The sequence below is a fragment of the Yokenella regensburgei genome, assembly GCF_051486985.1.
GTDB lineage: Bacteria > Pseudomonadota > Gammaproteobacteria > Enterobacterales > Enterobacteriaceae > CBFFRJ01.
On record NZ_JAHVDV010000004.1, the window covers coordinates 1 to 56793 of the forward strand.

56 protein-coding genes, 3 tRNA genes and 4 pseudogenes (1 of these 63 only partly in view) are annotated in these 56793 nt (G+C 53.2%); 35 read left to right on the forward strand and 28 right to left on the reverse strand.

Annotation, left to right across the window (positions count from 1 at the left end; genetic code table 11):
- On the forward strand, positions 1-831 hold an 831-nt coding region (locus tag KXR87_RS04315), incomplete at its 5' end, for a hypothetical protein (RefSeq protein WP_437431034.1).
- 109 nt (positions 832-940) lie between these two features.
- Positions 941-1774, forward strand: a complete 834-nt coding sequence (locus KXR87_RS04320) for a hypothetical protein (RefSeq protein ID WP_437431035.1) — start codon at positions 941-943, stop codon at positions 1772-1774.
- A 91-nt stretch (positions 1775-1865) separates the two neighbouring features.
- Here the strand turns inward: KXR87_RS04320 and KXR87_RS04325 are convergent, their stop codons facing one another.
- On the reverse strand, positions 1866-3284 hold the full coding sequence (locus KXR87_RS04325) for a PLP-dependent aminotransferase family protein (RefSeq protein WP_437431036.1): 1419 nt from the start codon (positions 3282-3284) through the stop codon (positions 1866-1868).
- 174 nt (positions 3285-3458) lie between these two features.
- Here KXR87_RS04325 and KXR87_RS04330 point away from each other — a divergent pair, with 174 nt between their 5' ends.
- The 7 genes from KXR87_RS04330 (at position 3459) to KXR87_RS04360 (ending at position 9548) form a co-directional block, all read left to right on the forward strand.
- Positions 3459-3626 carry a DUF1127 domain-containing protein gene (locus KXR87_RS04330; RefSeq protein ID WP_437431037.1) on the forward strand — a complete coding sequence of 56 codons (168 nt, stop codon included), beginning with the start codon at positions 3459-3461 and terminating at the stop codon, positions 3624-3626.
- A gap of 92 nt (positions 3627-3718) precedes the next feature.
- A complete protein-coding gene (locus KXR87_RS04335) occupies positions 3719-4324 on the forward strand; it encodes an ATP-dependent Clp protease proteolytic subunit (RefSeq protein ID WP_437431038.1) in 606 nt (201 codons plus the stop codon).
- Positions 4325-4460: 136 nt separating this feature from the next.
- The gene (locus tag KXR87_RS04340) at positions 4461-5522 is read left to right on the forward strand and encodes a DUF1176 domain-containing protein (RefSeq protein ID WP_437431039.1); all 1062 of its coding nucleotides are present in this window, start codon (positions 4461-4463) and stop codon (positions 5520-5522) included.
- Between the two features lie 257 nt (positions 5523-5779).
- Positions 5780-6730 carry a hypothetical protein gene (locus tag KXR87_RS04345; RefSeq protein WP_437431040.1) on the forward strand — a complete coding sequence of 317 codons (951 nt, stop codon included), beginning with the start codon at positions 5780-5782 and terminating at the stop codon, positions 6728-6730.
- Between the two features lie 222 nt (positions 6731-6952).
- Complete coding sequence (locus tag KXR87_RS04350) at positions 6953-7420, forward strand: MarR family winged helix-turn-helix transcriptional regulator (RefSeq protein ID WP_437431041.1); 468 nt, start codon at positions 6953-6955, stop codon at positions 7418-7420.
- A gap of 3 nt (positions 7421-7423) precedes the next feature.
- Positions 7424-8491, forward strand: coding sequence for an HlyD family secretion protein (locus KXR87_RS04355; RefSeq protein WP_437431042.1), 1068 nt, complete (start codon positions 7424-7426; stop codon positions 8489-8491).
- Positions 8481-9548, forward strand: coding sequence for a DUF2955 domain-containing protein (locus KXR87_RS04360; protein ID WP_437431043.1), 1068 nt, complete (start codon positions 8481-8483; stop codon positions 9546-9548). The genes KXR87_RS04355 and KXR87_RS04360 overlap by 11 nt, the downstream gene beginning before the upstream one ends.
- 63 nt (positions 9549-9611) lie before the next feature.
- On the opposite strand, the gene KXR87_RS04365 is transcribed toward KXR87_RS04360, so the two are convergent.
- The gene (locus KXR87_RS04365; protein ID WP_437431044.1) at positions 9612-10850 is read right to left on the reverse strand and encodes an MFS transporter; all 1239 of its coding nucleotides are present in this window, start codon (positions 10848-10850) and stop codon (positions 9612-9614) included.
- A 76-nt stretch (positions 10851-10926) separates the two neighbouring features.
- Positions 10927-12207, reverse strand: a complete 1281-nt coding sequence (locus KXR87_RS04370) for a DUF445 domain-containing protein (protein ID WP_437431208.1) — start codon at positions 12205-12207, stop codon at positions 10927-10929.
- 189 nt (positions 12208-12396) lie between these two features.
- On the opposite strand from KXR87_RS04370, the gene rmuC reads away from it, so the two are divergent.
- From rmuC to KXR87_RS04385, 3 genes and pseudogenes are all read left to right on the forward strand, one after another.
- Positions 12397-13953 carry a DNA recombination protein RmuC gene (gene rmuC, locus KXR87_RS04375; RefSeq protein WP_437431045.1) on the forward strand — a complete coding sequence of 519 codons (1557 nt, stop codon included), beginning with the start codon at positions 12397-12399 and terminating at the stop codon, positions 13951-13953.
- 63 nt (positions 13954-14016) lie between these two features.
- Positions 14017-14298 (forward strand): type II toxin-antitoxin system RelB/DinJ family antitoxin, encoded by a 282-nt coding sequence (locus KXR87_RS04380; protein ID WP_437431046.1) that lies wholly within the window; start codon positions 14017-14019, stop codon positions 14296-14298.
- A 28-nt stretch (positions 14299-14326) separates the two neighbouring features.
- Positions 14327-14587 (forward strand): annotated as a pseudogene (locus KXR87_RS04385) (type II toxin-antitoxin system RelE/ParE family toxin); the annotation flags it as partial.
- Between the two features lie 31 nt (positions 14588-14618).
- Here the strand turns inward: KXR87_RS04385 and yjiA are convergent.
- The 3 genes from yjiA to KXR87_RS04400 form a co-directional block, all read right to left on the reverse strand.
- Positions 14619-15587, reverse strand: coding sequence for a GTPase (gene yjiA, locus KXR87_RS04390; RefSeq protein WP_437431047.1), 969 nt, complete (start codon positions 15585-15587; stop codon positions 14619-14621).
- A 10-nt stretch (positions 15588-15597) separates the two neighbouring features.
- Complete coding sequence (locus KXR87_RS04395) at positions 15598-15801, reverse strand: YbdD/YjiX family protein (RefSeq protein ID WP_437431048.1); 204 nt, start codon at positions 15799-15801, stop codon at positions 15598-15600.
- A gap of 201 nt (positions 15802-16002) precedes the next feature.
- Complete coding sequence (locus KXR87_RS04400; RefSeq protein ID WP_437431049.1) at positions 16003-18156, reverse strand: carbon starvation CstA family protein; 2154 nt, start codon at positions 18154-18156, stop codon at positions 16003-16005.
- A gap of 365 nt (positions 18157-18521) precedes the next feature.
- Here KXR87_RS04400 and tsr point away from each other — a divergent pair, with 365 nt between their 5' ends.
- Positions 18522-20171, forward strand: coding sequence for a methyl-accepting chemotaxis protein (tsr, locus tag KXR87_RS04405; protein WP_437431209.1), 1650 nt, complete (start codon positions 18522-18524; stop codon positions 20169-20171).
- A 33-nt stretch (positions 20172-20204) separates the two neighbouring features.
- On the opposite strand, the pseudogene KXR87_RS04410 reads toward tsr, so the two are convergent.
- Positions 20205-20492 (reverse strand): annotated as a pseudogene (locus KXR87_RS04410) (type II toxin-antitoxin system RelE family toxin).
- Positions 20489-20679, reverse strand: a pseudogene (locus KXR87_RS04415) (type II toxin-antitoxin system Phd/YefM family antitoxin). Before KXR87_RS04415 ends, KXR87_RS04410 begins: the two co-directional pseudogenes overlap by 4 nt.
- Before the next feature lie 129 nt (positions 20680-20808).
- Between KXR87_RS04415 and KXR87_RS04420 the strand changes: the two are divergent.
- A complete protein-coding gene (locus KXR87_RS04420; protein WP_437431050.1) occupies positions 20809-21621 on the forward strand; it encodes a GNAT family N-acetyltransferase in 813 nt (270 codons plus the stop codon).
- Between the two features lie 15 nt (positions 21622-21636).
- Here the strand turns inward: KXR87_RS04420 and opgB are convergent, their stop codons facing one another.
- From opgB to KXR87_RS04465, 9 genes are all read right to left on the reverse strand, one after another.
- Entirely contained in the window at positions 21637-23928 is a 2292-nt protein-coding gene (gene opgB / locus KXR87_RS04425) for a phosphatidylglycerol--membrane-oligosaccharide glycerophosphotransferase (RefSeq protein ID WP_437431051.1), read from the reverse strand.
- 237 nt (positions 23929-24165) lie between these two features.
- The gene (locus KXR87_RS04430) at positions 24166-24654 is read right to left on the reverse strand and encodes a DUF2501 domain-containing protein (RefSeq protein WP_437431052.1); all 489 of its coding nucleotides are present in this window, start codon (positions 24652-24654) and stop codon (positions 24166-24168) included.
- A 74-nt stretch (positions 24655-24728) separates the two neighbouring features.
- Entirely contained in the window at positions 24729-25466 is a 738-nt protein-coding gene (gene dnaC, locus KXR87_RS04435; protein WP_437431053.1) for a DNA replication protein DnaC, read from the reverse strand.
- A 2-nt stretch (positions 25467-25468) separates the two neighbouring features.
- The gene (gene dnaT / locus KXR87_RS04440; RefSeq protein WP_437431054.1) at positions 25469-26008 is read right to left on the reverse strand and encodes a primosomal protein DnaT; all 540 of its coding nucleotides are present in this window, start codon (positions 26006-26008) and stop codon (positions 25469-25471) included.
- A gap of 184 nt (positions 26009-26192) precedes the next feature.
- Complete coding sequence (locus KXR87_RS04445) at positions 26193-26621, reverse strand: organic hydroperoxide resistance protein (RefSeq protein WP_437431055.1); 429 nt, start codon at positions 26619-26621, stop codon at positions 26193-26195.
- An 83-nt stretch (positions 26622-26704) separates the two neighbouring features.
- Positions 26705-27154, reverse strand: a complete 450-nt coding sequence (locus tag KXR87_RS04450; RefSeq protein ID WP_437431056.1) for a MarR family winged helix-turn-helix transcriptional regulator — start codon at positions 27152-27154, stop codon at positions 26705-26707.
- Between the two features lie 41 nt (positions 27155-27195).
- Positions 27196-27834 (reverse strand): TetR family transcriptional regulator, encoded by a 639-nt coding sequence (locus KXR87_RS04455; RefSeq protein WP_437431057.1) that lies wholly within the window; start codon positions 27832-27834, stop codon positions 27196-27198.
- 64 nt (positions 27835-27898) lie between these two features.
- A complete protein-coding gene (locus KXR87_RS04460; RefSeq protein ID WP_437431058.1) occupies positions 27899-28372 on the reverse strand; it encodes a threonine/serine exporter in 474 nt (157 codons plus the stop codon).
- Positions 28363-29139, reverse strand: a complete 777-nt coding sequence (locus tag KXR87_RS04465) for a threonine/serine ThrE exporter family protein (RefSeq protein WP_437431210.1) — start codon at positions 29137-29139, stop codon at positions 28363-28365. The genes KXR87_RS04460 and KXR87_RS04465 overlap by 10 nt, the downstream gene beginning before the upstream one ends.
- Before the next feature lie 506 nt (positions 29140-29645).
- Here KXR87_RS04465 and KXR87_RS04470 point away from each other — a divergent pair.
- Entirely contained in the window at positions 29646-30380 is a 735-nt protein-coding gene (locus tag KXR87_RS04470; RefSeq protein ID WP_437431059.1) for a helix-turn-helix transcriptional regulator, read from the forward strand.
- Positions 30380-31009: a DNA-binding transcriptional activator BglJ gene (gene bglJ / locus KXR87_RS04475; protein WP_437431211.1), complete on the forward strand. Its 630-nt coding sequence runs from the start codon at positions 30380-30382 to the stop codon at positions 31007-31009. The genes KXR87_RS04470 and bglJ overlap by 1 nt, the downstream gene beginning before the upstream one ends.
- A 42-nt stretch (positions 31010-31051) precedes the next feature.
- On the opposite strand, the gene KXR87_RS04480 is transcribed toward bglJ, so the two are convergent.
- Entirely contained in the window at positions 31052-31510 is a 459-nt protein-coding gene (locus KXR87_RS04480; protein ID WP_437431060.1) for a YbaK/EbsC family protein, read from the reverse strand.
- Positions 31511-31847: 337 nt separating this feature from the next.
- On the opposite strand from KXR87_RS04480, the gene KXR87_RS04485 reads away from it, so the two are divergent.
- Positions 31848-33191: a PTS sugar transporter subunit IIC gene (locus tag KXR87_RS04485; RefSeq protein WP_437431061.1), complete on the forward strand. Its 1344-nt coding sequence runs from the start codon at positions 31848-31850 to the stop codon at positions 33189-33191.
- A gap of 526 nt (positions 33192-33717) precedes the next feature.
- Here KXR87_RS04485 and fhuF read toward each other — a convergent pair.
- Both fhuF and KXR87_RS04495 read right to left on the reverse strand, forming a co-directional pair.
- Entirely contained in the window at positions 33718-34506 is a 789-nt protein-coding gene (gene fhuF / locus KXR87_RS04490; RefSeq protein WP_437431062.1) for a siderophore-iron reductase FhuF, read from the reverse strand.
- Positions 34507-34604: 98 nt separating this feature from the next.
- Entirely contained in the window at positions 34605-35669 is a 1065-nt protein-coding gene (locus KXR87_RS04495; RefSeq protein WP_437431063.1) for a GGDEF domain-containing protein, read from the reverse strand.
- Positions 35670-35884: 215 nt separating this feature from the next.
- Between KXR87_RS04495 and KXR87_RS04500 the strand changes: the two genes are divergently transcribed.
- Positions 35885-36163, forward strand: coding sequence for a DUF1435 domain-containing protein (locus KXR87_RS04500; RefSeq protein WP_437431064.1), 279 nt, complete (start codon positions 35885-35887; stop codon positions 36161-36163).
- 48 nt (positions 36164-36211) lie between these two features.
- Here KXR87_RS04500 and KXR87_RS04505 read toward each other — a convergent pair.
- From KXR87_RS04505 to rsmC, 4 genes are all read right to left on the reverse strand, one after another.
- Positions 36212-36297 (reverse strand) — tRNA-Leu (locus tag KXR87_RS04505).
- A gap of 42 nt (positions 36298-36339) precedes the next feature.
- Positions 36340-36425: transfer RNA gene (locus tag KXR87_RS04510), tRNA-Leu, on the reverse strand.
- Positions 36426-36453: 28 nt separating this feature from the next.
- A tRNA-Leu gene (locus KXR87_RS04515) sits at positions 36454-36539 on the reverse strand.
- Positions 36540-36705: 166 nt separating this feature from the next.
- Entirely contained in the window at positions 36706-37734 is a 1029-nt protein-coding gene (gene rsmC, locus KXR87_RS04520; protein ID WP_437431065.1) for a 16S rRNA (guanine(1207)-N(2))-methyltransferase RsmC, read from the reverse strand.
- Positions 37735-37986: 252 nt separating this feature from the next.
- On the opposite strand from rsmC, the gene KXR87_RS04525 reads away from it, so the two are divergent.
- From KXR87_RS04525 to KXR87_RS04560, 8 genes are all read left to right on the forward strand, one after another.
- Positions 37987-38400, forward strand: coding sequence for a DNA polymerase III subunit psi (locus tag KXR87_RS04525; protein ID WP_437431066.1), 414 nt, complete (start codon positions 37987-37989; stop codon positions 38398-38400).
- On the forward strand, positions 38369-38809 hold the full coding sequence (gene rimI, locus KXR87_RS04530) for a ribosomal protein S18-alanine N-acetyltransferase (RefSeq protein WP_437431067.1): 441 nt from the start codon (positions 38369-38371) through the stop codon (positions 38807-38809). Before KXR87_RS04525 ends, rimI begins: the two co-directional genes overlap by 32 nt.
- Before the next feature lie 21 nt (positions 38810-38830).
- The gene (gene yjjG, locus KXR87_RS04535) at positions 38831-39508 is read left to right on the forward strand and encodes a pyrimidine 5'-nucleotidase (RefSeq protein WP_437431068.1); all 678 of its coding nucleotides are present in this window, start codon (positions 38831-38833) and stop codon (positions 39506-39508) included.
- Between the two features lie 91 nt (positions 39509-39599).
- Positions 39600-41189 (forward strand): peptide chain release factor 3, encoded by a 1590-nt coding sequence (gene prfC / locus KXR87_RS04540; RefSeq protein ID WP_437431069.1) that lies wholly within the window; start codon positions 39600-39602, stop codon positions 41187-41189.
- 398 nt (positions 41190-41587) lie between these two features.
- A complete protein-coding gene (gene osmY / locus KXR87_RS04545) occupies positions 41588-42205 on the forward strand; it encodes a molecular chaperone OsmY (RefSeq protein WP_437431070.1) in 618 nt (205 codons plus the stop codon).
- 128 nt (positions 42206-42333) lie between these two features.
- The gene (locus KXR87_RS04550; RefSeq protein ID WP_007373037.1) at positions 42334-42495 is read left to right on the forward strand and encodes a DUF1328 domain-containing protein; all 162 of its coding nucleotides are present in this window, start codon (positions 42334-42336) and stop codon (positions 42493-42495) included.
- 125 nt (positions 42496-42620) lie between these two features.
- Positions 42621-43694: a patatin-like phospholipase family protein gene (locus KXR87_RS04555; RefSeq protein ID WP_437431071.1), complete on the forward strand. Its 1074-nt coding sequence runs from the start codon at positions 42621-42623 to the stop codon at positions 43692-43694.
- Positions 43691-44470: a TatD family hydrolase gene (locus KXR87_RS04560; RefSeq protein ID WP_437431072.1), complete on the forward strand. Its 780-nt coding sequence runs from the start codon at positions 43691-43693 to the stop codon at positions 44468-44470. Before KXR87_RS04555 ends, KXR87_RS04560 begins: the two co-directional genes overlap by 4 nt.
- Before the next feature lie 6 nt (positions 44471-44476).
- On the opposite strand, the gene KXR87_RS04565 is transcribed toward KXR87_RS04560, so the two are convergent.
- Both KXR87_RS04565 and KXR87_RS04570 read right to left on the reverse strand, forming a co-directional pair.
- On the reverse strand, positions 44477-45340 hold the full coding sequence (locus KXR87_RS04565; RefSeq protein ID WP_437431073.1) for a YjjW family glycine radical enzyme activase: 864 nt from the start codon (positions 45338-45340) through the stop codon (positions 44477-44479).
- Positions 45312-46862 carry a YjjI family glycine radical enzyme gene (locus KXR87_RS04570; RefSeq protein ID WP_437431074.1) on the reverse strand — a complete coding sequence of 517 codons (1551 nt, stop codon included), beginning with the start codon at positions 46860-46862 and terminating at the stop codon, positions 45312-45314. Before KXR87_RS04570 ends, KXR87_RS04565 begins: the two co-directional genes overlap by 29 nt.
- Positions 46863-47113: 251 nt before the next feature.
- Here KXR87_RS04570 and deoC point away from each other — a divergent pair, with 251 nt between their 5' ends.
- From deoC to KXR87_RS04600, 6 genes and pseudogenes are all read left to right on the forward strand, one after another.
- Positions 47114-47893, forward strand: a complete 780-nt coding sequence (gene deoC, locus KXR87_RS04575) for a deoxyribose-phosphate aldolase (protein WP_437431075.1) — start codon at positions 47114-47116, stop codon at positions 47891-47893.
- Positions 47894-48077: 184 nt separating this feature from the next.
- The gene (deoA, locus tag KXR87_RS04580; RefSeq protein WP_437431076.1) at positions 48078-49400 is read left to right on the forward strand and encodes a thymidine phosphorylase; all 1323 of its coding nucleotides are present in this window, start codon (positions 48078-48080) and stop codon (positions 49398-49400) included.
- A gap of 52 nt (positions 49401-49452) precedes the next feature.
- A complete protein-coding gene (gene deoB, locus KXR87_RS04585) occupies positions 49453-50676 on the forward strand; it encodes a phosphopentomutase (RefSeq protein ID WP_437431077.1) in 1224 nt (407 codons plus the stop codon).
- A gap of 132 nt (positions 50677-50808) precedes the next feature.
- Positions 50809-51531 (forward strand): purine-nucleoside phosphorylase, encoded by a 723-nt coding sequence (deoD, locus tag KXR87_RS04590; RefSeq protein WP_047371922.1) that lies wholly within the window; start codon positions 50809-50811, stop codon positions 51529-51531.
- A gap of 125 nt (positions 51532-51656) precedes the next feature.
- Positions 51657-51920 (forward strand): annotated as a pseudogene (locus tag KXR87_RS04595) (type II toxin-antitoxin system HipA family toxin YjjJ); the annotation flags it as partial.
- An 88-nt stretch (positions 51921-52008) separates the two neighbouring features.
- Positions 52009-52149: a hypothetical protein gene (locus KXR87_RS04600; RefSeq protein ID WP_437431216.1), complete on the forward strand. Its 141-nt coding sequence runs from the start codon at positions 52009-52011 to the stop codon at positions 52147-52149.
- A gap of 5 nt (positions 52150-52154) precedes the next feature.
- Here the strand turns inward: KXR87_RS04600 and lplA are convergent, their stop codons facing one another.
- Positions 52155-53171: a lipoate--protein ligase LplA gene (lplA, locus tag KXR87_RS04605; protein WP_437431078.1), complete on the reverse strand. Its 1017-nt coding sequence runs from the start codon at positions 53169-53171 to the stop codon at positions 52155-52157.
- Positions 53172-53210: 39 nt separating this feature from the next.
- Complete coding sequence (locus KXR87_RS04610) at positions 53211-53855, reverse strand: YtjB family periplasmic protein (RefSeq protein ID WP_437431079.1); 645 nt, start codon at positions 53853-53855, stop codon at positions 53211-53213.
- 105 nt (positions 53856-53960) lie between these two features.
- Between KXR87_RS04610 and serB the strand changes: the two genes are divergently transcribed.
- The 3 genes in view from serB to nadR are tightly spaced (at most 36 nt apart) and all read left to right on the forward strand, a layout consistent with a single transcriptional unit that may run on beyond the window.
- Positions 53961-54932: a phosphoserine phosphatase gene (gene serB / locus KXR87_RS04615; RefSeq protein ID WP_437431080.1), complete on the forward strand. Its 972-nt coding sequence runs from the start codon at positions 53961-53963 to the stop codon at positions 54930-54932.
- Positions 54933-54943: 11 nt separating this feature from the next.
- Complete coding sequence (gene radA / locus KXR87_RS04620; RefSeq protein ID WP_437431081.1) at positions 54944-56329, forward strand: DNA repair protein RadA; 1386 nt, start codon at positions 54944-54946, stop codon at positions 56327-56329.
- A 36-nt stretch (positions 56330-56365) separates the two neighbouring features.
- A protein-coding gene (nadR, locus tag KXR87_RS04625; RefSeq protein ID WP_437431082.1) for a multifunctional transcriptional regulator/nicotinamide-nucleotide adenylyltransferase/ribosylnicotinamide kinase NadR crosses the window boundary here: on the forward strand, positions 56366-56793 show its beginning. 805 nt of this gene lie beyond the right edge of the window; only the first 428 of its 1233 coding nucleotides appear in the window; its start codon is at positions 56366-56368; the stop codon falls past the right edge of the window.

Genomic DNA, 56793 nt, shown 5'->3' on the forward strand with positions numbered 1-56793 from the left:
AAGGAGGCGTCGATGAGTGAGAAAAAAAAGAGTTCATCAGCGGTAACGATTAAAAGTAAAAAATGTGTGCAAGAGGTGAAAGTCACCAACCAGTTTAAAAGAATGATGACAAAAGCGCTGAAAGCGACATTGATGGTGCTGGAAAAAAGACGGGATGATTTATCCGAGGAAAAGTGGGGGATAGAACAGCAGAAAGATTTTTTTAAAATCTTTGGAGTAAGGCATGATGTGATCATCACTATTGACAGCGAGGCAGAAAAGGAAAGAGCGAAACAACGAGATCGGAAATCACCCAGAGATCCCTACATTGAAAAAAATGAAAATATCACCGCCTATCTCTTTATGCAAAAAAGCGTCGACAGAATGATATTTATTTGCGAAAAAATGAACCTCGAAAACAGAGTTAACAGTAATGACATCCGACAGGGGAGTTTTATTAATAAAACTGATGATAGCAAAGCAAGCGCAAGTGTGTCTGCTGACCAGACAATGGGCCTACACCCTGATTTGTACAGCAAAACCTTAACGGTAAACATATTCCAGAAATTTGTGTGTAAGCCTCTAACAGGGCAGTATTCTCAGGTCTCAACCCTTTGCCATGAGCTTTCACATTTTTATCGGCATGGTAATAATGGAGAGTATGGCGGAATGGGTACGGATGACATCCCAATTGACACGAAAGACAAAAATGAAACTGGTTACCTGCTTAAAGCAAATGATCTTGTGAAAAAGAACAGCCAGTATGTTTTTAAAAGCGCCTACAATATTGAACGCTATTTTGAATTAAATCTGACAGAGGAAGAAATGAAAATAATAGAAGGCATCTATTAGAGTGCCAGTGATTGGCACCCTAAGAAATCGATAAATTATCGCAAGCTGTAATTTATGAAACATGCAAAATAAAGGATAGGTTATGTGTTTTTGTTTATGGCGAAGATTGGTGTTGGCAATTTTCATTATCTTCAATGGGGCAATATGCTATGCAAGTGAAGAAATGTTGTTAACCCGCTATGGATATGGTTTTCTAATATGGGATGGAGTAAAGCATGACAAGCCAGCTATTTGGCCATATTTCTATCTTTCAGGTAGTAATCGCATAAATGACAGAGTTTATCCGAGATTTGAAATAAGTGATTTTGAAAATAAAAAATCTCAGGAAAGGCAAAAGCTTTATGTGAAGTTAGATGTAAACAAAAACAATAAATATCTACAGGCGCATGTGGTTTTTCAAAACAAAAGCACAACCCCTTATTATGTACATAAAAGTAGGTTGGCAGAACAGAAAAAAAATAATTTTCATCCACTTTGCAGTGATGCTTTTTCCATAACCTCTGAGGGGATATTACTAAATTTCCTTTCCATGGAATGTCGTTATGATATTGAGGATGAGTGGAAAGAAGTTCCAGCCGGTGGCACCTTTACATTTTCATCAAACCTGAATGAGGCCTATGCATTTCCTTCAGGATACCGGCGATACAACATTGGTTCAGTCGAATATCAAGTGGTGACTGAAAACTGGTTTCAGGAGCAGAACATCAACGAGGCGATGTTTTCAATATTAGACTGGGAATATCACTGTAAAATTGAAAAAAATGTCAGTTACATAGAGTCAGGCGGAGCGGTATGTGACCTGGATAAAAAATCCTTTAGTACATTTATCTATCTTACAGGACTGAAAAGTGAACGAAGTGGCAATAAGTTTTACATCAGAACGAATCAGGTTACCATCTATCTGGACGGTGACACATTGCAACCCTTCAACTATAACCAGTAGTGATGCAAAAAATATAAACACGTTGATTTCAGAATGAGTCACAGGAGTGTTTCGTCATCGCGCCCTGAAGAAAGTATTCAGGGCCTTTATTTCACCCCTCCTCCATCGCAATACGCACCGCTTCCCCCACCTTTTGAATCGCCTCGCGATTTTTATCGCTCAGGGGCATCGCACAGTTAACTCGCAGGCAGTTGCGGTACTTTCCGGATGCAGAAAACAGCGAGCCGGGGGCAATTTGCAGTTTCATGCGGCAGAGCTGGCGCGACACACAAAGCATATCTACCGTCTCCGGCAGTTCGATCCATAACATGAATCCGCCCTGCGGGCGCGTGACGCAGATTTCGCAGGGGAAATACTGACGCACCCAGCAGGTGTAAGTTTCCAGATGTTGTTGATAAATCTGACGCATGCGCCGCACATGGCGGTGATAGTGCCCATCGCGAATAAAAGCCGCTACCGCCAGTTGAGTTGACGGAACATTACTGCCGATGGCGGCATATTTCATATGCAGTACACGGTCACGGTAGCGCCCTGGAATTATCCAGCCAACCCGCAGGCCAGGTGCGACAGATTTGGTAAACGAGCTGCACAGCAGCACCCGGCCATCAATGTCGAAAGATTTTATGGTGCGCGGGCGGGGATAGTGGGTGGCCAGTTCGCCGTAAATGTCGTCTTCGAAAATGACGATATCATGGCGCTGAGCCAGTGCCAGCACCGCCTTTTTGCGCACTTCCGGCATGATAAAACCCAGCGGGTTATTACAGTTGGGGACCAGGATCACCCCCTTGATCGGCCACTGTTCCAGCGCCATTTCCAGCGCTTCAATACTGATCCCGGTTTCCGGATCGGTCGGGATCTCAATGGCTTTAATATCGAACCCGCGCAGTAGCTGCATGGTGCCGTAAAACGAGGGCGATTCGACGGCGACAATATCGCCCGGTTTGCAGACGGACAACAGCGCAATCGCCAGCGCACCATGACAGCCGTTAGTGATGACTATGTCGTCAGGATCGACAGACGATCCGCTGTCGAGCATCAGGCGGGAGATCTGAATACGGAGTTCCCGTTGCCCGGCCAGCGGATCGTAGCTCAGTACGTCGTGAACATGATGTTGCGCCAGGCGGCTCATCTCTCGCCAGAGAGGTTTTAAACTCGGCTGGGTCACATCCGGCGAACCGCCGCCGAAGTTCACTATTTCACGATCGCCACGGGCTTCCAGCAGCGTCAGCACTTCATCCCATTGGGTTACTTCTACCGGGCGCTGTACCGGGCGCGACATGGCGGGCACCGGCGGCTGCGCTTTGCGTGGGGCAACAAAATAGCCGGAACGCGGTTGGGGGCGAATAAGCTGAAGCTTTTCCAGCACCTGATAGGCCTGCTGCACGGTGCTGATGCTCACACCATGCTCCTGACTGAGATTGCGTACCGAAGGAAGCTTCTCACCGTGGCGATAGAGCCCTTGTTCAATACGCTCGGCTAAAAGCGTAGCCAGATTTTCATAACGCGTCATGCTGTATCCCCAATACCCACCATACAGATTTCAAAACCAGTACAGAATTGCCCACGTTTTGCCTTTCAGATAAGGTTTTAGCGGATCTGTATGTTAAAGAAAAGTGATTTCTGAATCTGTATTGTGAGGGTGAATTCCGGCGAAGATAAGGCTCTGCGAGAGAGGAGAGACGCGATGGAATTCTTTGAAAACCCGTCAAAACAACCGTTTTTACTGTTCACCCATACCTGGAACTGGCTGGTAAAAAAATGGCAACGGCACCACACCCGTAAGGTGCTGAGTCGCTTAAGTGATGAGCAACTGAAAGACGTAGGATTACGCCGTCAGGACCTCGGTTATTGATCCCCCCAGAGGGCGAAGATAACATCTTGTTAATTTCCGCCTTTTCTGGCGTAGACTATGCTTAATGCCATCACCATTACGGGGGACACAACATGCATTTTATGGGCGGTAAGGACGACGAGAAAAAAGAGAGCGAAGGCGGCAATGTGACGCAACTGATGCAGCAGAAACTGCTGGATTCACGCTCTATTATCATCTCCGGCGAAATCAACCAGACGCTGACTGAAAAAGTGGTCACGCAGCTGCTGCTGTTACAGGGCATCAGCGATGCGCCGATCAAAATCTACATCAACAGTCAGGGGGGGCATGTCGAAGCGGCGGACACCATCCATGACATCATTAAGTTCATCAAGCCGGAAGTGCATGTGATTGGTACCGGTTGGGTGGCCAGCGCCGGGATCACCATTTTCCTTGCAGCGAAGAAAGAGCACCGCTACGCGCTGCCGAACACCCGCTTTATGATCCACCAGCCGCTGGGCGGCGTGCGTGGTCAGGCGAGCGACATTGAGATCGAAGCCAAAGAGATCATCCGCATGCTGGATCGCGTGAACCGTCTTATCGCTGAGGCTACCGGTCAGACGGTGGAAAAAGTGAAACAGGATACGGATCGTAACTACTGGATGAACCCGCAGGAAGCCATTGATTACGGGATTGTCTCCCGCGTGGTAAAAAGCTATGAAGAGCTGAATCTGGACTGATTCTTCTCCTTTTGCTCCCGCAGCACAGGCGGGAGCAAAAATAAACCGCTTCTCCTCAGATTTTCCGCAAAAATTCACTTCTCCAGCCACGCAAATTTCTTCACACTGTCCGTGATTCTGATTACGGAGAAACGGCATGAATAACAGTTACAAAGCCGCAGTTTTGATGATGGCGACCCTCAGTGCGCCAGTGCTGGCGGACGACAGTGGCACCGCCTTCAACCACAAAGACTGGGAAGTGGTCTGCGACAACACATTAACCTGCCGTGCCGCCGGTTATAGCCAGGAAGAAGAGGTGGCCGGTGGCTCCGTAGGGTCCGTGCTGCTCACGCGCAAAGCGGGCGCTGACACGCCGGTCACCGTAGACGTGGTGCTGGCGGAAATGGAAGCAGATGAAACTGTCCAGCAGCCGAAGCTGACGTTATGGGTTGATGGTACGGACCGGGGGGAGGTGGAAGCGCAGGACAGCGATACCTGGCATCTCTCTGATGCGCAAACCAGCGCACTGATCGCGGCGGTAAAAGGCAGCGGGAAAGTGGAGTTCAGAGGCGGGGCGAAACCCTTTATCCTTTCCGGCGATGGCGCGACTGCGGTTCTGCTGAAAATGGATGACGTGCAGGGGCGTGTTGGCACTCCTGGCGCGCTGAGCAAAAAAGGGGACAAACCCGAAAGCGGCGTAACTGCCCCGGTGCCGGCACCGGTCATCCAGGCCGCAAAAGTGAGCGAGGCGCCGGAGCGCACCCTGACTGAGGCGGAAGTGGCGGCCCTGAAGCCCAAACTCATCGCCACCCTGAATAAAGACAGCGGATGCGATCGCCTGGAAACGCCGGATGAAAACGCAGAAGAGGGAGATAACGACATCACTCTTACCCCCCTCAATGAGAGCCATGTACTGATCTCCGCCCTCTGCTGGCGCGCGGCCTACAACGAAGGCTATGGCTTCTGGGTGACCGACAGCAAGATGCAGGGCACGCCGGTACTGGTGACTGACTCCGCTTCCGACTATAGCGATGGCCTGATTTCATTGGGTCAGCGTGGACGGGGTATTGGCGATTGCTGGTCTTCAGCGGAATGGGTCTGGGACGGCAAAGCCTTTGTGCAATCCAGCCGGTCAACTACCGGCATGTGCCGCTACATCCGCGCAGGCGGTACCTGGGATCTCCCCTCCTTTGTCGCCGAGGTGAAAACACCGGAGTAAGCCATCATCCTGATAATGGCATCTCTGCTTGCTTGTTAAGCATTCATTCGGTTAAGCAGCGGTGCCATGCTTATCTCCCCCACCCTGGCATCACCTCGCATGCACTCCATCCGCGTAATAGCCGGGCACACGGCTGACGATTCCTGAACGCCAGGCATCGCGTATTCAGGCCAGACGGCGCGGGGCGCTGTACCTTTTCCAAAAAGTGGAGATAGAATTGACCATACCGGTCGCGATGATGGACTCAAGGAGACAGTATGGACGACGCGCTGCTGCTCGCTTCGAAGCAGCTTTCTCATCAGGCTTTTCTGGGAGAGTGGGAGGCCGTATTTCGCCTTCTCGAACAGTTTCCTGCCCTGATAAATCACACCTCGCCTGAGAAAGGCTACTCGGCGCTGCATCAGGCGGCCTGGCATGGGGCAACGCTGGAAACCATTGGTGGTCTGCTCCGGCTTGGCGCAAACACGCAGCTGAAGACCAGAGACACGCAGCAAACGCCGTATGACATTGCCTTGCAAAAACAGAAGCAGCGGCCCGATCTCCACTTTGCCCTCGATCCGACTCCCCGTACGCTCGCGCAGTTAATGCGCAAAATTTTCGCCCGGGGGTTACCGGAAAACATGGCCTATCCCGATCTGCTGTTGATGGACAATCTGGTGATGCTCCTGAGCGATGAAGAGTGCGTTGCGCCCGGCTCCCCGGCGAAGGCGCGTTTTAATGCCGCATTTTTAGCGCTGACGGGTACGGATATTGCGGCCCCTTATACTTCCCCTGCCTCAATTCCGCCCCACTGGTGGGTAAATACGGACTACTGGCGAAACATCTTCCTGCCAGAACTCCTTGAGCTTGAGCAGCAAAAATCATGCATTCCGCTTGAGCGGAACTGGGCCACCATTGGCGATCTGCTGGTGCAGGAACATGAGCGGTGGGGGCTACGCGGTGACCCCTGGCTATGGATGGAACTGCGCAAATCCACCACGCGTATTCCCCTGCCCGCGACCACAAAAGAGCTCACCGCCCTGCTGCGTAATCTTGTGCTGGCGCGCACTAACAGCACGATGCTGGATAGCGACGCTGTCTATATCACCCGTTTCAGCCGTGGCGGCATGAGCAGCGGCCATATCTCACTGCGTTTCTGGGAGCAGGAGGGGATACCAGCGATTGTCGGGCGTGCCGGGTGGTTACGAGAGATGTGGGGGATGGTGTGACCATCTGAACTGATGGCGATGGGATGGCTGAAAAGCCCCGGCAAAGGTAACCCGCTTTGTCTGAATGCGCTTTTTTGTTATCCCCTGCTGCGCGTGATGCACAAAAAACCCTCCGGACCGCAGTCGCGCGGCCTTTCGCATTCCATGCTGTTTCTCACCGTCGTTTCTTGATACTTACCCTGGTAACTATTATTCTCCTCAGCCTTAAATGAGGAGCCTCCCGTGACAGAAGATGAATTGTTTGCCCGCCGGCCGCTGGGGATGCGGATGGCGATGATCGTGCGCCAGTGGCGTGCGACCATCGATAACGCGCTGGCAGATACGGGGCTGACGCAGTCCGGCTGGACGGTGCTGATGCAGCTTCGTCAGTTAGGGGATAACGTCTCGGTGAGTGAGTTAGCAGAAGTGCAGGGCATCGAACTGCCGCCTTTAATGCGCACCCTCTCGCACCTCGAAGCGCAGGGGCTGATAGCACGTACGATATCGCCTTATGACAAGCGCATCCGCCTGCTCGCACTGACCCAGGAAGGCACGGTTATGCTGGAGAAAATTACCCGCGTAATCGAGGCCTGCCAGCAACGCGCTGCGCAACACATCCCGGCGGAAAATCTCGACATTTTCAGCGCCACGTTGAATCAAATCGCCTGCAATTTACGCGTAATGCGTAGTGAAGATAACAAGACACAATAAATCATGATGACACCAGAACAAAAATTTGCCCGCTGGGTAAGGGTCAGTATTGCCTCTTTCCTGTTGATGTTTGTCTATTTTATCGTTGCCGATATCTGGATCCCGTTGACGCCGGACTCCACGGTGATGCGTGTTGTCACGCCGGTTTCATCACGGGTGGCGGGGTATGTTGCAAAAGTGCATGTGCAAAACAACAGCCAGGTAAAAAAGGGTGACCTGCTGTTTGAACTGGACGCCACGCCCTTTGTTAATCAGGTCGAAGCGGCAAAAATCGCCCTGGCCCAGGCAAAGCTGACCAACCAGCAACTGGATGCGCAGATTGTAGCTGCGCAGGCGAGTCTGAAAACGGCCGAGCTTACCGCGCAGAACAACAAAGTGACCTTTGATCGCTACCAGCGTCTGGGCGCGATGCAAAATGTCTCGCAATCGGATCTCGATAACGTCCGTACCACCTGGCAGAGCAGCGTACAGTCGGTCAATAACCTCAATGCCAGCATTCGTGCCCTCATCATCCAGCGTGGTGAACGTGACGACAGCCGTAACGTGACGCTGCAAAAGTACCAGAACAGCCTCGAGCAGGCGCAGCTCAACCTTGGCTGGACAAAGGTGCGGGCGGAGATGGACGGTAAGGTGAGTAACCTTCAGTTAAGCCCCGGTTTTTATGCCGCAGCCGGCAGTGCTGCCCTGGCACTGGTTCATGACAACGCCGATATCGTGGCGGATTTCCGTGAGAAAAGCCTGCGCCATACCCACCCCGGAACGGATGCCGCAGTGGTCTTTGATGCTCTGCCTGGACAGGTTTTCCCCGCGCACGTCACCAGTAGCGATGCCGGTGTGCTGGCAGGTCAGGAAGCGGTGAACGGGGCCCTGTCCCAGCCGGAAACGTCCAACCGCTGGGTACGTGACGCACAGCGCATGCGCATTCATGTTGCACTCAATGATCCGCTGCCACCCAACCTGCCGACCGGGGCGCGCGCCACTGTCCAGCTTTATAACAGTGAAGGCGTGTTTGCCCGCTTCTTCTCGGGTCTGCAAATCCACCTGGTGAGCTGGCTGCACTATGTCTATTAATACCCTGGCGCGGGTTTTCACCCCGCACGGCAACATTGTCTATACGGCAAATGATTTTCGTCAGACCTTGCGGATTGTGTTCGCCGGGATGCTTGCGCTCAGTATGTCGAGTTTTTATAACACCAGCTACGGCGTCTTTTACGTCGTCTATCCGGTGATGTTGCTCTCGCTGGTGCCGGTCTTTAACCGTCACGTGGCGAAGCAGTTCATCTTCAGTGCGGTGATCAACTGTATCGAGATGGTGCTGATCATTGGCTTTTTAGCAAAATGGCCGGTGATCATGACGCTGGTGGTATTTGGCCTCTACGTCATGCGTTTCCGTTTTATGAGCAAAGGGCCACTCTTCCTCTTTGGTTCTGCGGGCGTCGTGTGTCAGAGCACGATGCTCAACTTTATGAGCTACCCGACCAGCGACTGGCACACGCTTATCTTCTCCAATATTGAAGCCAGCGTGATAGCGGTAATGCTCAGCGCGTTAATGAATTACCTGATCCCGGATCTCGCCCCTCGTCAGCCGCCACCGCGAATTGAAAAAAGCGATGCCCGCGTGCGCCATGAGTCCCTGCTCTCCGGTAGCGTGGCGACCATGATCTTCGTGGTGTTCCAGCTCAGCGATCTCAGTGATTCCCTGTCGGCGCTAATGGCGGGGATCCTGATCCTCTTCCCGATGCATTATCGCGGGGCGGTGATGAGTTCCATCTGGCGCGTGGTGGGGGTGATGCTTGCCTGTCTCTATATTCTGCTGGTGCAACTCATACTCTATAACCACAGTAGCCATATGCTGCTGATGATGCCGCTGATTGGCCTGGGGCTGGCGTTCAGCGCGCGGCTGCACGTCATGGAAAAAGTAGGGGCTGGCGTCGGGTTTGCCAGCGTGACCACCATCGGCATTATGTTCGGCCAGAACCTGCACCCGGATACGGATCTGGTCTTCAGCGATCTCTACCGCATTGTGTCAGTCACGGTAGCGCTTCTGGGCACGCTGACGCTGGTCTTTCTGATGCATCTTTTATTAAACCGCTTTGAGGCGACGCGCTTTGTAGTTGAGGAGCAGTAGCGCCCCTGTTTCCTTGCCCGATGGAGGCTTAGGGGGAGAGGGCGCTATGGATTCGTCACAGGATCATGCGCTCTCCGTACTCTGTTCATACTGCCGTACCCGGCGCAGCAGACTCAGCAGGCACAATACCGCCACACAGCAGGCCACCAGCGCCAGCAGATGGAACGGCAGACGGCCACCGGCAGAAAACCACAGCCATCGCGCCCCTTCAATGGCAACAGCCACCGTACTGAGCACGACGATATTAAGCGAGGCGGAGACGGTGCCTTTGGGCAGGTCGTTGGTAAACAGTGTGAAACGGTAAAGCGTGGAAAAAATCAGCCCGATCCCGAAGGCATAAATGCTGGTGCCCATGACTGACCATAACCAGAGATGGGGAGAGAGAAGATTTCCGCCAACCAGCACGATCGCCCCGGCAAGCTGGATCGGTATTGCACGGCGAACATAGCGTGGATCGGTCGGATCCTTAACAAAGCGCATCATGACGATATTGGCGGCGATCAACGCGCCAAAGACCGGGATCTGTGCCCAGGCAAACTCTGCGGTAGTCATGCCGCCTGCGTCAATCAGGATAACCGGCGACACGGCGACCCATGTCATGAGCGGAATATAGTACAGGGCAAGGGTGGCCGCACCGGTGAGGAAACGCGGGTTGCGATAGACGGCGCAGAAGTCACGCACCACGCTTTTTGCACGCAGAGGCTCACTCTGCTTTTGCACGGTTTCTGGCATCGCCAGTACCAGCCCAAGCCAGGCGATAAAGCCTATCGCTGCGATCGCCGCGAAGATAACCTTCCAGTGTACAAAGTGCATAATGGCCGCACCGCTAAGCGGGCCGATCACCGGGGCGAGCAGCACCACGGAGGTGATCATCGACATCAGCTTAATTGCTTTGGTCGGCTCAAACGCTTCCTGGATGGTGACGTAACCCACGGTCGAAATAAAACAGATACTGGTGCCCTGCACGACACGCGCCACCAGGAACTGCTCGAAGGTGGTGGTAAACAGAGTGGCGATGCAGGCGAGGGTGAAGATGAGTGCGCCAGTGAGCAGGACCGGGCGACGGCCAATGCGGTCGGAGAGCGGGCCAAGCGCCCACTGCAGCGCCATTCCCCCCGCCATGTAGAGACTTACAGAAAGCGGCGCAAGGCTAACGTCACCGTCAAAATCGCGTACCACCTGAATGATGCCCGGTTGGATCATATCGGTGGTGAGATAGGCGGCGAAGTCATACAGCACCAGCGCCATCGGGAAGATAAAGGCCCCGCCGTAGCGGGTAAAAAAATCAGTTTTCCATGACATCACACGCTCCTTTTACGGCTCAATCACAGTCAGTGTGCGAGCAGGCAAATTTTATGTCGATGCAAATATGCTGGTTTTATCCGCCCGGGAGTGTCAGTAACGCAGGGAGTTGTGACAGCAGATAGAGCACCAGGCCAATAGTGCCGCCGACCAGGGTGCCATTAATCCGGATAAACTGCAGATCCTTGCCGATATTCAATTCGACCTGATGTGACATGTCGCGCGCATCCCAGCTCTTTACCGTATCGCTGATATGACGGGTCAGGAAGGTGGCAAAATCGGGCGCGACGCTGTGCGCCGCCTGTTCCAGATGCCCATTCAAGGAGGTGCGCAGCGCCTCATCAGCCAGTAGCGCCTCCCCGAACCACAGCCCCGCTTCGGTGATGCGCAGTTTGATGCGCGAGTCGTCGGACTGCATGTCGCTTTTTATCCAGTCACGCAGATCGCCCCACATTTCGCCAAGATAGCGGTTAAAGGCCTCATCTTCTTTCAGATACTGTTTGATATTGTCGGCACGGGCCGCCATTTCCGGATCGTTTTTCAGGTTATCGATAAGCTTCAGTGTGGCGCGGTCAAAAGCACGGCGGATCTGGTGCGCACTGTCGTGGGTGACATCGTCCAGCAGCGTGTTGACCGCGCGGGTGACCATCCCGGCGCTCTGATCGCCCAGCCATTCGGTAGGCAGGATTTTCGCCTTATGCGGATGTTCCGTTTTCAGCCAGCGTACCACCTGGCTTGCGATAAATTCCCGGCTGCTCTCTTTTTGCAACAGCTGCATCATCTGGCCAATCAGGGCGTCGAGCAGTACCTGGTGGCGCTGGTTTTTGGTCATGCTCTCCAGCATCGAGGCGCTGGTCTGGGTTAAATCCACCTTATCGATGGCGCGATGCACGGCCCGTTTGAGCACGTTTTTGATCCGCGTGTCGTCGGCCAGTTCCATAAAGCCGCTCATCACCTGCAGCAGATGCTGTCCCACCCGGCGGGCGTTATCCGGCTGGCTGAACCAGGCCCCGATCATCTGCGCGGGCTGGTGGCGATGAATCAGTTCTACCAGCGATTGGGTATCAAGGAATTTTTCCTGCACGAACTGGCCGAGATTGTCGCCAATCCGGTCTTTATTGCGCGGAATAATCGCCGTATGGCGTGAAATAAACGGGATGGGTACGCGACGAAACAGCGCCACCACGGCAAACCAGTCTGCCAGCGCCCCCACCATTGCCGCCTCGGCAATAGCTTTGACCCCACTCACCCAGAAGCTGGGTGGCAGGAACAGAGTGACGACAAAAACCGCTGCAGCAATCAGCAGTAATGAAAGCGCCAGGCGTTTGGCGCGTTTGAGTTCAGTGAGTTTGTCCATGGTGTTAAGCATAGAGCCGGGCGGCGAATTTCGCAGAATTTTCAAGGTGCAACAGAAAGCGGATTATTCCCCCTCACCCTGGCCCTCTCCCCAAAGGGGCGAGGAAGAAAAGCCGAGCAGGCCGCATAAGCAATGATTGCATCCTGATGCGCCACGGGTATGGTAGTCGCAGAAACAAGGGAGAAAGGAATGACTGACATGACACTCACGATAATGGCTGCCGTGCTGGCTGCGCTGGCAGGGGGCGTTTTTGGCTGGCTGCTGACAAAGATGACTTTCGCACAAAAAATTGCCGCCCTTGAACACGACAACGATCAGGCCGAAGACGCGCTGGCAGCGACGAAAAAAGGGCTGCGTGAGCAGGAAGGGAAAGCCGAAGCGCTACGCAATGAAAAGCACCAACTGGACGTAGAGACCAGCGTGCTTCGCCAGCAGATTAATGACCTCAAATCGCGAACGGCAGAATTACTCCAGCGTCTGGGAAAAACAGAAGATCAATTAACGGATGAACGTCGTCTGTCAGCACAGCTTGACCACGACTATACCGAGCTGAAAACCACCCTGACGCAGCGCGAGCAGCATTTCCGCGAGCAGTTTGCCAGCCTGGATGAGACCAAAAAATCCCTCTCGCGTGAGTTCGAAAACATCGCCAATAAAATCTTCGAAGAGAAGGGTAAAACCTTTACCACCACCAGTAAAACCAGCCTTGACGACATGCTCAAACCGTTTCGCGAGCAAATTGAGGGGTTCCAGAAGCGGATCAACGAAGTGCATGATGCCTCGATTCGCGGCAACGCTGACCTGAATGCCGAGATTAAAAAGGTGCTGGAGATTGGCCTGCAGATGAGCGCGGAGGCCACCAACCTGACCACTGCCCTGAAGGGCGACTCCCAGCAGCGGGGTGCCTGGGGTGAAGCACAGCTACGTCGCACGCTTGAAATGAGCGGGCTGGTAGAAAAAGCGCATTTCGAAGTGCAGAGTGCTTTCAGAGATGAGGAGGGGCGCCGTAAGCAGACTGACTACCTGATTCGTCTGCCGGACAATAAGCACATCATCATTGACAGCAAAGTCTCCCTCAATGCCTACGATCGAGTCTGTTCTGCTGAAACACCGGAGGCGCAGGTGAGGGCGATGGACGACCATATAATGGCGGTGCGCCGCCACATCGACGATCTGGCCTCCAAGGATTACACCAACCTGGCGGGCATTCGCAGCCCCAGTTTTGTGCTGATGTTTATGCCTGTCGAAGCGGCCTACATTGAAGCGCTGAAAACCAACAAAGGGCTGTTTGAATACGGTTATAGTAAGGGCATCGTGCTTGTCTCCCACACGACGCTTATCCCTATCCTGCGTACCGTTTCCAATCTGTGGATGATTGAGCGCAGCAACAGCGAGGCGCGGGAAATCAGTGAACGCGCTGGGGAAATCTTCAATAACGTCTGTCTGGTGGCCGAACGCTTAAGTAAGCTCGGCGGCACCCTGACTACCGCCAGTAATCAGTACAACCAGACCGTGACGGCGCTGGTGGGGAATCAGGGGCTGTACGGCAAGGTGGAGCGCTTTGGCACACTCTCCGAGAAGGTCAATAAAGAGTTGCCGAAACTGGAACTTGCCCATCGTGATTTCGAACATGAGCGCATGGCGCTGATTGTGGAAGCGCTGGATGAGCCTGACGTTGAGATTGTGACGGTTGGGAGTAATAACCCGCTAAGCGATACCACGTTGAGTGGATCTACTGGCGCTTAACTTATTCGGATTTTATTAAGCCTGCTTTGTGGCTACAGCGTAGCTACAAAATGAGGAGGATCTATGGATTCTGTTATTCGATCGCGGATCGACAAAGGGCTTAAAGAGCGTGCTGGTTTAGTGCTTGAAGATTGCGGCCTGAGCTGGAGCGTAGCTATCTGTTTGTTCGCTGAGCAAATTGTCAAAAATGAAGGGCTGCCTTTTGAAGTCACCCAAAAACCGAATGCCCGTCTGCAAACCGCAATGCGCGAAGCAGATGAAATTATCACGCACCAGCATGGACGCTTTGAGAGTGCGCAGCAGCTAATGGACAGCCTGAATGATGGTAAAAAGCAGACGGACTAGCTTGCCCTTTCGATAGGATTACACCCGATCTTTTATCAAAGCCTGGGAACGCTATAACAAAGCAGGGCGCAGAGATATGCATGAAACTGCCGCCGTAATGACGATGGTTCTGTCAGGCAACCCATTGCCCGCGCACGACAATGACCACGCCTTAGCAGGAAATATGCAAGGTTTTAGAGAACTGCATATCGGTGGTGATTATTTGCTGATCTATAAAGTTGAACACGGCAAACATCAGGTCGTGTTTACCGATTTAGGCACGCATTCAGAATTGTTTGAACAGGCATAGGTGATAAAAGGGCCGAAAGGCCCATTTATCATCATGCTTCAGACGTCGTGCCTTTCAGCCCCGCAAAAGCATCGCGGATCTCTTGTTCAGGTAGCTGAATACCGATAAACACCAGCGTGCTGTGTGGGGTTTCATCAGCCCAGGGGCGGTCCCAGTCGGCGCTGTAGAGGCGCTGCACGCCCTGGAACAGCAGGCGGTTCGGTTCGCCATCAATCCATAACATGCCTTTGTAGCGCAGTAACTTGTCCGCAAAAGAGAGCAGCAAATTTTCCATGACGCGGGACACCTCGCTGATATCTACCGGGTAATCCAGCTCCACGACGATAGAGGAGACGTCATTCTGTTTATCAGCGATAAAATGAAAGCGCGGTGTGGCGGTGATCTTCTCTTCGAGCATAAAGCCATTGGTGTCGAACAACTGCGCCAGATCGATATCGCCATGAATAACGGTGTAGACCGGGGCGCGGGCATTGATGCGGCCGAGGCGTTCACGCAGCTTTTCGCTCCCGCCTGCCACGTCAGTTTTGGTCAACAGAATGCGGTCGGCATAGCCCACCTGGGACTGAGCGATGGTGAACTGGTTCATCTGCTCGTCGGCGTGTACCGCGTCGACCAGTGCAATTACGCCGTCCAACTGATAGCGCTGGCAGAGAATTTCATGGGAGAAAAAGGTCTGGATAATGGGACCGGGATCGGCCATACCGGTGCACTCAATCACCAGACGGTCAAAGGCGATGTCGCCACGGTCAAGGCTGTCGAGCAGGTCTAGCAGCGCGTCTTCAAGTTCGTTAGAACGGGTACAGCAGATGCAGCCGTTGGTCAGGGTCTTAATTTGCGTGGCGCGGTCGCCAATCAGCTGATCGTCGACGGAGACTTCACCGAATTCGTTTTCGATGACCGCAATCCTCAGGCCATGCTGTTCATTGAGAATGTGGCGCAGCAGGGTGGTTTTGCCTGCGCCGAGAAAGCCGGTAAGTAGGGTGACTGCAATCGGTGTCATCTTGCCTCCATTAACAGCAGCGTACGCCGCCTTCGCCGCTCCCGCCGTAGCGTGCTTCCTGACGCTCACGGAAGAATTCGTTGTAGGTCATAAAGGGTTTATCCGGATGGTTGGCCTTCATATGCTCAACGTAATTGTCGTAATCCGGAATGCCAATCAGCATCTTCGCCGCCTGGCCTAAGTATTTTTTTGCTTCGCCTAAGTTACCAAACATTATTAGTTCCAGATAACGAATAAAGCCCGGGGGTGCAGGCTATTTTACTTGCCATTTTGAACCTGGGCAGTGCTCAACATCCTCACGTACTACGTGTACGCTCCGGTTTTCCGCGCTGTCCGTGTTCAAATTGCCTGCGCCAATTACGCCTGTGTGGCTCACTTAAAAACCCCGCCGAAGCGGGGTTTTAGGGTTGCCGATTTAGTGGTGTGAAGCGGTTTTCACGCCGCCTTCCGGCACCGGCACATATGGCGTTTCTTTGTCAGTACGCACGGTGTTATTGCGCACCTGCAGCCAGGTTTTGATGCCGTAGAAAATGATGCTGTAGACCACCACCAGGAACAGAATGCTCAGGCCCGCGTTGGTGTAGTTGTTCACCACGATATGGTTCATGTTAGCAATCTGCTGGGCAGTCAGATCAGCGCCGCCTGCGGCAATTTTCGCTTTGTACTGGTTAGCCATGAAGAAGAAGCCTTCCAGTTGCGGGTTGGCGCTGAACAGTTTCAGACCCAGTGCCCAGGTGGTGCACAGCAGCAGCCACAATGCCGGGATCACGGTGACCCAGATGTATCTGGTGCGCTGCATTTTGATCAGCACCACGGTACCCAGTACCAGCGCCACGGCAGCCAGCATCTGGTTAGAGATACCGAACAGCGGCCAGAGGCTCTTCACGCCACCCAGCGGATCAACCACACCCTGATACAGCAGATAGCCCCAGAGACCTACGCAACCGGCAGTACCGATGATACCTGCCACCAGAGAGTCGGTTTTCTTGAGGAAGGGAACGAAGTTACCCAGCAGGTCCTGCAGCATAAAGCGGCCCGCGCGGGTACCTGCATCCAGCGCGGTCAGGATAAACAGCGCTTCAAACAGAATACCGAAGTGGTACCAGAAGCCCATGTCAGCCATCGGCATGATTTTATGGAACACGTGAGCGATACCTACCGCCAGTGTCGGCGCGCCGCCGGCACGGTTCAGTACGGAAGGTTCACCGATGTCTTTGGCAGTCTGCATGATCTGCTCAGGGGAGATAACAAAGCCCCAGGAGCTGACGGTCGCCGCCGCATGTGCGCTGACGTCTTTCAGTTGCGCCATGATCATGGCTGCATTTTCGCCACCCATTTCATGCAGGTTAGGCATGGTGATGCCAAGGCCAGCAGGCGGGGTATTCATGGCGAAGTAGAGGCCCGGTTCGATGATTGAAGCTGCAACCAGCGCCATGACAGCGACGAAAGACTCCATCAGCATTGCGCCGTAACCGATAAAGCGGGCATCGGTTTCGTTAGCCAGCAGCTTCGGTGTTGTGCCGGAGGCAATCAGGGCATGGAAGCCGGAGACCGCGCCACAGGCGATGGTGATAAACAGGAACGGGAACAGTGCACCTTTCCATAGCGGCCCGGTGCCGTCAATATACGGCGTAATCGCCGGCATTTTCAGCTCAGGGTTCAGAATGACAATGCCCAGCGCCAGGCCGACGATAACGCCGATTTTCAGGAAGGTCGCCAGGTAGTCGCGCGGTGCCAGAATCAGCCATACCGGCAGCAGCGCAGAGATAAACGCATAGCCAATCAGTGCGAAGGTGATGGTGGTGTCTTTAAAGGTCAGCGCCGGGCCCCAGTACGGGTCATGAGCGATGATGCCGCCGAAGTAAATGGATGCCACCAGCAGCACGATACCAATCACGGACACTTCACCCACACGGCCTGGGCGCAGGAAACGCATGTAGATACCCATGAACAGCGCAATCGGCACGGTAGAGCAGACGGTAAACACACCCCACGGGCTTTCTGCCAGTGCTTTCACCACAATCAGCGCCAGTACGGCGAGGATGATTATCATGATTAAGAAGCAGCCGAACAGCGCAATGGTGCCTGGTACACGGCCCATCTCTTCTTTGATCATCTCACCCAGAGAAGCGCCGTTACGGCGGGAAGAGATAAACAGCACCATGAAGTCCTGTACGGCACCAGCCAGTACCACCCCTGCCAGTAGCCACAGCGTACCCGGCAGGTAGCCCATCTGCGCAGCCAGAACCGGCCCCACCAGCGGGCCTGCACCGGCGATAGCCGCAAAGTGGTGACCAAACAGGACGTAACGGTTAGTGGGAACGTAGTTCAGACCGTCATTGTTAATGACCGCAGGCGTGGAACGCGTAGGGTCCAGCTTCATCACTTTTTGCGCGATGTAGAGGCTGTAGTAGCGGTAGGCCACAAGGTAAACAGAGACGGAGGCAACCACAATCCACAGCGAGCTGACGTGCTCACCGCGGCGTAATGCAACGACGGATAAGCAGAAGGCACCGAGGATGCCGAGGATCACCCAAGGTATATGTTTGAATAGCTTTTTAGTATCCATATCAGACCTGATTAACAGAAAAATGGAGTGAAGGTTGATGTGTTGAAAGTCGATTTTGCTGGTGGCGATCATGACAAATTACAAGCCTGAAAAGGGCGGGATTTGGGTAAGTGGCAGGAAAACGGGGGTAAGCGGTCAGCCCAAGGGGTAAGCGGTTTTATACCGGTTTAAGCGGTTAAAAATGTGTGATGCAGATCACGAGGCTTTGCGCTGGTTTTCCGGTTTCTCTGGACGGTCTTAACGGGGTGTTATGCAAAATGATTAATGTAAACAATCAGCTTTTAGCCAACCCGACTCTAAAGTTTTCGCTTTCCAGGCCGAAAAGTTGATGTCTGGATAAGGGATGGAAAAACATGTTAAACCGTATGAAACTTGTCACCAGTTTACTTGTGGTACTGGGACTCTTTGGCCTTTTGCAACTTACCTCTGGCGGCTTGTTCTTTAACGCACTCAAGCACGACAAAGAAAACTTCACCGTTTTACAAACGATTCGTCAACAGCAATCCACGCTGAACGCCAGCTGGGTCGCGCTTTTGCAAACCCGTAATACCCTCAACCGCGCCGGGATCCGTTACATGATGGATCAGAATCAGATTGGCAGCGGTGCAACCGTGAATGACCTGATGCAGATCGCCAGCACCTCTCTCAAGCAGGCGGAAATCAACTGGAAGGCGTATCAATCCGCCCCACGTGACCCGCGTCAGAATGAGTCAGCCGCTGCCGAAATTAATCGCACTTATGATATTTACCATAATGCGTTGGCGGAGCTGATCCAGTTGCTTGGCGCAGGTAAAATCAATGAGTTCTTCGACCAGCCGACGCAGGGCTACCAGGACGCCTTTGAGAAACCCTATCTGGATTACCTTCAGCAAAACGATCGCCTCTATGCTATCGCCGTAGAAGAGAGCAACAGCTCCTACTCTACTGCCGTGTGGATAATCATTACGGTTCTGTTGGTAGTGATGTTCGTGATCCTGGCAGTATGGATGGGCATTAAACGCGGCATGATTGCCCCGATGAACCACCTCATCGAAAACATCCGTCATATTGCGGGTGGCGATCTGGAACAAACCATCAACGTTCACGGCACGAACGAAATGGGACAACTGGCAGAAAGTCTGCGCCATATGCAGAGCGAGCTGGTGCGTACCGTGGGCGATGTGCGTAACGGCGCTGATGCGATTTACAGCGGTGCGAGCGAAATTTCCGCCGGTAACAACGATCTCTCTTCCCGTACGGAACAGCAGGCCGCTTCTCTGGAAGAGACCGCTGCCAGCATGGAAGAGCTGACCGCAACGGTGAAACAGAACGCCGAAAACGCCCGTCAGGCAAGCCACCTGGCGCTCAGTGCTTCCGGCACCGCGCAGAAAGGCGGCAAGGTGGTGGATAACGTGGTGCAGACCATGCGCGACATTACCGCCAGTTCCCAGAAAATTGCTGACATCATCAGCGTGATCGACGGCATTGCCTTCCAGACTAACATCCTGGCACTGAACGCCGCCGTTGAAGCAGCACGAGCCGGTGAACAGGGCCGTGGCTTTGCGGTGGTGGCAGGGGAAGTGCGTAACCTGGCCCAGCGCAGTGCGCAGGCTGCCCGTGAAATCAAAGGATTGATTGAGGACTCGGTGAGCCGCGTTGAACTGGGGTCAACCCTGGTAGAAAGCGCCGGTGAAACTATGGATGAAATCGTCAGCGCGGTAACCCGCGTGACCGACATCATGGGCGAGATCGCCTCTGCTTCTGATGAGCAGAGCCGTGGTATCGACCAGGTGGGTCTGGCGGTAGCTGAAATGGATCGTGTGACGCAGCAGAACGCCTCGCTGGTAGAAGAGTCCGCTGCGGCCGCCGCCGCACTGGAAGAGCAGGCCAGCCGTCTGACGCAGGCCGTTGCTGTGTTCCGCACCCGTCGGATTACCCGCGAAACAGCGGCTGCACCGGTGCTGATCAAACCTAACTTGTCTAAACCACTGATGGCGAAAGCTACCGGCGGCGAAGACAACTGGGAAACCTTCTAAGCCCGAATGCGCCCTGCTGATGCGGGGCGCGTTTTATCTCAGCCTTTCACTGACGAGGATACAGGCTTCACTGTTTTCACGTTTTCCTACCGCAACCACTGCAATGACCAAAACATCCTCAATGGCCTGATAAACGAGCCTGAAACCTGATGCGCGTAATTTGATTTTATAGCAAACAGGTAAGCCTCTTAACCTTGCTGAGGGTATGTGCGGGTTTTCAGGACATTTTTGGCGTTTTCTGGCGAACTGCTGCTAAATAGCGTTATCGAGTTTTTCCCCTTCCCGAAGTGCGTCCTTCCTGAACTTAACGCGATATCTCATAAGTATTTATCCAGATCGATATCGACCAGTTCTTGCTGATCACGTTCTTTCACCAGGCGAATCAGCTTATTGTCGTCCAGGAGTTCAAGCATTTTTTTATAACGTGCTGTCTGATGCAGTAAAACACAGGCTGATTACGCTTGAGAATCGCAACAGGGTAACCCGCACCTGCGTTGGCGGTCGCCATCGGGTTTTTCTTCAGTTGGCTGACACTCGCACGGGTATTACTCAGGGAGGCTATAGAAAATTATGACCGCCTGAAAGGAGTGCGTCGTACAGGGTCGGTTATGCTTAAGAATTAAACCTGGAGGACAGTATGAAACTGACTACCCTTTCCGCCCTTCACTACAGCAGCGAGCAGCTCTCCTGCTTTTTAGGCGCGTGTTTTGAAGGCTACAGCGTACCCGTTTCTCTCACTGCTGAACGTTTTGCCCTGCGTTTCGGCGCGGAAGATATCAGCCTTACCGACTCTTGCGTCTGGTGGGAAGGGGAGACACTGGTGGCGATAGCGATCATCACACAGCGTAGCGACACCGCGAGGCTGGCGGCGTATGCCGTGCGCCCTGCATACCGGGGGAAGGGCATCAGTAAGCGGCTACTGGCACCTCTGTTCGAGAGACTAAGGCAAAAGGGCATCAGGCAACTGCGCCTGGAAGTGATTGCAGATAACCTTGCCGGTATCGGTCTTTATCGGTCACTGGGGTTTGAACAACAGCGGGTGCTACGGGGCTATCAGGGCGCTACCTCTTCCGCCTCCGGGGAGAACGTACTGCGCGACGTGAATCCGCTTGAACTAATCTTGCGAGCCGCGAAGGAGGTGAAAAACACACTTCCCTGGCAACTCGATCCGCTTTCTCTCCTCACGCTGCCTTGTCAGGTGTATGAGTACCGTAAGCATGCGTATGCCGCCATTTCAATGTTGATGGATGCGCCCTCGCTGCGTTTTATTTATGTTGAGCCGGAATATCGCGGTAACGGGGTGGCGCGCGAGATGTTGACGGTTCTGCATCACCGCTTTGCAGGGCTGAGTACACCGGTGGCAGTGCCGGAATCTTTTACCCCGCTGTTTGTGTCAGCGGGGTATTGCCTGATGGATATCAGGCAGCTGGAAATGCGGGCGATGCTTTGATGTTCGCCGAATGTTTTAACCGTTGGTATTTACGACTTTGATTTCCACCATCCCAATCCCGAGCTTACGGGGTGAGTGACCGAGAATATTGCCTTCATTCGTCGATACGGGTTCCGGCGGGACAATCACCAACCTGTTACTGCGGCCCGGATTGGAGAAACGAAGCGTGGTTGTGGACACGTCGTTGCCAAGAGTGAGCACTTGCTCTTCTTTGCCCACTCGCACCGGGATCGGTTTATTGGCGTTCGGTCCAAAAGCCCTGGCGGTGATCACCAGTTCAAAGTTTTCCGGGAGCGGATCGTTAAACTCAATGGACACCTCTTCCCCCAGCCGCGCGTTAGACCAGCGCCCCCAGCTTTCAGGGCGGGAAATGCCGCTAAACTTTTTCACCTCTTGTGGTGCGCCGGCCACGTTAAAAATAAAGCTGTCGGCTTTATAGCGAATATCATCATCGACAATTTTTAGCATATCGACGTTTTGTTTATAGCGATCGGTGGCGATCACCGTCTCTTTTATCGCGGTCTTGCCTTTCCACTGGGCCTGGTCGACCCGCTGCACGTGTTGCTCGCCGCCGAGCTGCCCCTGAGAGACACACCAGTCGGTAGAGAGCGCGAATTCCGGTGCCCACAGGCGCGCCATTTTATAGCATTGGTCAATCCAGACGAACTTATCGCGCGGGGCAAAATCCGCCAGCTGATAGCGCAAAGGGGCGGAGTATTCACTTTCTGGCAGGGGTTCGACCCGCTTGTCCGAAACGCGGACCAGCAGCGGCAGACGGAATTTACTGCCTGAAAAGGCAATCGTCTGTTTATCCCTGTCGATGGTGAATGCCTCCATCGTCTTCGGAAAGTTCCACAGTCGAATAATGTCCGGCTTCCAGGCCAGCGCCTTCTCTTTCATGTTAAGAAAGATACCCGAAAGTGACTGCCCGGAGAGGCTGCTTCGTCCGAGGCCAATAAAATTATCGCCACCGAGTATGTCAAGGACGGTGGCCCCGTTATCCATGGTGTTACGCTTCATGGTCAGGGTATCTTGCTGCACTTCATCGCCCCGGATAACGACGAAGAGGTTTTTACACTCCTCTTTATTGAGGTATTTCCATGCGGTGTTATTCATGGCCAGATGATCGGAGGAGACCACGATTACGGTCTCTTTAAACCAGGGCGAGGCTTTGATCTTGTTAATCAGCGCCGCTATATGCTGCTGGCTGCAGGTGACCGCGCTAAAGGATTGGTTGGGCTTACCGTCATACGCATAGCTTTTCCGGTCACAGGTGCGGGAGATAAAACCGTCAGGATGGTGAGTATCAACCGTTAGCGCGAAAAGAGAGAAGCGTTTGCCGGAACGGGCCAGGGTTTCATATTTTTGCCATACCTCCTCCAGTACGGTGTCATCGTAGAACCCCCAGTCATTACGATAAGCCGGATCTTTTACCTGGGTTTTGAGTTCCTCTGCCCCGATCAAATTATCGAAACCGTGGGATTTGAGAAATACATCTTTGCCGGCGAAGCGCAAGTTCGCCCCCTGGATAAAGTAATTTTCGTACCCGGAGTTTTTAAGGATATCGCCAAGGCAGATGTTCTGCGGGAAAAAGCTGGATACCGAGGCAGAGGCATTACCCTCAAACGGGGCAAATAACGGAATGCCGCACTGGGAAGCGACCATCCCGGCGATGGTGTAATCGGTGCCGGGCAGCTGTTCCGTGTTAGCAAAATCGAGCCCTTCGTCCTTTAACGCGCCAAGTTCCGGGGTGAGGTCGGGAAAGGCGTTATCATCAAAATAGGTGCGTTCCAGACTTTCCCCGTAGATATAGACCAGGTTGAGTTTGGGATGGGGGATGAATTTTGCAGGCTCTTTGTAATACGCCGTGAAGTCCGGATCGCCTTCCCGTGACTGCGATTTCACCAGTTCGGTTAGTTGGCGAAAGGCCGGGCTGGCATCGACGGAGGCCAGCGCCAGCACGAGTGCAAGCAGGCTGTAACCAAAATGATGAGGCAGATGACGACGGCGGCGTAAGACCCAGCCCAGGGCACAAAAAACAGCGATCAGGGCGACGACAATCCCGACGCCCGGCAGGATGTATTTACCGATACCCGCGCCCGTCAGGCTGCTGGTCAGCGTATAAATGACGGCATCGGTAATGCCGTCACCGGTGAAGTAATTACTGGCATACAGGGTGATATTGAGCACGACAAAAATGCCCAGCACCAGCAGGGTTGCGGTGAACCACCAGGTATTACGACCCGCTTTCCATGCGTAAATCACCACGGATGCGAGAAACAGGGCAATCGACATTAACTCGGACAACCGTTTTCCCTCATGAAGGCCAGCGTGGCTGCTGGCACCTGTTCATTAACAAAGCGATACAATTTAATGGCGATGTAACACAGCTGCAATTGTAGTGTCACGCTAATTGCAAGTTATTAGGAATCGGTTTAGATAGGCGGAAACTTGATCGCTGTCGCTTCTCAACGCGCGTGGCGGGGGACGGGAGGGGTGAAGAGGGCGTTTGCAGCCGGGACGGGCAAACGCAACAGGAGAAGCTTAAGAGAGGAAACTGACGCCCTGTTTCAGCACAATATCGCAGGCTTTGGTTTTCACTTTTTCCGCAAGCGGCGTGTTGCCGATATTGTTCAGATTAAGCTGTCCACCGTTTTTGGTGTTCAGCAAACCCTGCAGCCCTTCAAGATAGTTGGTGTCCTGCTTCTGCTCTGCCGTTCCCAACCCGAGCCTATCCATTACCTGATTTTTAATGTTTTCGGTGTTGGTCAGCGAGGCGAGCTTGTTTTTCGCGCAGTACGACATAATCCCCGCCGCATTGTTCATGGTGTCAGCACTTAATGACTGACTGCCACCGTTAAGTAAACCGGTGAGCGATGACAGGGATAAGCCGCCCTGCTGCGCGCCACTGTTTTGACTAAGCTGGCTGGCAGCGCTGGAAAGGCTCTCCTGCCAGGAAGCGGCGAAGGAGACGCTGGAAAAGAGCGCACCGCTCACGATGGCAGTGCACAGAAGGCGTTTGGCAACGGACATGTTCTTACCCTGATGGTGACTGGAAAGGCGACAGTATACACCCCAGTCGGGTGGCGTTAATCAGGGGACAATTCTCAATACTCTTTACCCGTAACGCGGCTGCGGAAGCTGTCCCAGGTGAAGTTGACCCACAGACTGTTACCCAGACGCATCCTGTCCATCACGCGCTCCCCCAACAATTTATTCATTTCATCCAGGGTGCTGTTGGTCAGCATGCCGGTAGGGCGTTTAGAGGAAGAACGACGGTCAACAATCTGATTAATAATCACCTTTTCATACCGCGATTCGGTTTGCATTCCAATCTCATCAATCACCAGCAGATCGACACTGCTCAGATCGTTAAGCAGTTGCTCTTCGCTGCTTTCACGGTTTCCAAAGGTCTCTTTCATGGCAGACATGATATCGGCGACGGTAATAATCAATACCGACTTGCCACGCAGTAACAGCTCATTGCAGATGGCAGCAGCGAGATGGTTTTTGCCCGTTCCGGGTTTGCCGGCAAAGATAAAGCTGGCGATGTTGCCTTCAAATTCAGCGACATACTGGCGTGCCTGGTCCAGTGCGCGCATCTGCCCGTCACACTCCACCTTATAATTTTCAAAAGAGCAGTTCTGGTGCAGGGGACGAATACCGGAGCGGTTGAAGGTTCGCTGCATTTTCATGGCCCGGTTTTCACGTGCCAGCGCGGCTGACCGAATCTCACCTTGCTCTTTTTGCCAGGCCATAAGCTCTTCGCCCGTTTTAAAGGCGGGCTGCGTGTTAGCAGGCATCATTTTTTGCAGTCGTTGCATCAATTCGCCGACGTTTTTCATCGTTAACCTCTAAAACCCGGTGGAATTTGATTATCAGGTTGGGAAATGGCGTTCACATCGCGCCTGGTGCTGCCGCTCTGGTTGCTGCGGTTCATCTGCACGCTACGCGCCAGCTTCTGCTGCCACTGCACGTGGTGGAATACTTTCCCCTCCGCCTGCCAGTAAGCCACAAACGCGGCCAGCTCTTCCGGCGTCACCGGCTGGGTCAGCGCAATACCCCAGAGCGCGGCCATACGCTGGAAGTCAGCATCCGGCTGCCAGTCTGCGTACATAGGGAATTTACCCATCGGCACCCGGGAGGGGGCGGCGGAGGGCTCGTCAAAAAACTGGTTATCAAGGGCGACATCAATGGCAGGCCGTGCCAGCCGTGCCTCCAGTGCGAGCAATTGTTCCAGACGTGCAGGCGTGATGGCATAAAAGGCTGGCGCATTATTGGCAAAAACGGCAACGGCGCCGCCTTCGGCCCGCGCCAGGACACTGGCGGGATCGCGCATAAAATCATCAACACCGGTAACAGTGGACGTCAGGATTCTGGAAGACATAACGCGTTCTCAAACTGGAAAAACAGTACAGGCGCACTGCGTTGCGGATCCGCAGGCATATTGACACATAGTAACACAGAGCGGGCGAAGGGGGATGGAGACGAAAAAGCCGGGTTGCCCCGGCTGTGTTTTTCCCAATGGTGTTGACTCCCGGATCTCTGGCCTGAGCCTGTCCGGTTTTGTATTACGCGATGATGGTTAAGGTCACATCGACGTTGCCACGAGTGGCGTTAGAATAAGGACATACGATATGAGCAGCATCGACCAGTTTCTTCGCTTCTGCTGCATCCATACCTTCAAGATGAATTTTCAGTTCAACTTCAATACCAAAACCGGTCGGCAGTGGGCCGATCCCGACGTTTGCTTCAGTAAAGGCGTCTTTTGGCATAGTGAATTTGTCACGACCGGCAACGAACTTCATCGCACCCAGGAAGCAGGCAGAATAGCCAGCGGCAAACAGCTGCTCTGGGTTCGTGACTTCACCACCCATGCCACCCATCTCTTTAGGGACGCCGAGTTTTACATCCAGCACGCCATCAGAAGAGGTCGCGCGGCCATCACGACCACCGGTGGCTTTAGCGTTTGCGGTGTAAATCACTTTTTCTAAAGACATAACAGGTTCCTTATCGTATTTGTCGGTTGCTATAATATAGTGTGCTATTTATTTACGTGCATGACGCCTGCGCTAGCGAAGCGTTATGCACGTTGAAACTGGTGGCGAAGCTGCTCAAGCTGCTGCTTGAGGATCATTAACTGTGCATGGTCACAATCAAACGAACACATTACCGCGTTCGGAATGGACTGCGCCTGCTGGTGTAGCTCGCGACCGCTTTCAGTCAGGGTTATCACCACCTGACGTTCATCCTGACGGGAGCGCTGACGACTAATAAAACCTGCGCTTTCCAGGCGCTTTAGCAGTGGCGTTAACGTAGCCGAATCAAGAAACAGGCGTTCACCAATATCCGACACGGTTACGTCATCCTTCTCCCATAACACCAGCATTACCAGGTACTGCGGGTAGGTCAGGTTCAACGGTGCCAGTAACTGCCGGTAAAGTTTATGCAGCGCCAGATTTGTCGAGTAAAGTGCAAAACAAAACTGGTTATCAAGTGCAAGCTGCGCGTTCGGGGTCTGCTTTGTTTTCATGTTTATGAATATAGGTAGTGCACGATTTAATTGCAAGTGATTTATGCACAAATATAACGCAATACTACGTCAACCGCCATTTGCCGATAGTGTAAGCGCTCCTGCTGCTCTTCATCATCCTCAACAAGCATGGAGAAGGCGTAGCAGTTGGCAACGTAGTGGAAACTGAAGCTGCTAATGACCCGGTGCAGGTCGCGGGCGCATACGCTCTGATGGAACAGGTGCTTATCCTTCCCGCGAGATAAAATCTCTTCCAGTAACGTCAGGGCGCTACGGTTCAGGTCACGCAGCAGGGCAGACTGGCGGATATACCGTCCCCGCTGCATGTTTTCCATACAGATGATACGAATAAAATCAGGATGATTGGCGTGGTAATCAAAGGTGCTTTCCACCAGATGAACCAGGGCTTCGACAGGGGCAAGCGTGGCAAGATCTAACGCATTCTCGCTGGCTCGTATCGCGGTATAAACATACTCGAGCACCTGCAGATACAGATTTTCTTTCGTTTTATAGTGGTACACCACCATACGTTTAGTGGTGCCTGCTTTTTCGGCGATCTGTTCCATACGTGCGCCGTTAAGTCCATATTCTGCAAACAGAGCAATGGCGCTAAGAAAGATTTTGTCTTTTACCCTGGATTGATCAAAATCAGCGGGTGCATAAATACCCTGTTGTTCCACATCCGTTCCTTATCTGCCATCGTAGGGATAAGGATTATTACCACGCCGTGTTGATAACTCAAACTCAGACGCGCGGGCGTTTGCGATAGAGCCAGAGCCCGGGAATGGACAGGCCAATCGACAGTGCCCCGACTATGGAAGAGGCTTTAAGAAAGTTGGTCAGCAATAAAATCATCATCTCTTCGCTATAGCCGATATGACTAATTTTAACCGCCGAAATCATGGCGGTATAGGCAGAAATACCGGGAAACATAGGGATAACCGCCGCGACAGTGAAAACTTTCGGATGGGCCAGGTACCAGCGTGACCAACGAATACCGATGCTTCCGACCAGCATGGAGGCGACGAATGTCGACCATTCGATATTAAAACCGCCGTGAACCATAGCAAAGCGTGCGCCATGACCTATTGCGCCAAGCAGCGCGCACCAGGGCAGGGCGCGGTGAGGCACGTTGAACACCATCGCAAACCCTACGGCCGGAATGGCGGCAAGCACCATATCCTGGAGAAGCGCCAGTAAAAACCAGATTACATCCATCCTCGTAGCCCCCATAACGTCATGGACATCACCACACCAATACAGGTGGCAAGCGTTAGCAGACTGGCGATAGCCCAGCGGGCGAGGCCGGTGTTGATGTGCCCCTTAAACATGTCCGCCACGGCATTAATTAACGGAAAACCCGGCACGAGGAGCAGAACGCTCGCGGCCATCGCGACGGTGGACGTATGAATAAAGCCCGGTAACGTTAGCATCAGGCCTGAGATGGTTGTCGCCACGAATGCGGTGATGCAGAAATTAATCTGTGGGTGCATATGGCGATTTGCCAGCAACAGGCGAACATACATCGCCACACTACTTGCGCAGAATGTAATAAAGGCGCCATCCCAGCCACCATTATTTAACCGGCAAAAACAGGCGCAGGAAAGCCCGACCATGACGGTGACCAGCCAGCGTGGATAACGTAATGGTTTAACCTGTGAGAAGCGTTTTTCGACATCCCGGGCGTCGAGCAATTTATGCTCGGCCATTATAACAATGTGCTGCACTTCGGTGACGACGTGCATATTAATGCCACGATCGCTGTTTTTGCGGGTGGAGGTCAGGCACTGGCCATCTTTAATGGTGGTGAGCACGATGGCATTCGAGGAGATGGAACTCTCAACGCTGTCCATACCCAGTGCCAGGCCGAGGCGGGTAGATAACTCCTCAACCAGTGCGCTTTCGGCACCATGTTGTAATAAAAAAAGCCCGCACTGAATAGATAAACGTGTGATGGCACGTTGTGACGACTGCTCTTCTTGCATCTGCATGATAGCCCTGGTGGTAATGCCAAAGTCCCACGGATCGTGGCACGAATCGCTAATTTTTAGCATAGGTTGGCCTGCTCATGGCGCGGGAGCAGATCAATATTCGTGCAATAAATCATAAAATTTTACCCGGATGCGCACAGGGCAGGCACGGTGACAGCGACCGAGGAGGCCGGGGAAGGCAGACGTAGTAAAGGAGAGAGAAAACATTATTTAGCGGAAATATATAACGCGCATGAATTAATAAGGGTGGGTTGATATATATTTGTTTGGGTTATCCTGAAAGGAAGTATTATATCTTTTCAATGTGACGCAACAGGTTGACACTATTACCAGTGATTTTTATACTCGCTCATTGTTTCAACAATTTCTGTTGGGCATTAATAATGCCAGGTTCCTTGTTATCAGGGTGATTAGCATGTGTTGCTGACAAGGTAGTTGGCATTCTATGAATTATTCATATTCTTTATTTTATAAGACTCGCGAATGGATGCGGAGGTTTTATGTTATCAGGGTTGTGTAAATACGGAATCGTTATCAGTAAAGTGCCCGTATTAAAAATTGGGTTGGGTGACATAATGGAACGTCACTTTCCTGACTATGAAATGACGTTTTTCCGCTCTCTGGAAGAGGTCACGCTGTTACACCTGCGCCGTGCTGATTTGATTATTGCGGACCTCTCAGGCGATCCGCGGCACACTAAAAACGTGTGTGAGCAATATTTCTCTATTATTAAACAGCACCCTGATGTTCACTGGGTTTTCTTCGTTTCACGTCATTTTTATCCTACTGCCGTAGAATTACTCATGCGTCCGGGCAGCACGCTTCTTTCTGATATGGAACCGATTGAAGGGGTCATTGGCGCTATTCGCCACGGCACCGGACAAGCAGAAAAAATTAGTCAGACACTATTAACGTCTGATTATCTTGAAATTGAGGCATCGGTAGAAAAGTCCGAGCGTTTAACGCTTTCCGAACGCAAAGTCATGCGATTGCTTGGAAAGGGATGGGGTATTAATCAAATCGCCACGCTGTTGAAGAAGAGTAATAAAACAGTAAGCGCACAAAAGAACAGTGCAATGCGTCGGTTATCGCTACGCAGCAACGCAGAATTATATGCATGGATAAACAGTTCAGAAGGCATGAAAGAGCTGAATCTGATTTCAGCCTATGGAGAACCGTCAGAATGGAACGCATCTCAGCCAAAAAGCATGTTGCCATCATCGAGAAGTGCATGATGAGCGAGGCGGGCCTTCGCCATCTTTTATCATCGCCCGCCACTCAAAAATACCGTTTTCATTTTTTCAGGGATCGCGAGGTTTTTGCTGAAGCTATGTGCAAGACGGATTTTTTCTCCGTCATATACTCTCTTTCCGGTTTGCGAGAACCACGACGTGAATGTCTGATGTGCCTGCATATGCTTTCAGTGTCTCATCCGGGGATTCAGCGTATTGTGCTGGCGGAAGACGATCGCGAAGCGCGTCTGGTGAGCCGTCTGTATCCCAAAGAGCTGCATGGCATTTTGAGTAAATCCGATACCCTGAACGCGTTGCTCAGCCAGCTCGTTACGCTTCTTGGGGAGACGCGGCGGGTGAATGATAACGTCATTAATCACTGGTACGTCAGCCGAAGCCGCATGTTAAGCCCGACCGAGCATGCCATATTGCGGCACATGTCACGCGGGCTGTCGATTCCTGAAATCGCCATCACCCTGGATCGCAATATTAAAACCGTGCGCGCGCATAAGTTTAATGCGATGGCAAAACTGGGAATTAATTCTGAAGTGGCTCTGCTGCATGCGGCGGATATTATCGCCTGGCTACCCATCTCCACTTTTATGCAGGATTCTGACTCCGCTGTCGCCTGACAGGTGACGCTCTTTTGCCAGGTTAATTAACCTGGCATTTTTTTACAGGCAGACATCAATCCATTTTGCTTTCGTCAGCTCAGCCATACGCTGAGGAGAGATACGGACAGCGCTGTGGGTTGCACCGGCCGCTGGCAGCACTTCGTCGTAGTGTTTCAGGGAGATATCACAATAGACGGCCAGCGGGTTTTCCAGACCAAAAGGGCAGACGCCGCCAACCGGGTGGCCTGTCATGGTGACCACTTCGTCGCTACTGAGCATCCGGGCTTTCGCCCCGAAGGTGGATTTCAACTTTTTGTTATCCAGCCGGGCGTCGCCTTTGGCGACAACCAACACAACCTCATCTTTGATCTTCAGTGACAGCGTCTTGGCAATCTGACCAGGCTCAACGTTATGCGCCGCCGCAGCCAGGGCGACCGTAGCAGTGCTTTGACTGAGCTCAATGATGTCAATTTCGGGGGCATTGTCGGCAAAGAATTGCCGCACTGACTGCAAACTCATTTTTTTCTCCTGAACGTAACCTTCAATAATCTGTCACAAGCCCGTGATCCCTGTAAATATTTTGTCATAACAAACTCGTTACGGCGCATTTCTGGATCCCCTTCACAATCGCGGAAACCGGTTACAGTAACCGGTTGCAGTGTTTCAAACCGGGGTTAATACTGACTCGGTCACTTCCTCTGTTCTGATAATTAATAAGAGCCGTCTATGAAACGTATCCTGCTTCGTTGTAATGCTGGTTCGTTAACCAGCATGGTTTTAAACCCTAAAAATGGATTGCTGCACGGCAAAGTACTCGCTGTTGCGCTGAATTATTTAGACTGACAGGAGAGCCGCTATGTCTGCCAACCATGCTGTGTTTAACGTGATATTTCGCTTCATCGAAAACTATGTCAGCCCGATTGCCGGGCGAATTTCATCTCAACGTCATGTCATGGCTATCCGTGATGGTTTTATTTCCGCCATGCCATTTATGATTGTCGGTTCATTTTTATTGGTTTTTGCCTACCCGCCTTTCTCGCCGGATACCACCTGGGGCTTCGCTCGTGCCTGGCTGGATCTGGCAAAAGAGTATGAAGGCCGTATTCTCACCCCCTTTGATATGACGATGGGTATTATGTCTGTTTACGTGTGTGCTGCTATCGCCTATAACCTCGGCAAGCACTACGTAAAATCCCATCAGCTCGATCCTTTTATGTGCGCCATGCTCGCACTGATGGCCTTTCTGCTGGTTGCCGCTCCAAAAACAAAAGGCACGCTGCCGGTAGACAGCCTCGGCGGGGTCGGTATTTTCACCGCGATCTTGGTTGCTCTCTATTGCGTTGAAATGATGCGCCTGTTGAAAACATGGAATATTGGTATCCGCTTACCCGAGCAGGTGCCGCCGATGATCAAAAACTCCTTTGATCTGTTGATCCCGGTACTGGTCGTGGTGCTGACCCTCTATCCGTTGAGCCTGTTTATTCAAACCCAGTTCGATATGCTGATCCCGCAGGCGATTATGGCGGTATTCAAGCCGCTGGTTTCTGCGGCGGACTCTCTGCCTGCGATTCTGCTGGCCGTACTGATAGGCCATCTTCTCTGGTTCGCAGGCATTCATGGTGCAGCGATTGTCTCAGGTATGCTGCAAATGTTCTGGCTGACTAATCTGGGCCTGAACCAGACGGCGCTGGCGCAAAGCGCGCCTCTGCCGCACATCTTTATGGAAGCATTCTGGACGTTTTTTATTGTGATAGGAGGTTCCGGTGCAACCATGGGGCTGGTGCTTTGCTATCTGCGCAGTAAGTCTGTGCATTTACGCTCAATTGGACGTCTGAGCGTGGTGCCGAGTATGTTTAACATTAACGAACCGGTTATTTTTGGCACCCCGATTGTGATGAACCCCGTGTTCTTTATCCCGTTCCTGCTGGCACCGATGCTCAATGCCGTTGTGGCCTGGGCTGCCATGAAAATGGATCTGATTGGTCGTGTGATTTCCGTTGTGCCCTGGACGGCACCCGCGCCTATCGGCGGGGCATGGGCGTTAGGCTGGGATTTCCGGGCCGCTATCCTGGTGATTATTCTGGCCGTAATTTCCGCCATCATTTATTACCCGTTCTTTAAAGTCTACGAGAAGCAGCTACTTGAGCAGGAAGCAGAGGAAGCACAGCGTATGGAAGAAGAGAAACAACAGGTGGCCTGAATAAAAGCAAAAAAGCTTACTCTTTTTACGGTTTGCCCCTCTCCCGGAGAGCTGAGGGATCCTCAGAAAAAAATGCGAGTACAGTCGGTCCCCTCTCCCTTGAGGGAGAGGGCCAGGGTAAGGGGGAAATGCAGCTCTGATGGCCATTCCGTTCACCTTATGTCCCTTGCTTTTCTGTCACGCCAGAACCCGTGAACGTGCCAGGGTGGTTCACCGCCACCGTCCTGGCGACCCAGGCTCCCGGTCAGGAAAATCGCCGCTGGCGCAGGCGCTATTCAACATTGCTCCCGGCAATGTTGTCAGCTTATTCCTTCAGGCTTATCGGGGACGGGCGGAGGTAACGTCCCTGAAAATCCGCCCTCGCCGCGCATCGCCCCGCTCTTGCGGATACGCCTCATCGCTTTTCAGCCGGACCCTGTCATTGCGGTGACAGTTTAATTCTCATTGCGCCGTGATATCGCTGCAAAACGTCATATTACCGGGGATCTCTCAGCCCGGAGGGAGAGGGTGTGAGTGAGGGCAAAGATTATTTCAGCGTGCAGTCGCCGCACTGCTGGACATCCGGCAGGCGGTAACGCTGGCAGCAGGTGCGTCTGACCAGTGTTCCGTCACGGTTAACGACGGTCCGCCAGAGCGGGTTGTCGTTACCATCCGACAGCTGTTTTTCAAAGAAACAGAACTGACGCAGGGCTGCTACTCGTGATTCCCCCAGCAGTGGGGTCATTTCCCCCAGATACCAGTTAATCAGATAGCCAGTATTGCTCCAGATAAGCTTACCGTTTATCTCACCGGTTGCCTCTAACGCTTTCACTACCGGCAGCATGGCATCGCGAATCAGTGCCTCAATACGGGGGATATCCCCTTCGGCAGTCAGGGCATCATCCTGCCAGAGATCCAGCCAGAAGCAGGCCGCACGCCCGCTCTCATGAAACTCGACATGAATATGTTCTGAAGAGAGATTTAGCGCTTGTTTCTGCGTTAACAGCGCCAGCAGGAGGGGCGGCACCATCAGGCCGAAATACCACTGCGCCCACAAAGAAAGAAGCGGTTTACCTTCATAGGGAAGGGCCGGTTGTTTTTGATAGATATGCCTGGCATAGATCGCTATGAGTTCTTGCAGTTTTGCCGGACGCATCCATTCAACAAGGGTTAAGGCCTCGCGGGGAGCAAGCTCATTAAGTCTGATAAAATCCAAAAGATGGGGCCGCAGGCGGGTAAGCGTATCGCGAATGCTCGTGGCCAACGCGTCAGTAGCGTTAACGTGTCTGACGCGTCGAATGATCAGTTCATTTATAGGTGCGCAGCGATAGGCCATAGTTCAGGATAGATGGAAATCTAAATGATAATGATTGCCAATCCTAGCCAGAGGTAAAATCGATAGCAAGTTGTTTATCGTAAAAAAAGGATTACCCGTCAGGCTGTCTGTAAATCATCACTGACCAGAATATTATTCCGGCCCTGATGTTTGGCCTCGTAGAGGGTTTTATCCGCTTTACTCAGGGCTTCTTCGATATCGCCATCTTCAAGTGGGGCAATGCCAATACTCACGGTAACGTTCGTGGCGACGCTCTCATTAAACATATGGGGGATGTCGAGATCGTAAACCTGCTGGCGAATGCGCTCCGCCGCTGCGCGGGCGCGCTCAATATCGACACTGTTAAGCAGGATCATAAATTCTTCCCCTCCAAAACGCGCAACGATATCGCGGGAACGTACGGCATCGCGGATGGCGGCAGAAACACGAATAAGCGCCTGATCGCCCATCATATGACCATAATGGTCATTGTAAGCTTTGAAATGGTCGATATCGAGTAACAGAACAAACCGCGTGCCATCATCCAGCGCCATCAGGTTATCAAGCTTATGCTGCAGCCCGCGACGGTTATAGAGACCGGTAAGCGGGTCGAGCATGCTCAGATCATTAAGTGTCTTACGTTCCTGTAACAGCCGGTACATCAATGCCTGAGCGAAATTGTCGTTACGCTTTTGAATGACATGCTGTATGGAGATGGCGACGAGAGGGAGCGCAAAGGCGTAGATCAGGCGTATCGACATTTCACCACTGCTAAACCAAAGGCAGGCAGCGAACGTCGGGAAGGAGTGCAACACAAAGGCGATGATATTATTAGAAAAGGCGAGGGCGCCAATAAATAAAACACTTAATAGGGCAATAAGCAGATAAGGAGAATGATAATTTTCCAATGCCCTGGTTTTAATAATGATATGCCATGCCCACAGACAGCCAAATAAAAAAGAGCTGACGGTGATATTTAATTTTTTCCTGGGAAATTTCCACTGCCAGAACAGTGCAAGCCCGCTAAGGCTGGCAATGAGACACTGAGGAGGTGTAAGCACCTGCAAATTGCCAAGCGGCAGTGCGACAGAAAACAGAGCTGAAATGACATTAAGTAACAAGAAAAGTCGTAGCGACAGACGATATTTCTTTTTACAGAGAGATTGCCAGGTTTGTGCTGTCATATATTTAAAAAATCGTTATTAATCTGCAATGTATAATTTAACGGGTTGCCAAAATGAAAAATAACGCGAGGAAACGTGACCGCGAAAAGATGAAATTGTTTAGATTTAATTAAGTGACGCTTAATTTATCACCTTCGTGAATCTCTGTCACCTGAAGATGAGTAAAGTTCATACCGCTTTTTGTCGGTATGCTGACAAATGAGAAAAGATATCATATGATATTGGTTATCATTATCAGTGTGAGAGATGAAACCATGTTGCAACGTGCTTTGGGAAGTGGATGGGCCATCCTGTTACCCGGTATCGTCGTCGCTGTGATGGCTTTTGCCGATCTTTCGCTGGATGCCTGGCGGGCAATGATCATTATCGGGTTAGTGCTGACACCTGCCATGCTCTACCATAAACGCTTGCGTCATTTTATCTTATTGCCATCAGGTGTTGCCCTGGTAGGCGGAATCATCCTGGCTATGCTCAATGTGAAAACGATGTTGTAACAGGATGGTGAAACCGGGGGGGCAAATCAGGAAAGGAGATAAGATATTTGGTGCGAGGGGGGGGACTCGAACCCCCACATCCTAAGGACACTAACACCTGAAGCTAGCGCGTCTACCAATTCCGCCACCTTCGCACAACTATCTTACTTTGCTACTGCTGTTTGATATCGCCTCGTTGGTGCGAGGGGGGGGACTCGAACCCCCACATCCTAAGGACACTAACACCTGAAGCTAGCGCGTCTACCAATTCCGCCACCTTCGCCCAGTGCGAGCAATATCATTGTGGATTATGGTGCGAGGGGGGGGACTCGAACCCCCACATCCAAAGGACACTAACACCTGAAGCTAGCGCGTCTACCAATTCCGCCACCTTCGCATACCATCGATACAATAAGTATCGTTACCACGGAGGCGCATTCTAGATGTTTTCTGGTTTTCGTCAATAGTTAATTGCAGGTCGCTTTTTCAACTGACGTAAAAAAACGCAGCGGGAATTCAGGCATTAGGGCCCGGTAAAATAACCCTTACCGGGCGCGGGAAAGTTAACGTTTAGCCTGACGGGTCAACACGGTGCGATAGACCTTAAAGCGCCCGGTCTGAGCAATCACCTCATGGAAACCAAAGATTTCATCCAGTACGGCAGGATAAGGCAGGAAGGCGTTAGCGACGATACGCAACTCTCCCCCGCTGTTAAGGTGGCGAACCGCGCCGCGGATCAGCACCTGCGTAGCTTCCAGGCTGGTTTGCAAGCCATCATGGAACGGCGGGTTAGAGATGATCATGTCGAAGCGACCGGTGACATCAGAGAAGACGTTACTGGCAAACACCTCTCCTTCCAGCCCGTTCGCAGCAAGGGTAGACTTACTTGCTGCAATGGCCGCAGCAGAAACATCACATAACGTCAGGCGCACCTTCGGGGAATGGCTGGCCAGTACTGTAGAGAGTACGCCTGCACCACAACCCACATCCAACACTTTGCCTTTCGTATGCGGCGTCAGGGTGGAGAGTAAGAGCTGGCTTCCAACGTCGAGCCCATCGCGGCTGAAAACGCCCGGCAGGGTTTTGATGGTCAAACCATCCAGCGCGTATTCGTTCCAGAAACCCTGAGCATCAAAGGTCGGCTGTTTCTCCAGCCGGCCATGATACAACCCACAGCGACGTGCGCTATCAACCTTATTCAGGGGCGCGAACTCTGCCAGCATCTGTTCTGCACTGCGCACACCGCTGCGGTTTTCACCGACAACAAAAATGTCCGTCCCAACCGGCAGAAGGGAGAGGAGATTCATCAACTGATACTGGGCTTCAGGTTTATTCTTCGGCCAGTAATAGATAAGGGTATCACTGTCGCCCACAGCCTCTTGTTCCAGGCTCAGTGCGAAGACAGCATTATCGCCCATCTGGCGATTCAGCGTTTGCCACTGGTGATATTGCTGGGTCCAGGCGCGGCTAAACGCGGTCTCCAGCCTGGCGGGCAGGTCATCCTGCAAGTCACCGGCAAAAAGAATGCGGCTTTGTTCGAAATCATCACTGTGACGCAGCAAGACTTCACTTGCCGGGGTTAAAGCAGACATGGGAGGGTTCCTCATTAAACTCAGCCCGGGATTATACACGTTATCCTTCACGCTGCCTCTTTGTTGACGGCGTCTTTGCACCCCGGTCACTTACCTGAGTAAGCTCCCGGGGATACTCATCCTTGTCGCCGCGATGCAACGTGAATGATGTTGTGTGTATACAGGTTATCCTTCACGCTGCCTCTTTGGTTGATGGCGCATAATCGACGAGTTTGCTATATTTGCGCGCCTGACAGACAGGAGTGCTTCCCGATGACGACCCGACGCGACTGGCAATTACAGCAACTGGGTATCACCCAGTGGTCCCTGCGCCGCCCGACGGCGTTACAGGGAGAGATCGCTATCTCGCTTCCGCCTCATGTTCGTCTGGTAATGGTCTCTTCTGAACTTCCTGCCCTCACCGAGCCGTTGATAGACGATGTGTTACGCGCGCTGGCAGTGACTGCAGATCAGGTCTTACAACTGACACCGGACCGCGTACTCATGCTTCCCGAAGGGTCAGCATGTAACAGCTGGCGAATAGGTGTTGAGACACCCCTGACGCTGGCGGGCGCACAAGTGGCATCGCCTGCATTTGACGAACTTCGGGCAAACCCGGCGGCACGAGCCGCGTTATGGCAACAAATCTGCGATTATGAACACGATTTCTTCCCTCACCACGACTGATTTAGCCCGTGCCTATGATATCGAAACTCGCGCGCATGCCTTTCCCTGGAGCGAGAAGACGCTGGCGTCTAACCAGGGCGAGCGCTATCTCAATTTACGGCTGATGGTGGGCGATGAAATGGCGGCCTTTGCCATTACCCAGGCCGTGCTTGACGAGGCCACTCTGTTTAATATCGCCGTCGACCCGACATGGCAACGTAAGGGGCTGGGGCGGGCGTTGCTTGAGCACCTCATCAGCGAACTTGAAAAGCGCGACGTCCTGACGCTATGGCTGGAGGTGCGGGCGTCAAACCTTGCCGCCATTGCCCTGTACGAAAGTCTGGGCTTTAACGAGGCGACCATTCGCCGCAACTATTATCCCACCGCGACCGGGCGGGAAGACGCCATTATCATGGCGCTGCCACTTTAATAAATGAAAGGTGTAGATGTAATGAGATGGGACTGGATATTCTTTGATGCTGACGAAACCCTGTTTACGTTCGATGCGTTCGGCGGCCTGCAGCGGATGTTCCTTGACTATAGTGTCACGTTCACTAGCGAAGATTTTCAGGACTATCAGTCGATTAATAAACCGTTGTGGGTCGATTATCAGAACGGTGCTATTACCGCGTTACAGTTACAACATCAGCGTTTTCAGGGATGGGCTGAACGCCTTAACGTTGCCCCTGGTGATTTAAATCACGCCTTCCTTAATGCGATGGCGGAAATCTGTGCGCCGCTGCCCGGTGCCGCCTCTCTGTTGTCGAGCCTCAAAGGAAAGGCAAAGCTTGGCATTATTACCAATGGCTTTACCGCGTTGCAGCAAATTCGTCTGGAACGTACCGGTTTTCGTGACTACTTTGATTTACTGGTCATCTCTGAGCAGGTTGGCGTCGCAAAACCTGATCCACGTATTTTCGATTTCGCGCTGGCGCAGGCGCAAAATCCGGATCGCTCCCGGGTGCTGATGGTCGGTGATACCGCCGAATCCGATATTCTGGGAGGCATGAATGCAGGCCTGTCGACCTGTTGGCTCAACGCGCACGATCGCGTCCTGCCCGAGGGTATTGATCCCACCTGGACCGTGACATCGCTAACCGAACTGGAGCAACTCCTGTGTAAACATTGATTGTCTGCACTCAGTCGTTGAGTACAATAGCCGCATTTTTCTTATCTCCTGGCGTGGCTGTGGCCGCGCCTTTACCCAGAAGAAATTGATTATGACGTTGTCTCCTTATTTACAAGAGGTAGCGAAGCGCCGTACGTTCGCCATTATCTCTCACCCGGATGCCGGTAAAACCACCATCACCGAAAAGGTGCTGCTGTTCGGACAGGCTATCCAGACCGCCGGTACGGTAAAAGGCCGTGGCTCCAGCCAGCACGCAAAATCCGACTGGATGGAAATGGAAAAGCAGCGTGGGATCTCGATTACCACTTCCGTGATGCAGTTCCCGTATCACGACTGTCTGGTGAACCTGTTGGATACCCCGGGTCACGAAGACTTCTCTGAAGATACCTACCGTACCCTGACGGCGGTGGACTGCTGTCTGATGGTTATTGATGCGGCAAAAGGGGTTGAGGATCGTACCCGCAAGCTGATGGAAGTTACCCGTCTGCGCGACACGCCCATCATCACCTTTATGAACAAACTTGACCGTGACATCCGCGATCCTATGGAATTACTGGATGAAGTGGAAAACGAGTTGAAGATTGGCTGTGCGCCTATCACCTGGCCGATTGGCTGTGGAAAGCTGTTTAAAGGCGTATACCACCTTTATAAAGACGAAACCTACCTTTACCAGACCGGTAAAGGCCACACCATTCAGGAAGTGCGCATTGTTAAGGGTCTGAACAGCCCGGAGCTGGACGCGGCGGTGGGGGACGATCTGGCACAACAGCTGCGTGACGAACTGGAGCTGGTGCAGGGCGCCTCTAACGAGTTCGACCAGGAGCTGTTTCTGGCGGGCGAAATCACCCCGGTCTTCTTTGGTACGGCACTGGGTAACTTTGGCGTCGATCATATGCTCGACGGGCTTGTCGAGTGGGCGCCAGCGCCGATGCCGCGCGCGACCGACTCCCGCGAGGTCGTGGCGGCGGAAGAGAAGTTCTCCGGCTTCGTCTTTAAAATTCAGGCCAACATGGACCCGAAACACCGTGACCGCGTCGCCTTCCTGCGCGTGGTCTCTGGTAAATATGAAAAGGGCATGAAGCTGCGCCAGGTTCGCCTGGGTAAAGACGTGGTGATTTCCGATGCGCTGACCTTTATGGCGGGCGACCGCTCTCACGTTGAAGAAGCGTTCCCTGGCGATATCATCGGTCTGCACAACCACGGCACCATTCAGATTGGCGACACCTTCACGCAGGGTGAGATGATGAAGTTCACCGGCATTCCGAACTTCGCCCCTGAACTGTTCCGCCGTATTCGCCTGAAAGATCCGCTCAAGCAAAAACAGCTGCTCAAAGGGCTGGTACAGCTCTCAGAAGAGGGGGCCGTCCAGGTGTTCCGTCCCATCGCCAACAACGATCTGATCGTGGGTGCGGTAGGGGTGCTGCAGTTTGACGTAGTGGTATCGCGTCTGAAAAGCGAATACAACGTCGAAGCGGTGTATGAATCCGTCAACGTGGCAACTGCGCGTTGGGTGGAGTGCGGCGACGTGAAGAAATTCGAAGAGTTTAAACGTAAGAACGAAATTCACCTTGCGCTGGATGGCGGCGATAACCTGACCTATATTGCCCCCACTATGGTTAACCTGAACCTCGCACGTGAGCGTTATCCTGACGTTCAGTTCCATCAGACCCGCGAACACTAATCCCTCTACGGAGCGCGGCAGACGCCGTGCTCCGTCACTTTACCTGTCTTATTAGCCTCTTGCGGAAAGTTCTTAAATAGACGCGATTTCGCTTTCATTGCTCGCTTTTTAATCTCTCCAACAAGCGCTTTTGCGATTGTGATCTATATTTAACAAAGTAATGACATTTTGGTTGGGTGTTAATCCCGTTCAATGCATGTTCAAAGGTTATTTATTCATCCAAAGTGTCATTGCTCAGTATTAATGACTGGAAAAGAGCCATGTGCGAAGGGTGAAAGCGGCAAAGGCCGTGAATGTGACCCAAGTCCTTGACTCAATATTAGGTGATTTCACCAGAGTAACAACGGCTTGATTGCCGTGGACAGCCCAAATTGTGGGCAAACTACAGGAATAGATCGATGACTACGACAAGACTGAAGATTTCTAAGACTCTGCTGGCAGTAATGTTGGGCGCAACGCTTGCAAGTGGTTCTGCATTAGCGGAAACCACCACAACCGACAAAGCGCAAAATACTGCTGATAACGCAGGGCAAAAAATCGATAGCTCTATGAATAAAGTCGGTGATTTCATGGATGACAGTGCCATTACGGCAAAAGTTAAAGCCGCGCTGGTTGATCATGAGGATATCAAAAGTACCGATATTTCCGTGAAAACTGAGAAGAAAGTGGTGACCCTGAGTGGTTTTGTTGAGAGCCAGGCTCAGGCTGAAATGGCAGTAAACGCAGCGAAAGGTGTTGAGGGTGTGGCCTCCGTAAGTGACAAACTGCATGTTCGTGATGGTAAATCAACCACCGCGAAAGGTTATGCAGGCGATACGGCGACAACCAGTGAAGTGAAAGCAAAACTGCTTGCCGATGACATCGTCCCGTCCCGTAAGGTGAAAGTGGAAACAACCGATGGTGTCGTGCAGTTGTCCGGTACCGTTGATTCTCAGGCACAAATCGAACGTGCTGAGAGCATCGCTAAAGCGGTGGATGGCGTTAAAAGCGTGAAAAACGATCTTAAAGCAAAGTAATAAACCCTGAAAATGTGCAAACCCGATAAATTCGGGCGAAGTCAGTAAGCACCTGGGAAAATATCGCAGTGAGCATCCTGAGCGCTCACGTTTAGCGGTCGACATTAACTATGGTTAAGGAGAGTCTTATGTTTCGTTGGGGCATTATATTTCTGGTTATCGCGTTAATTGCCGCCGCTCTGGGCTTTGGTGGTCTGGCAGGTACGGCAGCTGGCGCTGCAAAAATCGTCTTTATCGTGGGTATCATTCTGTTCCTGGTCAGTCTGTTCATGGGACGCAGACGCCCATAGCGATGTAACGTTCGGTTAAACGAATCCTAAAGCCAGTCCATGTGACTGGCTTTCATTGTTTCTATGAATAGTAAAATGCGTTACTTTGGCTTAATGATAACCAATAATAATTAAAGGAAGGCAGGGTGGGGCAGCATATTCCCGTAACGCTTGGCAACATCGCGCCACTTGCGCTAAAACCATTTCGTCCTGGCCGCATCGCCCTGGTATGTGAAGGTGGCGGTCAGCGGGGCATCTTCACAGCCGGCGTGCTGGATGAATTTATGCGCGCCGAATTCGACCCCTTCGATCTTTACCTTGGCACCTCTGCCGGTGCGCAGAATCTCTCTGCGTTTGTCTGCAACCAGCCGGGGTATGCCCGCAAAGTTATCATGCGATATACCACGACGCGGGACTTTTTCGACCCGGTGCGCTTTGTGCGCGGTGGTAATCTGGTCGACCTTGACTGGCTGGTAGAGGCCACAGCAACCAAAATGCCGTTAGCGATGGACTATGCCGCGCGTGGGTTTGATGCAGGAAAATCCTTTCTGATGACCGCCTGCCGGCAGGATGACTACACGGCAGAGTATTTCTCACCGGATAACAGCACCTGGCTTGATCTGATTCGGGCGTCCAGCGCCATTCCGGGTTTTTACCGACCGGGCGTCATGCTTAATGGCATAAACTACCTTGATGGCGGCGTGAGTGACGCCATTCCGGTGCAGGAAGCGGCAAAGCGCGGGGCAAAAACCATCGTTGTGATCCGTACCGTACCCTCGCAGATGTACTATACCCCGCAATGGTTTAAACGCATGGAGCGCTGGCTGGGAGAGAGCAGTCTGCAACCCTTGATAAATCTGGTGCAGCATCATGAGAAAACCTACTCCGCGACCCAACGGTTTATCGAGACGCCGCCCGGTAAACTGCGCATTATCGAGATCTATCCGCCAAAACTGTTAAGCAGTATGGCGCTGGGCAGTCGGCTGCCCGCGCTGCGTGAAGACTACCGGACAGGTCGGCTTTGTGGCCGCTATTTCCTTGCCACGGTGGGTAAATTCCTGGTGGCAACGCCGCCGCTGCTTCGTCATCGCCCGGTTGTCACTCCCCCTGCGACCATTGTGGTACCGCCCGCCGCAGTGGCAAACGATGCGCTGGACACCCCACTGGTCAACGCAGTGCAGGCCAACGATGTGCCATTTATTGACGAGGATACGGCGTGACTTTTCGCTTCATCGATACCCACTGCCACTTTGATTTTCCCCCGTTTGCGGGCAATGAGGCGCAAAGCATCGCCCGTGCGGCAGAGGCGGGCGTCGAGCGGATTATCGTGCCATCGATAGCATCGCGCTATTTTGACCGCGTGGAGAGCCTGGCCCGTACATGGCCTGCGTTGTACGGCGCGCTCGGGCTGCATCCCATCGTCATCGAAGAACACACCCCGGATTGCCTCGACAAACTGGAACAGCGCCTCGCCACGCGGCCAGCCAACGTGGTTGCCATCGGTGAAATAGGTCTCGATTTATACCGTGAAAATCCGCACTTCGAACAGCAGGAAGCCGTGCTGGAAGCACAGCTTAAACTGGCAAAACGCTTTGATTTGCCAGTACTCCTGCACTCGCGGCGCACGCACGACAAACTCGCCATGTACTTAAAGCGTCACAGCTTACCGCGAACCGGCGTGGTGCACGGCTTTGCCGGCAGTTTGCAGCAGGCTGAACGCTTTATCAGCCTCGGGTATTGTATTGGCGTGGGGGGCACGATTACCTATCCGCGTGCCAGTAAGACCCGTGAGGTAATGGCGCAGTTGCCGCTTGGATCCCTGTTGCTGGAAACCGATGCACCGGATATGCCGTTGAATGGTTTTCAGGGCCAGCCGAACCGGCCTGAGCAGGCCGCACGCGTCTTCGACACGCTTTGTGAACTGCGCCCGGAAGCACCGGATGTGATTGCCCAGGCGTTGTTCGACAATACACACCGTCTGTTCCAGCTTGCCTGAGGATGACTACAGGTAGAGTGCAGGCAGGATAACGTTTGTGATGCCCCGTGTTTCCAGCGCCTGCGCCAGCGGTTCGACATCCTGCGCTCCAGCGCTGCGCCACTGTTTTGCTTCGCCATAAACGCCATGAGCATGAAACGCATTGAGTCTTACTGGTACCTCACCCAGCGTCTGAATAAAGGCGGCCAGAGCATCAATGTGTTGCAGGTAATCGCTATGGTCGGGGATAACCAACAGCCGCAGTTCAGCAAGCTTTCGGTTTTCCGCTAACAGACGCAGGCTGCTCTTCACCTGGCTGTTATCCCGCCCGGTAAGGCTGTGATGGCACGTACTACTCCAGGCTTTCAGGTCGATCATCGCCCCATCGCACACGGGCATCAGTTTATGCCAGCCCGTCTCGCTGAGAACGCCGTTGCTGTCCACCAGACACGTGAGGTGCCCCAGGGCTTTGCTGCTCTTAATGGCGTTAAAAAGTTCCAGTAAAAAGGGCAACTGCGTGGTCGCTTCTCCACCACTTACGGTAATGCCCTCAATAAACATCATTGCTTTCTGGATATGGGCCAGCACCTCATCCACGCTGAGCCTGCTCGCCATCGGCGTTGACTGCCGGGGGCAGAGCGTCAGGCAGGTGTCGCACTGCTGACACACCGTGGTATCCCAGTTTACTAACCCGCCTGCCAGCGTTAAGGCACCATGCGGACAGGCCGGTACGCACACGGCGCAATGATCGCAGCGGCCAATCGTCCACGGGTTATGGCAGTTTTTACAGTGCAAATTACAGCCCTGTAAAAACAGGGCCAGGCGGCTTCCCGGCCCGTCCACGCAGGAAAACGGAATGATGTTACTGACTAAAGCGCATCTGCTGTTCATGACTGACCACACGAGGTTGTCGTTCAAGGATACGGGTATTACGGGCAGCTTCTTCACCCAGCCAGGTGGTATTGGTGCGCGACCCTTCAGCGCGGAATTTTTCCAGATCGGAGAGGCGCACCATATAGCCTGTGACGCGCACCAAATCATTACCGCTGACGTTGGCGGTGAATTCACGCATCCCGGCCTTAAACGCACCGAGACAGAGCTGCACCACCGCCTGCGGGTTACGTTTTACCGTTTCATCCAGGGTGAGAATGTCGCTGATCCCCGAAGTATACCAGGCATGATGCGGGGCAACCGTGAGCAGGTGGGTGATGGGATCGGGTTCGTCGCCATAGGGCAGCCGTGCGCCTGGGGTCGTGCCAGCGTCTGAGCTGATACCCGATTGTGCATGCAGCATTGCCCGGTTATTCCAGCCATGTTTCACCGGCGTCGTTGCCACAAACTGAGCGAGCTGTTCGCTGATCTGATAGGCCAGCCTGGTGGCCTCTTCATCTTTACCGTAGCGGGCGCTGAGACCTGCTCGTTCACACAGCAGGTTAACCGCTTCGGCCAGCCCGTACATCCCAAACATTGGCGCAAAGCGCTGAGGGTCAATCAGCCCTTCCTTCACCAGGAAGCTATGCTCAAAGAAGCCGGACTGCGTGTAGAGGAAGTCACAACGCGCGTTGATGATGGCGATTTGCTGCTGGCAATAGTGGGGAAGCATGCGCCTGAAAAAATCGTCGCTCTCCTTGCTGCGTTCGGCGATGGCCTTCAGATTTAATCGCACCAGGGTGCTGCCCCCGCCTGCCAGCGGCAGGGAGTTGTAACAACTGACGATGCCGTACTGCCCTTTTGTGAAAATTTTATCATTTATCGGGCCGTTAGCGACGTGTGGCTTGCTGCATTCACAAATGTTTTTCGCCACCTCAAGCAGTAAATCCTGCGGCGTAATCTCTGGGTCATAAATAAAGGTCAGATTAGGCGCAACCTGCTTGAGTTCGGCATCTGCACGCAGAATGGCGCGTGTGACAGGCGTATCCGCAGGGCCAATATTGGCATGCATGAAGGCATCGGGCAGGGTTCTGTCGAGATAACGCCAGAAACGTTTTATTCGAATATCGATCTCTTCTTGTGTTAGAATTTTAACATACGGCTGCAGTATGGCATCGAGTTGCCCCAAATAGACGGGCATGGATGTGACGGAAGGAACATGGTGGTAGAGGATAGTCAGCATCGACAGCGCGTCGTCGAGGTCGGTTGCCCCTTCCAGTTCAAGCCATTGCGAACCGTTCGCGAGGAATTTTGCATAATCGGGCAGGACATAGCGTGGTTTATAGGGGGCATGGCCCTCGAACATATCGCAGATTGTCCCTTCTTCCAGCGCGGCACGAGACTGTTCCGGCAGCGCCGGGTAGGGGAGATGGTTCTCCGCTTCCAGCGCCAGAAAGTGGCGTTTTTGCGCAGGCGTGAGTGCCGTACTGGTAACAATTTCCCGGCAGCGTGACTGGTGGGATGAATCAGTAGTCAAAGACATATTCGCTCCTCTTATTCCTTAAGTGGTGAGCGAAGTGTAGGTAATCGGTGATTCGTCTCTCTTGATCCACACCCGCTAAATAGCCAGTAACGTTCTTCGCGTAATACAAAAATTTGATGAATGTCTCATTATGGTTTTGCAAATGTGTATGTCGTTTTCATTAACTGTGATGAGTGTCGAAGTGTGATGATGGGTAAATGTTAGAATAATAACAGACCCGACTAAATCGGCAGTTGCCGACGGAGAGAGCTATGACTGATTTAACTGCAAGCAGCCTGCGTGCGCTTAAACTGATGGACCTGACTACCCTTAACGACGATGACACCAATGAAAAAGTCATCGCCCTGTGCCATCAGGCAAAAACTGCAGTGGGTAACACGGCGGCCATCTGTATCTATCCGCGTTTTATTCCGATTGCGCGTAAAACGCTGAATGCGCAGGGCACCCCCGATGTGCGTATCGCGACGGTAACTAACTTTCCGCATGGTAACGACGACATTGATATTGCCCTGGCGGAAACCCGCGCTGCTATCGCTTATGGTGCAGACGAAGTGGACGTGGTGTTCCCGTACCGTGCGCTGATCGCCGGTAACGAGCAGGTGGGTTTTGATCTGGTCAAAGCCTGTAAAGAAGCCTGTGCGGCGGCAAACGTGCTGTTGAAAGTCATCATCGAAACCGGTGAGCTGAAAGAAGAAGCGTTGATCCGTAAGGCCTCTGAAATCTCCATCAAAGCCGGGGCGGATTTTATTAAAACGTCTACCGGTAAAGTACCGGTCAATGCCACGCCGGAAAGCGCTCGCATTATGCTGGAAGTGATCCGTGATATGGGCGTTGAGAAAACCGTTGGTTTCAAACCGGCTGGTGGCGTGCGTACCGCTGAAGACGCGCAGCAGTATCTGGCGATTGCCGATGCGCTGTTCGGTGCTGACTGGGCGGATGCCCGCCACTATCGCTTTGGCGCGTCCAGCCTGCTGGCAAGCCTGTTAAAGGCGTTGGGCCACGGCGACGGTAAGAGCGCAAGCAGCTACTGATTCACTCATCCTGCTTCAGGCTGCAGGTGCGTTGGCTGCACCTCCTTACCCAGGCCACTTGTTTTGGTAAGCGCCTGGGATACGCTTCCTTACCGCCTTCCTGCAGCCTGAATGATTTGAGTAAATCTTGCTTTTCATTGCGGCGGCTCATCCGCCGCCCTTAACCTGATTGTTCGGGGGTACCGTGTTTCTCGCACAAGAAATTATTCGTAAAAAACGTGATGGTCATGCGTTAAGCGAAGAAGAAATTCGCTTTTTTATCAATGGTATTCGCGATAATACCGTTTCCGAAGGGCAGATTGCTGCGCTGGCGATGACCATTTTCTTTCATGATATGTCGATGCCTGAGCGTGTTTCGCTGACCATGGCAATGCGAGATTCAGGAACGGTGCTGGACTGGAAAAGCCTTAACCTCAACGGCCCGATTGTCGATAAACACTCCACCGGCGGTGTGGGTGACGTGACCTCGCTGATGCTGGGACCGATGGTCGCCGCATGTGGCGGTTACATCCCGATGATCTCCGGGCGCGGCCTGGGGCATACCGGCGGTACGCTGGACAAACTGGAAGCCATTCCGGGCTTCGATATCTTCCCGGATGACCAGCGCTTCCGCGACATTATTAAAGATGTTGGTGTGGCGATTATCGGCCAGACCAGCTCTCTTGCCCCGGCGGATAAGCGTTTTTACGCCACGCGTGACATTACCGCGACCGTCGACTCCATTCCGCTGATCACCGCCTCGATCCTCGCCAAGAAACTGGCTGAAGGGCTGGATGCGCTGGTGATGGACGTGAAGGTGGGCAGCGGGGCCTTTATGCCGACATTTGAACTCTCTGCGGCGCTTGCCGAAGCGATCGTTGGCGTCTCCAACGGCGCAGGCGTGCGCACCACCGCGCTGCTCACCGACATGAACCAGGTGCTGGCCTCCAGCGCGGGTAATGCCGTTGAAGTCCGTGAAGCCGTGCAGTTCCTGACCGGCGAATACCGTAACCCGCGTCTGTTCGACGTGACTATGGCGCTGTGCGTTGAGATGTTGATTTCAGGCAAACTTGCCAGCGATGACGCCGAAGCGCGCGTGAAGCTGCAGGCGGTACTGGACAACGGCAAAGCGGCAGAGATCTTTGGTCGCATGGTTGCAGCCCAGAAAGGCCCAACCGATTTTGTCGAAAATTACGCCAGATACCTGCCCACCGCGATGCTGACGAAAGCGGTCTACGCAGACCATGAAGGTTTTGTGTCGGCGATGGATACCCGTGCGCTCGGCATGGCCGTCGTGTCGATGGGCGGCGGTCGTCGCCAGGCCTCTGACACTATTGACTACAGCGTCGGCTTTACGGATATGGCTCGCCTCGGCGAAAGCGTCGATGGACAGCGTCCGCTGGCCGTGATCCACGCGAAAGACGAAAACAGCTGGCAGGAAGCAGCGAAAGCCGTGAAAGCGGCGATTACGCTTGACGATAAAGCACCAGAATCCACACCAACGGTCTATCGTCGTATCGCTGAATAACTGTATACTGATCTGATCGCTATTTTTTGAAGCACTACGTACGGAGAACAATATGAAACGTGCATTTATTATGGTGCTGGACTCCTTCGGCATCGGCGCAACAGAAGATGCAGAACGTTTTGGTGACGTGGGTTCCGATACCCTCGGTCATATCGCAGAAGCCTGTGCCAAAGGCGAAGCGGACAACGGTCGTCAGGGCCCGCTGAATCTGCCAAACCTGACCCGCCTGGGTCTGGTCAAAGCGCATGAAGGTTCTACCGGTAAAATTGCTGCTGGTATGGACGGTAACGCGGAAGTGGTGGGCGCATATGCCTGGGCGCACGAGCTCTCTTCCGGTAAAGATACCCCGTCAGGCCACTGGGAAATCGCCGGTGTGCCGGTTCTGTTTGATTGGGGTTATTTCTCCGATCATGAAAACAGCTTCCCGCAGGAACTGCTGGATAAGCTGGTCAAGCGCGCCAACCTGCCAGGTTACCTTGGCAACTGCCACTCTTCCGGCACCGTTATCCTCGATCAGCTCGGCGAAGAGCACATGAAAACCGGTAAGCCGATTTTCTATACCTCCGCTGACTCCGTATTCCAGATTGCCTGTCATGAAGAGACCTATGGCCTGGATAAGCTTTACGAGCTGTGTGAAATCGCACGTGAAGAGCTGACCGAAGGTGGTTACAACATTGGTCGCGTTATCGCTCGTCCATTTGTTGGCGATAAAGCGGGTAACTTCCAGCGCACCGGCAACCGTCATGACCTCGCCGTTGAGCCACCGTCTGCGACGGTGCTGCAGAAATTTGTCGATGAAAAAGACGGCCAGGTGGTCTCCGTGGGTAAAATCGCGGACATCTACGCCAACTGTGGTATCACCAAAAAAGTGAAAGCGACCGGTCTGGACGCCCTCTTTGACGCCACCGTTCAGGAGATGAAAACGGCGGGTGATAACACCATTGTCTTTACCAACTTCGTGGATTTCGACTCATCATGGGGTCACCGTCGTGATGTCGCAGGCTACGCTGGCGGCCTGGAGCTGTTTGACCGTCGTCTGCCGGAGCTGATGGAGCTGGTCGGTGAAGATGATATTCTGATCTTGACCGCTGACCACGGCTGCGACCCGACCTGGCAGGGCACCGATCATACCCGTGAACACATTCCGGTGCTGATCTACGGCCCGAAAGTGAAACCAGGCTCGTTGGGACACCGTGAAACCTTTGCGGATATTGGCCAGACTGTCGCCTCGTTCTTCGGAACTTCGCCGATGGACTATGGCAAAAACATGCTTTAAATGCGTAGGGGTGGGCAGCGCTTGATGCCCATCCCAACCTTCTCCTACATGAAACATGGGTGCGGCCTGATGCCCTCACCCCAACCCTCTCCCACAGGAGAGGGTGAATTTAAAAATAAAAAGGAACTGAAGATGGCCACTCCTCACATTAACGCTGAAATGGGTGATTTCGCTGATGTTGTTCTGATGCCGGGCGATCCGCTGCGCGCCAAACACATTGCTGAGACGTTCTTTGAAGATATCCGCGAAGTAAATAACGTTCGCGGCATGCTGGGTTATACCGGTACCTATAAAGGCCGTAAAATCTCCGTGATGGGCCACGGTATGGGTATCCCGTCCTGCTCCATTTACGCGAAAGAGCTGATCACCGATTTCGGCGTGAAGAAAATCATCCGTGTGGGCTCCTGTGGCGCAGTACGCATGGACGTAAAACTGCGTGATATCGTTATCGGTATGGGTGCCTGCACCGACTCCAAAGTCAACCGTATGCGTTTCAAGGATCACGACTTTGCTGCGATTGCTGACTTCGACATGGTGCGTAATGCCGTTGATGCCGCTAAAGCGCTGGGCGTTGATGCCCGCGTCGGTAACATCTTCTCTGCGGACCTGTTCTATGCACCGGACGGCGGCGAGATGTTTGACGTGATGGAGAAATACGGCATCCTGGGCGTGGAAATGGAAGCGGCGGGCATCTATGGTGTTGCGGCCGAGTTTGGTGCAAAAGCGCTGACCATCTGTACCGTTTCCGACCATATCCGTACCCACGAGCAGACCACTTCTGCTGAACGTCAGACCACCTTCAACGACATGATCAAAATCGCGCTGGAATCTGTTCTGCTGGGCGACAAAGAGTAAGCATTTTTCAAACGGGTAGCGCTATGCTGCCCGTTTTATCTATTCATTTATTTTCCTCTCTTTCCTCTTTCTCCTTTTCTTTCATAACAATAACGCCATATATCTATTCATTAATCTATTCATCCATGAGCGCATTAACCGATTTACTCCTGCAAGAGCCGCGTTCCGCCCCTGACCTGCGGCAGTCGCTGGGAATCAGCCAGGCAACGTTCTCGCGTCTTGTGTCAGCACATGCTGAGATAGTGCAGTTTGGTAAAGCTCAGGCAACACGTTATGCACTCATCAGGCCGGTACGCGGTATCTCTTCTTTTCCTCTCTGGCAGGTCAATGCTCAGGGAAGCGCAAGTCAGTTTGGTGTGCTGTACCCCTGCTGGCCGCAGGGAAGCTGCCGATGTCGTTTGCGCCAGCGAATTCAGGTGCGATGCGCAACGAGGCTAGTGATATCAACGTGGATCTACGGTAAGCAAAGCGGCATGGATGTTTGCGGTGCCGCTCGCCGGGGAATTCTGGCAACAGGTGTTGGATGACAAACGCATCAGCGCGGGTTTTCAGGATCTCGCCCGCGCGATGCGAGAAAAGTTAACGCTGGCCGCCTCGATTATCCAGCGGCTGGCGTAAGGGGATTATCGCACCGCCCCCGCAATCCACGTCGTCAGTTCACGCAGTTCGGTTTCCTGGTCGGGGAAATCTCCCACCAATGCCTCACACTCCTGGACTAACGCATCGGCACGGTATAAACACCCTTGTAAACGGGCTGCGAGTGCTTCGAGCGGCGCAGGGTTCAGGCTATCGGTAAACACCTGTGTGCGGGTGATATGGCCTTTCTCCACGTCGAAATGCAGCTCCACGCCGCCCCAGGTGAAACGCTCATCCAGTAAGTGGCTAAACGCCGGTGCCTGACCAAAGTTCCACTCCCAACTGCTCTGGCGGGCAAAGGTTTCAGCGAAGTTTGGCAGATCCGGGGTCTTATCCGGTGAAATGATTTCAGCCTCTACTCGCTCACCGTAATGGGCGAAGAATGCTTCCGTTACCGCCTCGCAAATGCGTTCATGAGTGACACCTGGCAACAGATCGACCAAATTCGCGACGCGTCCACGCACCGACGTGATGCCTTTAGCCTGTAGTTTTTTCTTGTCCGGATTGAGGTAATTCGCCAGACGGCTTAAATCCGCATTCAGTAACAGCGTGCCGTGGTGGAAACCGCGATCTTTGGTTTCGCGGTAGGCTGAGCCTGAGACTTTGCGATCGCCTTCATCGGTTTTAACCACCAGATCATTTCGCCCGGAAGCCTCCGCCGTTACCCCAAGCGCGTTTAGCGCAGTGAGTACAATCGAGGTGGAGATGGTTTTGTCATACTCTGGCTTGCCTGCCATAAAGGTAAAACAGGTGTTACCGAGATCGTGAAAGACTGCGCCACCGCCGCTACTGCGTCGCGCGAGACGGACGTTATCTTCTTCCATGCGCCGCGTATTGCACTCTTTCCACGGGTTCTGCGCCCGGCCAATCACCACCGTGTCGGCGTTGCGCCATAAAAAGAGCACGCGCTGCGTGGCTGGCATCTGGCGAAAAATACACTCTTCAACCGCCAGATTGAACCAGGGATCGTAAGAGTCAGAGATAAGCAGGCGTAATGTTGTCATAGAATTTTTCCTTTTCGTCATGAGTAGCTTACCTGACCACTACTCTTTCTTTTCGCTCTCTTCTTCTTCCGCGACGGGTTTGTTGGCGGTCAGCAGGAAGGGGGATTGTTGCCAGCGAGTGCGTTTGCCCTGCAAGAGCGTGCGCGTGAGTACCACACCAATTGCCAGGGAGAGCAGCAGCATCAGGCGGAGAATATTCGTGGTGTTGTCGACCTGTTTGGATTCCGTCGCCAGCGTATGGGTATCAAGCGTTAAACGCAGATAACCCAGCGGGCCACTCTTTCCTTGTATCGGCTCAACAATTTGCTGGTTGAAGTAGCCGCCGGCTTTTTTTCCATCCAGGGCCAGCCTGTCGCGCACCTCTACGCTCTCCCCGGCGCGTGCGACAAGATCGCCGCTTTCATCGTAGACCCCCGCATCCAGAATCCGGCTCTCTTCCGTTAATTGCCGAAGCACTACGCCAATCCGTTTTTCATCAGGCGTTTCGGTGCGCATCAGCGGCGCAAGGTTCAGCGTCACCTGCTTTGCCAGCGTGCGGGCAAGCTCCTCGAACTGCGGATTTCGCTGACGCTGATGATTCTGGCTGAACCAGGAGGCACCTTGCATCAGGGCGACCAGCAGAGCCAGACAGAAAAGCACGATCACAGCGCGATGAAGCCTGAATTTAAGTTTTGCGCGAGCCATATTCCACCTGTTGAAAATTTGCGGCTTAATGTTGCCAGAAGCGCTGGTTACAAGGTAGCCTCATGCGTTATTTTTACCTCAGCACATATCCCTACAGGAGCTGTAATGCCGAATAATTTGACCTGGTGCGACCTGCCCAACGACGTTTCTCAGTGGCCTGGTTTGCCGCTCTCTTTAAGTGGCGATGAGGTCATGCCCCTGGATTATCACGCAGGACGCAGCGGATGGCTTCTGTACGGACGTAAACTGGATAAAGCCCACCTGACCGCCTGGCAGCGGAAACTGGGGGCGGCGATGGTCATCGTCGCGGCCTGGCGCGTCGATGACTATCAGGTGATTCGCCTTGCCGGTTCGCTAACGCCGCGCGCAACGCGCCTGGCGCACGATAACGGACTGGACGTCGCCCCACTCGGTAAGATCCCGTCGCTGCGTGCCCCCGGTCTGATGGTTATGGACATGGACTCCACGGCCATTCAAATCGAGTGCATTGATGAAATTGCCAAACTGGCGGGAACCGGTGAGCAGGTGGCTGAAGTCACGGAACGTGCGATGCGCGGTGAGCTGGACTTCACTGCCAGCCTGCGCAGCCGGGTGGCGACGCTCAAGGGCGCCGATGCCACCATTCTCCATCAGGTTCGTGAAACGCTGCCCCTGATGCCAGGGCTTACCCAGATGGTACTGAAAATGCAAACGCTGGGCTGGAAAGTGGCTATCGCGTCCGGTGGCTTTACCTTTTTTGCCGACCATCTGCGCGATAAACTGAATTTAGCAGCGGCGGTCGCCAATCAGTTGGAAACCTTTGACGGTAAGTTCACCGGCAACGTGCTGGGCGATATTGTCGATGCGCAGTACAAAGCAAAAACGCTTACCGAACTTGCTGAAAAATTTGATATTCCCCTTACCCAGACTATCGCTATCGGTGATGGCGCGAACGATCTGCCGATGATCAAAGCTGCTGGCCTGGGCATTGCCTACCATGCCAAACCGAAAGTTAACGAGAAGGCGGAAGTTACCATCCGTCACGCTGACCTGATGGGGGTGTTCTGCATTCTCTCAGCCAGCATCAGTAAAAAATAGACGAGGTCTCCGTGGCGAAAGCTCCAAAACGCGCATTTGTCTGTAATGAATGTGGTGCCGATTATCCGCGCTGGCAGGGGCAGTGCAGCGCCTGTCATGCCTGGAACACCATCACCGAAGTGCGTGGTATAGCCGCTTCGCCAGCCGTAGCACGTAATGAGCGCCTGAGCGGTTATGCGGGCAATGCGGGTGTCTCTAAAGTACAAAAGCTCTCTGAAATCAGCCTGGAGGCACTGCCGCGCTTCTCGACAGGATTTAAAGAGTTTGACCGCGTACTCGGCGGCGGTGTGGTGCCGGGGAGCGCCATTCTGATTGGCGGTAATCCGGGGGCGGGTAAATCCACGTTGCTGCTGCAAACGCTTTGCCGGCTCGCCGAACAGATGAAAACGCTGTACGTCACGGGTGAGGAGTCTTTACAGCAGGTGGCAATGCGCGCGCACCGTCTGGGCCTGCCGACTGGTAATCTGAATATGCTCTCGGAAACCAGCATTGAGCAGATCTGCATGATTGCGGAAGAAGAGCAGCCGAAGCTGATGGTTATTGACTCCATCCAGGTCATGCACATGGCTGAGATCCAGTCCTCACCGGGCAGCGTGGCGCAGGTGCGTGAAACCGCCGCCTGGCTGACGCGTTTTGCCAAGACACGCGGGGTGGCGATTGTGATGGTGGGGCATGTCACCAAAGACGGCTCGCTGGCCGGGCCAAAAGTGCTTGAACACTGCATCGACTGCTCGGTGATGCTTGATGGCGATGCGGATTCCCGTTTCCGTACTCTGCGTAGTCACAAAAACCGTTTTGGTGCGGTGAACGAACTCGGTGTGTTCGCGATGACCGAGCAGGGGCTGCGCGAAGTCAGTAACCCGTCAGCCATCTTTCTGAGCCGTGGTGATGAAGTAACCTCCGGCAGCTCTGTCATGGTGCTGTGGGAAGGAACGCGTCCGCTGCTGGTAGAGATTCAGGCGCTGGTGGATCAGTCAATGATGGGCAACCCACGGCGTGTCGCCGTCGGGCTTGAGCAAAACCGGCTGGCTATTTTGCTGGCAGTGCTGCATCGCCACGGTGGTCTGCAGATGGCCGATCAGGACGTCTTTGTCAACGTGGTGGGCGGCGTGAAGGTAACAGAAACCAGTGCTGACCTGGCGCTGCTGCTGGCAATGGTTTCCAGTCTGCGCGACAGGCCGCTGCCGCAGGATCTGGTGGTCTTTGGTGAAGTGGGCCTGGCGGGAGAAATTCGCCCGGTGCCGAGCGGGCAGGAGCGCATTGCAGAAGCGGCAAAACATGGTTTTCGTCGTGCGATTGTGCCTGCAGCCAACGTGCCGAAAAAGGCGCCTGAAGGGATGCAAGTCTTTGGTGTGAAGAAGCTTTCAGATGCCTTAAGTGTTTTTGACGACCTATAATAACGTATTCGAACACGCAGGAGGCACCGACTCATTATGTCGTCATTCGACTATCTAAAAACTGCCATCCGCCAGAAGGGCTGCACTTTGCAGCAGGTTGCGGATGCAAGCGGCATGACCAAGGGCTATTTAAGCCAACTGCTTAACGCCAAAATCAAAAGCCCCAGCGCACAAAAGCTGGAGGCGTTACACCGCTTTCTTGGTCTTGAATTTCCCCGCCAGCAGAAAAACATCGGCGTGGTCTTTGGTAAATTTTACCCGTTACACACCGGGCATATTTATCTGATTCAGCGCGCCTGTAGTCAGGTCGATGAACTGCATATCGTGATGGGGTATGACGAAAAGCGCGACCGTGAGCTTTTTGAAAACAGCGCCATGTCTCAGCAGCCAACCATCAGCGATCGCCTGCGCTGGCTGCTTCAAACCTTCAAATACCAAAAAAATATTCGCATCCATGCCTTTAA

Excerpts from the sequence above, each read along its gene's own strand:
- KXR87_RS04325 (WP_437431036.1), bottom strand. The coding sequence starts at position 3,284 with ATGACGCGTTATGAAAATCTGGCTACGCTTTTAGCCGAGCGTATTGAA.
- KXR87_RS04330 (WP_437431037.1), top strand. The coding sequence starts at position 3,459 with ATGGAATTCTTTGAAAACCCGTCAAAACAACCGTTTTTACTGTTCACC.
- KXR87_RS04335 (WP_437431038.1), top strand. The coding sequence starts at position 3,719 with ATGCATTTTATGGGCGGTAAGGACGACGAGAAAAAAGAGAGCGAAGGC.
- KXR87_RS04340 (WP_437431039.1), top strand. The coding sequence starts at position 4,461 with ATGAATAACAGTTACAAAGCCGCAGTTTTGATGATGGCGACCCTCAGT.
- KXR87_RS04345 (WP_437431040.1), top strand. The coding sequence starts at position 5,780 with ATGGACGACGCGCTGCTGCTCGCTTCGAAGCAGCTTTCTCATCAGGCT.
- KXR87_RS04355 (WP_437431042.1), top strand. The coding sequence starts at position 7,424 with ATGATGACACCAGAACAAAAATTTGCCCGCTGGGTAAGGGTCAGTATT.
- KXR87_RS04360 (WP_437431043.1), top strand. The coding sequence starts at position 8,481 with ATGTCTATTAATACCCTGGCGCGGGTTTTCACCCCGCACGGCAACATT.
- KXR87_RS04365 (WP_437431044.1), bottom strand. The coding sequence starts at position 10,850 with ATGTCATGGAAAACTGATTTTTTTACCCGCTACGGCGGGGCCTTTATC.
- KXR87_RS04370 (WP_437431208.1), bottom strand. The coding sequence starts at position 12,207 with ATGGACAAACTCACTGAACTCAAACGCGCCAAACGCCTGGCGCTTTCA.
- rmuC (WP_437431045.1), top strand. The coding sequence starts at position 12,397 with ATGACTGACATGACACTCACGATAATGGCTGCCGTGCTGGCTGCGCTG.
- KXR87_RS04380 (WP_437431046.1), top strand. The coding sequence starts at position 14,017 with ATGGATTCTGTTATTCGATCGCGGATCGACAAAGGGCTTAAAGAGCGT.
- yjiA (WP_437431047.1), bottom strand. The coding sequence starts at position 15,587 with ATGACACCGATTGCAGTCACCCTACTTACCGGCTTTCTCGGCGCAGGC.
- KXR87_RS04395 (WP_437431048.1), bottom strand. The coding sequence starts at position 15,801 with ATGTTTGGTAACTTAGGCGAAGCAAAAAAATACTTAGGCCAGGCGGCG.
- KXR87_RS04400 (WP_437431049.1), bottom strand. The coding sequence starts at position 18,156 with ATGGATACTAAAAAGCTATTCAAACATATACCTTGGGTGATCCTCGGC.
- tsr (WP_437431209.1), top strand. The coding sequence starts at position 18,522 with ATGAAACTTGTCACCAGTTTACTTGTGGTACTGGGACTCTTTGGCCTT.
- KXR87_RS04420 (WP_437431050.1), top strand. The coding sequence starts at position 20,809 with ATGAAACTGACTACCCTTTCCGCCCTTCACTACAGCAGCGAGCAGCTC.
- KXR87_RS04430 (WP_437431052.1), bottom strand. The coding sequence starts at position 24,654 with ATGTCCGTTGCCAAACGCCTTCTGTGCACTGCCATCGTGAGCGGTGCG.
- dnaC (WP_437431053.1), bottom strand. The coding sequence starts at position 25,466 with ATGAAAAACGTCGGCGAATTGATGCAACGACTGCAAAAAATGATGCCT.
- dnaT (WP_437431054.1), bottom strand. The coding sequence starts at position 26,008 with ATGTCTTCCAGAATCCTGACGTCCACTGTTACCGGTGTTGATGATTTT.
- KXR87_RS04445 (WP_437431055.1), bottom strand. The coding sequence starts at position 26,621 with ATGTCTTTAGAAAAAGTGATTTACACCGCAAACGCTAAAGCCACCGGT.
- KXR87_RS04450 (WP_437431056.1), bottom strand. The coding sequence starts at position 27,154 with ATGAAAACAAAGCAGACCCCGAACGCGCAGCTTGCACTTGATAACCAG.
- KXR87_RS04460 (WP_437431058.1), bottom strand. The coding sequence starts at position 28,372 with ATGGATGTAATCTGGTTTTTACTGGCGCTTCTCCAGGATATGGTGCTT.
- KXR87_RS04465 (WP_437431210.1), bottom strand. The coding sequence starts at position 29,139 with ATGCAAGAAGAGCAGTCGTCACAACGTGCCATCACACGTTTATCTATT.
- KXR87_RS04470 (WP_437431059.1), top strand. The coding sequence starts at position 29,646 with ATGTTATCAGGGTTGTGTAAATACGGAATCGTTATCAGTAAAGTGCCC.
- bglJ (WP_437431211.1), top strand. The coding sequence starts at position 30,380 with ATGAGCGAGGCGGGCCTTCGCCATCTTTTATCATCGCCCGCCACTCAA.
- KXR87_RS04480 (WP_437431060.1), bottom strand. The coding sequence starts at position 31,510 with ATGAGTTTGCAGTCAGTGCGGCAATTCTTTGCCGACAATGCCCCCGAA.
- KXR87_RS04485 (WP_437431061.1), top strand. The coding sequence starts at position 31,848 with ATGTCTGCCAACCATGCTGTGTTTAACGTGATATTTCGCTTCATCGAA.
- fhuF (WP_437431062.1), bottom strand. The coding sequence starts at position 34,506 with ATGGCCTATCGCTGCGCACCTATAAATGAACTGATCATTCGACGCGTC.
- KXR87_RS04495 (WP_437431063.1), bottom strand. The coding sequence starts at position 35,669 with ATGACAGCACAAACCTGGCAATCTCTCTGTAAAAAGAAATATCGTCTG.
- KXR87_RS04500 (WP_437431064.1), top strand. The coding sequence starts at position 35,885 with ATGATATTGGTTATCATTATCAGTGTGAGAGATGAAACCATGTTGCAA.
- rsmC (WP_437431065.1), bottom strand. The coding sequence starts at position 37,734 with ATGTCTGCTTTAACCCCGGCAAGTGAAGTCTTGCTGCGTCACAGTGAT.
- KXR87_RS04525 (WP_437431066.1), top strand. The coding sequence starts at position 37,987 with ATGACGACCCGACGCGACTGGCAATTACAGCAACTGGGTATCACCCAG.
- rimI (WP_437431067.1), top strand. The coding sequence starts at position 38,369 with ATGAACACGATTTCTTCCCTCACCACGACTGATTTAGCCCGTGCCTAT.
- yjjG (WP_437431068.1), top strand. The coding sequence starts at position 38,831 with ATGAGATGGGACTGGATATTCTTTGATGCTGACGAAACCCTGTTTACG.
- prfC (WP_437431069.1), top strand. The coding sequence starts at position 39,600 with ATGACGTTGTCTCCTTATTTACAAGAGGTAGCGAAGCGCCGTACGTTC.
- osmY (WP_437431070.1), top strand. The coding sequence starts at position 41,588 with ATGACTACGACAAGACTGAAGATTTCTAAGACTCTGCTGGCAGTAATG.
- KXR87_RS04550 (WP_007373037.1), top strand. The coding sequence starts at position 42,334 with ATGTTTCGTTGGGGCATTATATTTCTGGTTATCGCGTTAATTGCCGCC.
- KXR87_RS04565 (WP_437431073.1), bottom strand. The coding sequence starts at position 45,340 with ATGAACAGCAGATGCGCTTTAGTCAGTAACATCATTCCGTTTTCCTGC.
- KXR87_RS04570 (WP_437431074.1), bottom strand. The coding sequence starts at position 46,862 with ATGTCTTTGACTACTGATTCATCCCACCAGTCACGCTGCCGGGAAATT.
- deoC (WP_437431075.1), top strand. The coding sequence starts at position 47,114 with ATGACTGATTTAACTGCAAGCAGCCTGCGTGCGCTTAAACTGATGGAC.
- deoB (WP_437431077.1), top strand. The coding sequence starts at position 49,453 with ATGAAACGTGCATTTATTATGGTGCTGGACTCCTTCGGCATCGGCGCA.
- deoD (WP_047371922.1), top strand. The coding sequence starts at position 50,809 with ATGGCCACTCCTCACATTAACGCTGAAATGGGTGATTTCGCTGATGTT.
- KXR87_RS04600 (WP_437431216.1), top strand. The coding sequence starts at position 52,009 with ATGTTTGCGGTGCCGCTCGCCGGGGAATTCTGGCAACAGGTGTTGGAT.
- lplA (WP_437431078.1), bottom strand. The coding sequence starts at position 53,171 with ATGACAACATTACGCCTGCTTATCTCTGACTCTTACGATCCCTGGTTC.
- KXR87_RS04610 (WP_437431079.1), bottom strand. The coding sequence starts at position 53,855 with ATGGCTCGCGCAAAACTTAAATTCAGGCTTCATCGCGCTGTGATCGTG.
- serB (WP_437431080.1), top strand. The coding sequence starts at position 53,961 with ATGCCGAATAATTTGACCTGGTGCGACCTGCCCAACGACGTTTCTCAG.